Source organism: Glaesserella sp., assembly GCF_041814905.1.
In the GTDB taxonomy this organism is placed as follows: Bacteria; Pseudomonadota; Gammaproteobacteria; order Enterobacterales; family Pasteurellaceae; genus Glaesserella.
Window position 1 is genome coordinate 57,672 of record NZ_JBGXYA010000021.1, and the last position, 42,432, is coordinate 100,103.

The following is a 42,432-nucleotide window of genomic DNA, read 5'->3' on the forward strand; positions in this document are numbered from 1 at the left end:
CATCGCATCTAAACGTGCGGCTTCGTCTAGGAATAGCAAACGACACGGCAGGATATCTTTGGCACGTAGGCGACGAGATTCTTCTTCCCAGCTTTGCACCACCATGAGTAAGATCGACATACCGGTACCGATAGCTTCACCCGTTGAAAGCGAGCTACTTTCCGCACGCATCCAACCGTCAGCACCACGAAAGGTTTCTACTTCCAAATCTAAATAATTACGATAATCCAGCAACTCTTCTCCAATGGTTTGCGGTGTGCGTTGCCCCATTTCGATATGCGGGTTCACACGTTTATACAACATGGCTAAGGCTTCCGAGAAGCTGAGTTTTTGGTTCTCGAATAAATCAGAGTGTTGATCACGCTCGCTTGATAATGCATTGAGTAAAATCGCGTGGGTGTCACGAATATTCACAACCAAACGTACCCCTTTCACCTGACCGAAGGCGATATTTTGTAGTCCTTGGTTGAGTTGTAGTATACGGTTTTGCTCGCGCTGAATGGTTTTTCGCAAGATATTCGCGACGCTTTCCGAGCTGATGGCTAATTTTTTCTCACGTGAAGTGAGTTCATTGGTTAAACGCGAAAGCTCAATTTCCATTTGTTCGATAGCATCGATCGGATCATCTGTTTTGATAATATCTTGACGAATGCGCTCACGCAAATGTTGATAAACCGAGATAAAAAATGCAATTTTATTCTCTGGCTTGCGGCTGTCTTCCGATGCCCGTAGGCTGTCTCGCAGATATTCATTATCTGCTACAGCTTGACGCAATGCACCCAGTGCTTTGTCCGAAATGGAACGTAATTCTTCCGCAGTTTGATAAGCTAATTCACGGCGATTTAAGCGTTTTTCTACATCACTGTTGCGAGAAAGTTTTAACACCAAACACCAACTTACCTTCGCTTGTACCACGATTTCACGTTGTGCTTTGTATTCCCGTTCTGCTTTACGCAATGCTTTTCCAAGATTGTCCGCTTCTGCTTCAATGACCGCTAATTGTTTGTCAATATAGCTCTTGCGGGTGCGGTGCTGATTTAAACGTTGTTGTAACTCATCACGGCGGATACGGGCGCGTTCCTCTGCCCCACTATCGTTACGAATACCGTATTCATCCATTTCTCGCACAAGCTCTTGTAACATCTGGTTTTTCGCATCATAAGAACTGCGTAAGGATGTAAATACTTGATTATATTGTGTTAATTGAGTTTGTGCTTGGCGTAACAGTTCGCGCGCTTGTTCACGTTCACGCTGTGCATTTTCTAAACGTTGACGAAGTTGTTCATTCAATGCAGAGCCTTCCGCGCCAATGGTTTCTTTGTAGCTAAAGTGCAAACGGCGGTTCATGACATCGGCCAAACTGAACACTTTTTGTTGTAACAATTTTTGTTGTTCCACAGCGCGTTTATAGTTTTCTTGGAGCTGATCAAACTGGGTTGGATCGCTCTTCAATGCCGCTGCAATCGGCTCAAGTTGAGCTAAGAAATTGCCGTATTGACGGATGAACTGCTCATCTTCTTGAGCCTCTAATAACTGCTCTCGGCACTCTTCTACACGGTCTAGTAAAGTTTCATCTGCCAGTACATTTAATTGTGGCAAGACTTTGTTCAACAGTTGTAACTGCACCTTGCTATTATCTAACTGGTGGCGAAGTTGTTGCTCTTGCCCGTTTGCTTGGTTTAAATCACGTTCAATTTCCGTGCGCTGCTGGGCAATCGCTTGCATAGTCACTTCCGGATCCGGCTGAAATGCAAGAGCTAAATGCGTACCGACGAATTGGCTAAGATGTTGATGTAAACGCTGACATTTTTGCACGTCAAAAGCACGTTCCGCGTGTTTTTCGGCAGTTTCATCACGCTCAGCATTGAGTTTTTCAAGCTGTTTCTCACGGGATGCTCGTCCGAACACAGCAAATTCAGAAAATTTAGAGTAACGCCATTGACGATCAGAAAGTTGAACTACCACGCCGTCTTTGAACTCTTCCGACAGGAATACGTTATCGTCAAAGGCGTTCGGATCACCTTCAATCAAATAAAGATTATCAGGACAATCATCTAACTGTGATAGCTGTGATTTCACGGCTTCCAAATCACGTACCACAATGGCATGGCGGGCCTCCCCATATAAAGCTGAGAAGTATGGCGCATCTTCAAGCGATACGTCATCATACAATTCTGAAATTAATACGCCGCCGAATTTTTCTGCAAGATGATTTAAGCGAATATCTTCAGCTCCGTCCGGTTGACTTAGGCGAGAGATCTGTTCATCCAATAGCTGTTCACGACGGGCCAGTTCATCACGTTCAAGCGTAGCTTCACGCTCTTTGCTCAACATGGTTTGCATAAACAGCATCACGGCTTGACTGGCTTCAAATGTTTCACCGCACTGCTCTTGTAGGCGAATAAGTGCGGACTGTGCCGTATGCCATGCCGGAGCATTTTGAGCAAGCTGCTGATATTGTTGATTCAATTGTTCGCGCTGTTGACGTTGAGTTGAACGCACTTCAACAAACTGAGCAAGCTCCGATTCTAAATCTTCAAGTCGGGCTTGTTGCTCTTCGTAGTAAGCTTCAAGTTCTTCGGCATTGGCTAAATCCGTTTGAGCTTTTTGATTAAATTCTGCTAATAATCGTTCGGCATTTCGCTGTTGGTGCAAACGTTGTTCTAATTCTGCAAGTTTTTGGCGTAAAGCCACCGCTTGTTGAGCTTGAGATTTTTGATTCGGGTAAGCGGAAAGCAATTTACGGGCGTCATCCCACGCTTGCAAGCGGTCCGTTTCACCGACAATTTTGCAAACAAGCTCATACGCTTTATCAAATTGACTTTTCGCCATATCCGATACTGATAAGCGTTGTTCAAGATCGAATACACGGTCGGTCATTTCATCTGCTTGGGCTGAAAATTCTGCGTGGTAATCTTCGACATTATGTAAATCTAAATGAGCTAATCCACTTAATTGTTTTGCTTTTTCTAAGGCGTTGATCGCTTGTTGGTATTGCAGTGCGCGAGTTTGCTGTGCATCGAGTGCTTGTTGGTAATCAGCCATTTGTGAACGCAGTTCTTCAACCACGTCTTCGGCTTCATCCGCACGGGATTGAGCCTGTTCGACACGTTCCGTGACTTCCTCCAACGCCATTTGTTGCTCTTCAAGTTTTTCGTTTAGCTCATCCACTTCATCTTGATAGCGTTCCATTTTTTCTTGATGACGAACAGCATTCATCACCAAATTGAGATGATCGGTCGCACTATTATATTCTGCCTCTAATCCACCCTCATTTTGTTCAAGATCATGCATTTCACGGCTTAATTCAACAATACGTTGCTGTTCAAGCTCGATTTTTGATTTGGTTTGATACCACTCTTGACGTTTTTCAATTGCATTTTGCACGTTGCCGCGACGCTCGTTTGCATGGCGCATATAATCTGCCGATACATAGTTGGTCGATTCAGTGATCAACTTTTTGAACATATCACGGTCAGACTGGGTTACTTTAATCGCTTCAAGGGTCATTCGATTTTCACGCAATGCGGATTCCATATCTTGGAAGGCTTGGCGCACACCGAGATTCTCCGGCAGCAAGTAGTCACGTAGAGATTTAGTGATAACACTTGAGATACCACCGTAAAGAGATGCTTCGATTAATTTATAAAATTTGCTACGGTCAGATGATGAACGAAGGCGTTTCGGAATAATGCCCAGATCAAATAAGAAACCGTGATAATCGGTGATGGAATGATATTGTTTGAACTGAACGTCACTTCCGTCAAACTTATCTTTCAGATCGTTTAACGGCAGAACACGGGCGTTTTTTTCACCGACCTGTTCCGTTAAAATACTAATGATCGATTGATTAAAATCGATATTTTGGATAGAAAATGAACGGATGTCGACTTTTTTATCGCGTCCTGCAATCTGTTGCAAACGCACCCCGGTAATCACTCGTTGCTTGCGTGAGTTTTCACTTTCAAGCACCGCATAACAAACACCCGCTTTTAATTTACCGTATAAACCTTTATCACGCGAGCTGGAGGTTGAGCCGGCTTCGGTTGTATTTCGGAAGTTAATTAGGCTGAGATCGGGTATTAACGCAGTAACAAAACCTGCCATCGTGGTCGATTTACCCGCTCCGTTACCGCCCGAAAGGGTTGTGACTAATTCGTCCAAATCAAAAGTACGGGCAAAAAAACCGTTCCAGTTGATGAGGGTCAGCGAGCGAAATTTACCACGCTCAACGCTGTCAGAGCGTTTCGCTAATGGTGCGGTTACATTGTCTTGTTGCGAAATGAAATCCGTGTTGTTCATTAGGATTTTTCCTTTGGGTTATCTGTTTGTTCTTTCGTTATTTCTAGTTAAGCATTCGTTCTACCCTTTAAGGTAGTAAAGTTACTCTTCGCTTTGTTCTAATACTTCTTCATCGGAATCTAATTCTGCAATTTCTTGCTCCGAATCGACCGCTTGTTCGTTGAGTAAAGCCGGATTCGTCGCTTCACCGTCACGAATTAAGCGTAATTGTGCTTCACGCGGATCGTCTCCTGTGCGTACATCTGCACCAAATCGGAATACCGATTCAGAAATGACAAATTTTTTACTGTTTTGGTCACCCATGCGGGTAATAATACCGATACGCTGTAAACGGCGTAATGCACCACCGACTTTTTCAGCAAGTTTGGCTTTATCTAAGTCTGAACCTGTTGAACGCGGGTTAACCGCTTTAAGTAATTTTGTTTCATCGGCAAGGTTAAGAAGCTCTTCATAAACATCATCAAAACTGAAAATACCTTGTTGGGCCAAACGCTCCGGACTCAAATAGAGATAACACAATACTTTACCGACTAACATTTCCATTTCACTCATGGCACTACGGGCAATCAACGTCGTTGCTTTCGGACGTAAATAGAAAAAACCTTCCGGAGCACGGATTAATTCAACATGATAACGGCGGTAGAATTGCTCTAATTCTGCTTGGAAATCCATTAAAAACGCATGTTCGTCAAGGGCTTCTAAACTGATATGTCGCCCTGCACGCAACTGACTGTCAAGCTGCGGAAAAATCGGATTAGCAATCGCAAGGACTAATTTCGTTGGGATAAGATCTTGGTTGTCTGTCATTGTATTTTCTCTTAATTATGCCGGCACGAGCGTCTCGTTCGAGCTATAAATTCATTCAAATATTGTTATTTTTTGCCACTCATTGATCTAACGATTATAGCGGTCAATTACATTCGCCTGAACTTCGGCGCCTTTCTCGTTAATTGGTTGCCATTCCGGATAAATAGCGCGGGTATCTTGACTTGCCATTCCCAGTTTAACGGCTTGATCCACAATTATGCGAGCAACGTCAAAATGACGCGATTCCGGATATTTTGCAAGCTGTTCGCGTAAAATAGCACCAAGATCGAGCGGTTTATCTTGTTCACGGAACGGGGCAAGTTGTGCCTGCATAATTGCAATAATCTGCTCTTGTACTTCGCTCATTGATTCAAATTCCAGTTCGTTTGGTAATTCGCCAACAGCTTCCGCTTCATTAAATTCAGTTTCGTCATCCCGTAAATCGACTAACGGATCCGCTTTGGCAATATAAAGTTGCCATGGCGCATCAAAATAGCTTTGAATAGATTGGCGCAAACGTTGACCGAATACACGGTTTTTATCCATATCAATGGCGGTACGAATAAATTTATGAACATGGCGGTCGTAGCCGATCCAAAGGTCAATGGCTTGTTGTCCCCAACTGATAATGCGGTCGAGCTTGTTTTGGAGATTAACGACAAGTTGATCAACGAAATCTAAATCCTCACGCCCAATTAAGCAACTTTGAATACGCAGTAATTGAGCCTGAAGCTTATCGCCGGCAGCATTTAATGTATCCTGTAATTCGCGCAAATTGCCTGATGTTTCATCTAATAATTGCTGACAAGTGGCTATTGCTTCGTGCCAATTTTGATTTAATAAGCTTGCGATGCGTTCACGAATTTGCTGCTGATTTTCGTCCATCATGCGTTGCGAAAGATCAATGCTATCGAAAATCTCGGCGACGGAGTATTTCAACGGACCGAATACTTGAGTACGCCAAAAACGTTCGTCACCGTCTTCTTCAGCTGACGCGGAGGCTCGTTGAATTTCTTCGGCAACAATGGAAAGCTGGATAGAAAGACGCAATGTGGAGAATTCGCGTTGACGAACATAATAATCTGAAACACCGACGCCAAGCGGAGTTAAACGATAAATGGCCAAACCTTCGGTAAATTCACTGCTGAAGCGGTTTAAAAAACGCTGTTTAACAAGGTCATTCACAGCGTTATTGGCACGCTGAGCCAAGGTCGCATCCGATTGTTCGAACGTACTGGAAACATGGCGGAACAGATCATGTAAATCGGTTTCGAGCAATTCGCCGTCCATTCTTTCATTGTTATACAATGAAATGGCTAATAAAAAAGCGAGGCGATCGGTAGAAAGCGAGAGTGAAAATTCACGATCTCTTGTCCACGAAATAAGTTCTGGAAGTGTTTGTGCCAATTCGTTTTGCATAGGCGGCTTAAATCACAGTTTAATATGTTAAAAAATAGTGTGTATTGTAACCTATGCGAGAGGAAATGGGAAAGACAAGCGGTCAGTTTTGCGTGATTTTCTGCATAATCCTATTGATTTTGCGTGAATTTGCAAAATAATGCAGGAAACTGACCGCTTGTCTCTTTCAAATTTTGTTGAGAAGTTGCTCAATCATTAATAAGGCAATATCCGTTTGGCTGACTCGCTCGATCATTTCAAGCCCCGGGCTGGCATTGACTTCCAACACCATTAACCCCTGATTAGACCTAATCATATCCACTCCAGCAACATCCAAACCTAACAGCTGGGTTGCGGCTACAGCCATTTGTTGTTCTTGCTCGCTCAAATGAATATTTACAGCGGAGCCTCCACGATGAATATTTGCGCGAAATTCGTCGCCGTTACCTAAGCGTGCCATTGTTGCGACGACTCTGTCACCAATTACAAAAGCACGAATGTCCTGCCCTTTCGATTCCGCAATAAATTGCTGTTGTAAGGTTTGAATATCTGCATTTTTTAAGGTTTCCAACAAGCTGACAGTACTACTTTTATTTTCACTTAACATTACCCCGATACCTTGCGAACCGGATAATGTTTTGATCACGACAGGCAAATTAAATTGCGTCAAACCAGCTGCCGTCGAATATAAATTACCGCTGAGAACCGTTATGGGAATTGGGATGCCGTGTGCATTCAAACGCTGTAAACTTTGCCATTTGTCACGTGCTAAGGCGACACTCTCCGCACCATTAAGTACCGCCGTACCTTGCAATTCGAAATGACGTAAAACGCGACAACCCATTTCTGTACTTGACGTGCCGAAACGCGGTAAGACACCGTCATATTGGTTGATTTTTATCGGTTCAGGTCGTTGTTTATCGTAGCTTTCACCTTCATGATAATAAAATTGAAATTGCCCTTGTTCCAAACGCAATAAAAAGCGGTTCGGATCAAAGATATCTAATCGGCATCCTTTTGATTCGGCAGCTTGAACTAAACGTTGACAACTATATAAACGCGATTCACGACATAGCATTAATAATTTCATTTTTTGAGAAAACCTTGTTGTTGGAAATACCCCAAAATATGCGGCCGAACCGGTGCATTCAGCACTTTTTTAATGTTGTCCTGCCAATTTAAACGTAAACCTGCACGCTTTTCATAGTAAGCGGTCAGTTCTTGATTATATTTTGCAAGTTCATCGTAATCTAACGGAGTATAACCGTTTTCATAACACATCAATGCTTGCGGTAGACGAGGTTTTAGAAGCGGATCTTGTGCGGGGTATCCTAAGCAAATCCCCACTAACGGAATCACTGATTCAGGCAAATTTAATACATCGGACACGGTTTGAATATTATTGCGTAATGCGCCGATAAATACCCCGCCTAATCCGAGAGATTCAGCTGCTAACAAGACATTTTGTGCCATAATTCCGCTATCGACCGCACCTATAATACTGACTTCAGCCCAATCGATTTGTGCTCCCGGACTAAGCTGTTTATGTTTATTAAAGTCGATACAGAATAGTAAAAATTCGGCACATTCAGTGATGTAAGTCATTCCGGAAGCGTCACGCAGACATTCACGAATTTTCTGATCGGTCACCCTAATGATCGAAACACATTGTAAGTTATTTGAGGTTGACGCGCGTCTGCCTGCATCAATTAGCGAGCTGAGTATTTCGCTTGAAATCGGTTGAGATGTAAATTTACGAATAGAACGATGGGATAAAATCGTTTCTAGAGTGGGTTTACTTTGCATTTTATTTACCTGTCGACAAAAGAAAAATCCTTCAAATATTACTCTTTGAAGGATTTATGCTCAAGGTTTTGTTATAGCCGTTCAAGGTAATTTTTACCGCCCAAGTTTTGTACTTGACGCATAATCCATCGTTGACGTTTGCGCATGGTAGAATTCGGTTTATCTACCTTATAAATTAATGGATTCGGTAATGATGCGGCGAGTAACGCCGATTCTTGTAAAGTTAATTTGCTTGCTGTTTTTTTGAAATAATGTTGAGCGGCAGCTTCTACTCCAAAAATACCCTCGCCAAATTCAGCAATATTTAAATAAACTTCTAAAACCCGCTGTTTGCTCCATACGGTTTCCACTAAAAAAGCCAAAGGCAGTTCAATCGCCTTTCTCACCCAACTGGTGCCGTGCCAAAGATAAAGATTTTTAACGGTTTGCTGTGTGATGGTTGAGGCTCCTCGCGGTTTCTTATTGGTTGAAGCGTTACGTTTTAACGCTGCTTCAATTGCATTAAAATCCACCCCGAAGTGAGAATCGAATTTTTGGTCTTCTCCGGCAATCACTGCCATTTGCATTTGCCAAGAAATATTATCAATACTAACCCAATCATATTGAATATCGTAGCTATCCCATGTCATCAGGTGTGCGGCTTTTTGCTGTAGCATGTAAGCGGAAAACGGAACCGGTACGACACTAAAAATCAAAGTAAGCGAGAGATAAAATGTCGTAAAAGCGGTAATGAGACGAGAGGAAAAAAAGCAAATCCATCCTCTAATCGAACGAATTTTTTTCGGGATAAAAAAGGCAAAACATTTTTTGAGTAAGCGACAACTTTTTGCGATAAAGAAATTACGTTTCACCATTCAGTTTTTCACCTACCCATTTTAATGTCTCCGAATCAACGGTTTTCAACATATTAGAACCTCGCGTAATGGTTGCCGCACTAGTATTAAGTTGTTGTTGAATTTCACGTTGTGAAAGTCGGTTATCCAATAATGCGCGAATAATCTGTACACGTAACCCTAAGGCACTGCGTTCGTCAGGCGTTAAAAACATAGATAAAAGCGCTTCAGTTTTATCTTCGGCGACAGCTTGCTTCAACAATTCCAAAACATGTTGCCATTCTTGCGGATCGCGCTGATTATAAAGAGATTTCATAGGCATTTAGGTATCAGTAGATAAGACAAGCGGTGAGATTAGCAAAATTTTTTGCAAAACTCACCGCTTTTATCCAATTATTTTTGCTTTTTATCGCTGCGTTGGTCGTCTAACTCAGCACCTTTAGGTACAGTAAATTTGAATATATCGTTGGATAAATTCATTGTAGTGATATTCCGTAGCACATACAGGTTGCTTTGTCCGTCACGTTCAATAGTACTGAAACCTTTCAATAAACCGTTTGCATCAATTCGGACATCAAACTGTTTTATACCACTTTTTTTCGATTTCGGTTTCAAAACAAAAGTATCGGTATTTTGCTGAACATCATATTGATCCCAATGACTTTTATCGCTGCTGGTTAATAGTACAAAAGGCGTATCGTTTACCGCATCTTTGACCCAATTAGCCGTGACTTGCGATACAAATGGATCATAGAACCATAATGTTTCACCATCGGATACGATAATATTCTCTTGCGGAGTTTTTGTATCCATTCTGAACAGATTAGGACGTTTTACCTGAAACTTACCCTGCCCTTTCTGTATTTCTTTTCCTTTACTTGAACGAACCGTTTGCTCAAAATCCGCACTATATTGGCTAACCTGCTCTAATCGTTTTTGTAGCTCCGCAACAGATTGCGCATCTGCAAAAGCAAATGATGTCACAGAAAATAAAGTTAAGCTCAATAGTGATTTTTTTAATAAATGTTTCATTGGTTATCCTTTTAAGTCCCAAATGGTGCCTGTTTGACAATTCACATAATAAAAGTTCAGTAGCGAGAGGATATCGTGATTAAAAACGGATACCCGTTCCAACGCCAAAACCGAATCCGACACCGTTAGAGCCACCGCTTGCCCCAACGCCTACACTGCATCCGACGATGAGAAGCGCACATAGACACAAAACGATTTTTTTCATTTTTTGTTTCCTTTAAAAACTATTGTAGTATGTGTAAATCTAATGCAGTATTCTACCCTTTATTCGTTGTTTAAACTAACGTAAAACGAGGATTATATGAAGATTTTGCGTAAATTTCCCCTTTTGCTTATGCTGGCTACCGCGACCGCAGCGGATGCCGCGATATTGGATATCAGTGAAAACCAAATTAATCACTATATCGAAACACGGCTAGCCGAAAAAGTGCCGTTAAAAGATCGTGTCGGTGTTTCCGGCCTATTTGAATTGGATTATCACCTTTATAATTTAACGACCAAAATCGGACAAACGGAAGAACAACGCGTGGAAATTGCCGGTGATGTTGACGGACTACTTAAATTAAAAGGTAAACAATATCAGGCAAAAATTCAGCTAAATATGGATACGGTACCTTATTATGATCCCGAAAAAGGTGCGCTGTTTCTAAAAGACGTTAGATTGATCAATTGGACGGCAACACCGGAAAAGTATCAGCGTGAACTACAAATGTTTATGCCATTAGTCGCAGACGGTGTAGCGAGTGTGCTAAATAATACACCTGTTTATACCCTAGATGAAAGCAAGCCTCAAGAGGCAATGATGAAACGATTCGGAAAAAAAATCATCGTGGAAAAAGGATTGATTCGTTTAGAAACATCACTTTTTTAAACCAACAATAAAATAGTTAAATAAAAAGCCCACTAAACGTGGGCTTTTACATCTTTACAACAGCTAATGTTATTATAAGTTATTAAGCTGTTGATACATTTTTTCTAGGCGTTTTTCTCGTCTATCGTCTTCAATCCACCAAACAATAGGAAATGTCGCTGCTACCATTGCAAGCATCCATAACCAGCCATTTTCCATAATGATTGTGAGTAGTAAAAACAAAAGTAAACCTAGAAAAAAGGTACCAAAAACTTTTAGCTTGTTTGTCAATGTTTCCATTTTATTTGTCTCCTGTAAAAATATGTTTGTAAGATATAGTAAATTTATTTAAGTTACAACTGTTGTTTAGCTCCATTTATGTAAATTTAGTTTATTTGGTTATTAATTGAGCAATGTGGCGCAATTCGATGGATTTTTGCTAAATTGCCCGCATATTTTTTAGTTCAGAGGAAGAAAAAGCCAAAATCTGTAGTGTTACTTCATAAAATGACCATAAACTTCCCTTATAAACAGATAACATGGAGTAAAACTTAAAAATTTTGTGATCTATGTCGAAATTCTTAACATTGCTTATTGTAGATTTTACATTTCTGACTAAAATTTACTCCAAATTTTTACTATACCGTAAGGAGAATTAATCAATGGAAATAGGTACCGTAAAATGGTTTAACAATGCAAAAGGTTTCGGATTCATCACTTCAGATATTTTTGACGGTGATATTTTTGCTCACTTTTCTGCAATTGAAGGCGAAGGCTACCGTTCATTAAAAATGGGGCAAAAAGTACAATTCGAATTTACGAATGGAGATAAAGGCGCTTCAGCATCCCGTATTATTCCGATTGTTGAATAGCTTTTTACTCTTACTTAGGGAAACAAGCGGTTGGATTTATAAAGAATTTTACAAATCCAACCGTTTTTTTATTTTATAAACGAGCCCTTCTCTGTTTTGTGCTAAACTGTCACGGCTTTAAAATACGAGAGAAAGATATGAAAAAAATTGAACGCTTATTTGCGAATAATCATGCTTGGGCTAATCAAATGAAAGACGAGCAATCGGATTATTTCAAACAACTTGCAGAGCATCAAAAACCAAGCTATTTATGGATAGGCTGTTCTGATAGTCGAGTGCCCGCGGAAAAGTTAACCGGCTTGGAACCAGGAGAGCTGTTTGTACATCGTAATGTCGCCAATTTAGTGATTCATACTGATTTAAACTGCTTGTCCGTAGTGCAATATGCGGTAGATGTCTTGGATATTGAGCATATCATTATTTGCGGTCATACAAATTGTGGTGGGATTAAAGCCGCTATCGGCACCGAGGATTATGGTTTAATTAATAACTGGTTACTGCATATCCGTGATTTATGGTTTAAACACAGCCATTTGTTAGGGAAGTTAACGGCGGATCAACGTGCGGATATGCTGGTGCGCTTAAATGTAGCAGAACAAGTTTATAATTTAGGTCGATCTTCTATTGTCAAAGCCGCTTGGGCAAAAGGGAAAAAACTCTCTTTACACGGTTGGGTGTATGACGTTAACGATGGTTTCTTAAATGATCAAGGTGTAATCGCAACCAGCCGTGAGAGTCTTGAGATTACCTATCGCAATGCGATTGCAAAATTACTGACTGAAGCGGATGAAATTTGCGCCAATAATCAAGATTGCGGTGAAAACGAAGAAAATTTCAAAGATATTCTCTCCTCAACGAAAGGTTTCTAAAAATAACGGCACAAATTTTGATTAATCCGTGCCGTTTTTCTCTCTATAAAGCGAGCTAGTTTAGTTGTGCAAAGGCTTGTAATAAGTCGGCCTTAATATCTTCTACGTGTTCAAGCCCTACCGAAAAGCGTAACAGGTTATTTGTGATACCGCGAGCAATACGTTCGGCTTCCGGAATATCCATGTGGGTTTGAGTTGAGGGGTAAGTAATAAAACTTTCCGTTCCGCCTAAACTTTCTGCAAAAGTAATCATCTTGATCGCTTTTAAGAATTTCGGCACCCACTCTTCTTTCTTCAGACGGAATGACAACATTCCGCTTTTACCGGAATACAGCACACTATCAATTTCCGGTCGTTGTCTTAAAAATTCAGCAATTTCCGTTGCATTCGATTGATGACGTTCCATACGTAACGCAAGGGTTTTTAAACCACGGATGATCAAATAAGAATCAAACGGAGATAATACCGCTCCGGCGCCGTTTTGGATATAAAACAGGCGATCACACAATGCCTGACCTTTTGCCACAATCAAACCTGCCAACACATCATTGTGTCCTGATAAATATTTGGTTGCACTGTGAAAAACAATATCTGCACCTAATGCAAGCGGGCGGAATAATACAGGAGTCAAGAAAGTATTATCCACAATGAGCATTAAATTATGTTTTTTGGCAATCGTTGATATTGCGGCGACATCGCACTCCTCCATTAACGGATTAGACGGTGTTTCAACCAAAATCGCTTTGGTATTCGGCGTAATGGCACGTTCAATTGCATGAACGTCCGCCGTATTCACATAAACGGGTTTCACCGTGTGATTGTTTTTGTAGCAGAAATCTAACAGACGGTAGGTTCCGCCATAAACATCGCTGGAAACAATCCACTCATCCGGCGCTTTAAATAACGACATAATCAGTTGAATCGCCGCCATGCCCGATGCGCAGGCAAAACCGGCATCGCCGCCTTCTAAATCGGCAATCCCCTGCTCTAATACCGCACGTGTCGGGTTTTTTGTGCGGGTATAATCGTAACCCGTTGATTCTCCTAAGCCGTCACGACCATAGGCGGTAGATAAAATAATCGGGGTTGCAACCGCACCTGTACGCGGATCGCTACGGTTACCAAGCTGAACCAATGTAGTTTCAATATTATTGAATTTAGTCATAATTATCCTTTTTTGCAAAATTTGTTGTATTTCCGACCGCTTGTTATAGGTTGTTTAAGTCCAATACGTCCGTCATATCAAACAGACCATGCTGTTTGGTTTGAAGCCATTTGGCTGCACGTACGGCGCCGTTGGCAAAAGTCATTCGACTTGACGCTTTATGCGCAATTTCGACGCGTTCACCTTCATCGGCGAACCAAACACTATGTTCGCCTACCACGTCACCGGCACGAATGGTGGCAAAACCGATCTCATCACGTTTACGTTCGCCTGTTATGCCTTCACGGGCAAAAACACCGTGAGTTTTTAGATCGCGCCCTAAAGTTTTTGCAATATGCTCCCCCATTGACAATGCGGTACCTGATGGTGCATCGACTTTGTGGCGGTGGTGCGCTTCAATCACTTCAATATCACAATAATCACCCATGACTTTTGCCGCTTTTTCTAACAGCTTAAAAACTAAATTTACGCCGACACTGTAGTTTGATGCAAACACGATCGCAATTTTTTGCGCCGCAGTGTGAATAGCGTGTTTACCCGCATCATCAAAACCAGTGGTACCAATCACCATTTTTTTATTGTGGGTGACACAGTAGGTAATATGCTCTAGCGTACCTTCCGGTCGGGTGAAATCAATTAATAAATCAAAGTCCGCTTCAGCTAAATTATCTTTGACTGCAACGCCTAAATTGCCTACCCCCGCTAGCTCGCCGGCATCTGCACCGATTAATGAAGAACCTTTGCGTTCAAAAGCTGCAGATAATTCAACGCCTTGCGTATTGTTTACTGCTTGGATGAGTTGGCGGCCCATGCGTCCGCCCGCTCCGACTATACCGATTTTTAATGTCATGTTTGTTTCCTTAATTCTTTTAGTACAAGCGGTCAGATTCTACAAGAAATTTACAAATTTTAGAACCGCAAAGCATAAAAAACCCCGACTAGATGTATCGGGGTTTTCAGATATGCTATTAAGTCACGGAGCTTTGTTCGTTTTCTTTCGGTTCCTCTTCTATCGGTGGAATCGGGGCAAAATAGCCCACCAATAAAAGTAATACACCTACTGAAATAAAGGAAACGATACGTTCCACTCCGCCACTGTTACTTAATTCTACGAAGAATAATTTCAACACTACCAATCCGATCAAAGTTGCTCCCGCAAACCAGAGGTTCCGCCAACGGCGTTTGTTGCCAAATAGCATTAAGCTGATAGCACAGATTGTCCAAATTACGGAAAGCGTTGCTTGTAAGCCTAAAGATTTTAATAGTGTTGTGATTTGCCACTCAATACCGTCGTAATAATGCCACATTCTCATGGCAATAACGCTAATCAATGCAAAACAACCCAGCCCCATAACGACAATGACTTTACTTCGGTGATGGGACCATGGACCTAAGCTAGACCAACGTATCATCAAATAACCGTAAATAATCGTCATTAACTCCAGTGGATTGACGAGCGGAATATACGGCAGTGGTGAATTATCCGCATCGGATATCAGAGCAATCAACGTCCAAAGCATCAGAGCAATCATGGTTGGTAATAACCCGACACCTAAATAAGCGGGAACCAGTTGCCACTGTGCTACCGGTTTGTGTAATGCAATCACCGATGCCAATGCAACCAATGGTAAAATAGCAAACAAACATAACATCCATCCGTAATTTAGCCATTCGGCATTCAAAAACGCCCAGTCGATCAGAATCCATGACAGTAAAAGTAGAAACAGGTTAAAACCCATGCCGTGCCATAACCATATTAGGGTTTGATTAAGATGACGATGTTGCCAAATCAGTATGAAAATATGGAATGCAATAGCAAACAATACCCAATATCCGACAGTCATCGGTTCTTGTAGATGCAATAACACAAGCCATAAAGCGTAACTCCCCCAGATAGGTAAGAAACCCAACGTAAATAAACTGGCTTGTTGCCATTTTATTAACATTGCAAGTAATGCAATGATGATAAATGCCAATAAAAGATGCGGTAATAAATTCAACGGATAATTTAAATTGAAGAAATTCGCTTGATTCAAGGCGAAAACCAAAAAAATAAAGCCGAAAAACAAAACTCCACGTTCTGTGTATATTGATAACTGTTTAGCAATGTCGCCCATTTTATTTTTTGACAGCAACCAAGCAACCATTAAGTTTCCTGCTGCTAAAACAGTGTAGGTAAAGGGTGTTAATAATTCACTATTCCAAAGGAAAAGAGAGACATTTAACATGAATAGATATAATAATATCAATCCGCTTGCCACGACCAATAAAAGATTACGGAAATACCATTGCGCAAATCCACAAACAATGGCAACCGATATCATGGCATATATCGTATTATTCAATGATATGAGCCCATTGAAATAAGCTTTCACTAATTCAAAGACGGTAGAAAAAATCGTTAATCCTAATACCAATGCAGTTCCGTTTTTTTCCCAAACTGCCGATTCAACACAACGGAAATATTGCCAGAGCAAACAGATTATAATACCTGATAGTATGATAAACAGATGTTCGAAGTTCGCGACAAGTGAGAAAACAGATCCCCAAGCCAAAAGCCACAAACCTAAAGCAAATAAACGTACAAGCGGCTGTTTTTGTCGGATACCGAATCCATAAATTAAAGCTGCTTGTAATGACCACAATAATGCATTCCAAAGATTATCGGTAAAAAATGAGCCGATCGCCAACGTCATGAAAACTAACGATAATGCAAACAAGGCTTCCGCCACTATTTTTAAACGTTGTTGTTTATAAATAACATAGCCGAATAAGAGATAAAACAGCGAAAGCGCAACGGCAGACAGCATTCCGCCGAACTGCCAATGGTTAGTTATTGCAAATTGTAAGCCGAAAGTTCCTAATGCGCTGCCGAACAGTAATCCACTATCTAGCATATTGGTTTGATTCATATTTTTTAGCCATTGGCGCCACATTTCGTTAAATGAAGCATTATTATCTATATTCACATACGACAATAATTGCGCTTTTGCCCGTTTATCCGCAAAACGCCACACAACAAAGCTATAAAGCAACAAGAAATAAGCTAAAAAGCCTTGGCAAATCAGATACAACTCCGGCTGATAATGCGTTATTCCCCAACCGCTGGCCAATACGATAGTCCCCATCGCACCAATGACATTTAATAAACGCCAAGATTTAAACCAAGCCACAACCGCAACACCGGTATTTAATAACGCAAGATAGCTAAAAAGCACGATATAATTGCCGCTGCCGTCAGACAATAAAACCGGTGAGGCAAGTCCTCCAAGTAAAGCGATTTGAGCTAATACGGGTGAATTTTGAATAACCGCGAGTGCAATCATTAATGCAACCAATCCGATTTGTACAGCAAAAATGATTCCGACAGGGAGAAGATCGTGTAATCGAAAACTAGCTAATGAAGTCAAATATAAAATGGCAATCCCTAATCCTTGCAACGTTAATCCGTATTCGCGGCGGCGGTGACGTAACAGCCATCCTACCGTTCCACAAGCAACGCCGACTAACGCAACACTTATATAACGGGCTTCAATTGGGAATGTGAAATGTTCGGAAGCAAAACGCAGCAAAAATGCCAATCCTAAGAACAAAATAATGCCCCCGATCTTCAAAATCGGGTTTCCTTGCATTAACCAATTCCATAATATATTAGGTTTTTCGAGGGCTGCTTCACCTGAAACTTTTGGTGCTTTTCGGGTTTTCGGATTTTGCCATACCGAACGATTTAACTGTGCCTCAATTTGAGATTCCGGTTGGGAGGCTGAGGCAGGTAACTCCACATCAACCGCCTCAACAACAGGAGAAATAATTTCTGCCGTTGGCATTTCTTCTTGTATGGCATCCGGTTCATTTTTTGCAAAATTTTGCTCGAAACCGACCGCTTGTTCCGCTTGCTCCGAATGTCTAAGTTGTTTGATTTCCTGTTTCAGCGAGTGTAGTTCTTGCTCAAGACTTTCTATTCTCTCCAATACTTTCGAAGAAGATTTTTGCCATTCACTTACCACATAATATATAGCAATCGTAATAAGCGTAGCGATGATTGTTGCCTCAATAATCTCACCGACAAACATGATAGTGAAGCTATAAGTTAGCAAAAGCCAAATAATAAGATAGAAAACCCACATATATTCTCCTTATTTAACAAGGTTAATGTTATGATTTTAATCGAATATGTACCGTAATTTCTTCACGATCATGATAAAGATGTTTCGCTTGAATACTAAATTTTAGCCCCTGTTTTTCCAACGTTTCTGCGATAAACTCCAAACAGAGTTTTACCTCTTGATAGCGTTTCTTCATCGGTAGTTTTAGATTGAAGATCGTTTCACGACACCAACCATGAAGCAGCCATTTTGCGATTAATTTACTGATACGCATCGGCTGTTCCACCATATCGCAAACTAGCCAATCAATCGTAGTTCGTTTCGGTGGTTGAAATTTAAAACCGTCTTCCGGGCAATGTTCAATTCGCCCTGTTTCGTGCAAACTCGCAGCCATTTTACCATGGTCGACCGCATAAACGAACAAACCGCGTTTGACGAGTTGATACGTCCAGCCCCCCGGACAAGCACCAAGATCCACACCTTTCATATTTTCAGTAAAACGACGCTTTTCTTCTAGCGGCGGAATAAAGGTTAAGATAGCTTCTTCCAATTTTAAGGTTGAACGACTTGGTGCATCCGTAGGAAATTTTAAACGCTGAATCCCCATAAAAAACGGTGAACGGTTATCGTTATAGGCGTAACCGACATAACATTTTCCCGAGCCGATAAACAGAATATGTAAAGTGATACTATTTTTAGTATTTTCGGTTACCCTTAACCAACCTTGCTTTTTCAGCGCGCTACGTAACGGTACTGTAAATTTACGGCAGAAAGTCAAAAGTGCTTTTGCTTCGTTGGTATCGGGTGTTTCAACCATAATTTCACAGCTGTTTTGGGGATTCAGCACTTGATATTCAGCGATAATCGGACTAATACGGTCCTGTTCAGGCAGATTTTGCAGTAGATTACCGACAACAATCATCTGGCGAACAAAAATCAGTTGTGAAATTTTAAGTGTTTTTGCCAAACGATCGGCTTCACCTTGTTGATAACATTCAAAAATTACAAAACCACTGTTTTCTGTTAGATTTGCAAAGCCGAAAACCCCGAGTTCCGCAGCTTTGTCCGTAATTTCTCCGGCGACTTCTTTTTCAAATCCCGAACGACAATATAAAGCAAGTTTATTCATACTATTTTGATTTTCTAAGACTAATATAGGCTAATACCGCCCAACCGATTAAAAAGAACGTTCCGCCGATAGGCGTTATCCACACAATGGCTTTGGTTACTCCAAAAGCTAATGCATAAAGGCTACCGCTAAAAAGTAATATCCCTAACATCCATGAACCGCCAATGAGATTAAGTGCGTTTGCTCGACAAGCGGGGACTTTTTGCACAGAATTTGCAATTTGAAATAGTCCTAACGCTAATAGCGCTAACGTATGGAACATCTGATATTCCAATCCCGTATCAATCCATGCTAATGCTTTCGGCTCTAATGTTTTCTGTAGCCCATGGGCAGCAAAAGCGCCTAACGCAATACAGAAAAAACCGCTTAAGGCGGCAGTAGCAATAAATTTATTTTTCATTGTTTTTCCTTTATAAATAAACGCAGCTAATTATAGCTTAAGAAATACAAATCCCTATTAACTTTCGTTTATTGATTATAGATTACATGAGATATCGCTATGATTTTCAAAAAATAGTCATAACTTTCAAGATACATATTTTTGCTACTTGCTTAAATATTTTTAGCTCACTACAATGCAAACAAATTTTTAACATTCCCCAGACTCCGAGCTTGTATTCCTAAGTTTCTGTAGATTAAAAGAAATATGGAAACAATGCCTGTAATCACACCCGTTTTTATGGTATTGATTCAATGGTCCGCCGAGAAATTGACGTTCCACTCGTGTTTAGAAAGGTGTCACATGCAAAGTATCCCGATTAAAAATGTCGGTGATCAACGCTATTTAGGGCTTATTGATCGTTTTCAACGTCAATATACTTATTTACGTTTATCCATTACCGATGTATGCAATTTTCGTTGTAACTATTGTTTACCCAATGGTTATCAACCGCCTTCACACAAGCAAACTTTTTTAAAAATCAATGAAATTCAACGTGTTGTTAGCGCTTTTGCCAATCTTGGTACAGAAAAAATTCGTATTACAGGCGGAGAACCCACTTTACGTAAGGATTTCTTAGAAATTGCTCACACCATTTCTCAAACTACAGGTATTCGCCAAGTTGCGTTAACGACCAACGGTTATCGCCTTTTCCGTGATGTGGAAGCATGGAAACAGGCGGGAATTACTCATTTAAACGTGAGTGTTGATAGCTTAGATCCACGTCAATTTCATTTGATTACGGGGGAAAATAAGCTGGCGACGGTGTTAAATGGTATCGATCGTGCCTTTGAGATCGGCTATAAAAAAGTCAAAGTGAATGCTGTGTTGATGAAACAATATACCGCTAAAGGCTTGGACGATTTCTTGCGTTGGATTAAAGATCGCCCTATTCAAATGCGGTTTATTGAGTTAATGGAAACAGGCGAAATGGATCACTTTTTCCAACAACAGCATCTTTCAGGACAATCTATTTTAGAGCGATTAACCCAAGAAGGTTGGCAATTACAACAAAAAGCAATGTCTGACGGTCCGGCCAAAGTCCTTGCTCACCCTGATTATCAAGGGGAAATCGGTTTGATTATGCCTTATGAAAAGAACTTCTGTGCCAGTTGCAACCGTTTAAGAGTGTCAGCATTAGGCAAATTACACCTTTGTCTATTCGGCGAAGAAGGAATTGATATTCGGGATTTATTGCAATCGGACGAGCAGCAATTTCAACTTGAAGCTAGATTAAAATCTGCTCTACAAGGTAAGCGTGAACACCATTATTTGCATATTGGCGATAGTGGGGTGAGAAATAATTTGGCGTCAATTGGGGGCTAAATTATTGTCACTTTCTTTGCTTGTGCAAAGAAAGTAACCAAAGAAACACCCCCCTACTTCACCGCTTATCTTCGCTTAGTTTAAATTTGCTTAACGGAACATTTTAAATTCGCCAACTTCGTTGGCTCAGAGAAAAATGTTCCTACAAATTTAAACACGCTCAGGCGGTTCAGAAGGGGAACAATCCACCATAACAAGCGGTGAGTTTTAATCAATTTTTTGTAATGTTAAGATCGAAATGTTCGATTAAATTATATTGAAAGAAAAATGACAATGAACACCTTTACCCATATAAACCAAAACGGCGAAGCCAATATGGTTGATGTTTCCGCCAAACAAGACACCGTCCGAGAAGCTCGTGCGGAAGCCTTTGTGACAATGAACCCTGAAACGTTACAGATGATCATTTCGGGCAACCACCACAAAGGCGATGTTTTTGCGACTGCTCGCATTGCAGGTATTCAAGCGGCAAAAAGAACTTGGGAACTCATTCCCCTTTGCCACCCACTTCTGCTTTCTAAAGTAGAAGTGCAACTCGAAGCCCTGCCTGAAAAAAATCAAGTGCGGATTGAGTCCCTGTGCAAACTCTCGGGCAAAACCGGCGTAGAAATGGAAGCCTTAACCGCAGCCAGTGTCGCTGCTTTGACGATTTATGATATGTGCAAAGCGGTACAAAAAGATATGGTAATTGAACAAGTGCGATTACTCAGTAAAAGCGGTGGGAAATCGGGCGATTTTGTCGCTAAATGATAAGGAAAATAAATGATTAAAGTACTCTTTTTCGCCCAAACCCGTGAATTAGTGGGCGTAGATAGCTTAGAGGTTGAAGCAACCTTTACTACTGCTGAGCAGCTTCGCCAACATTTAGCCGAACGTAGCGACAAATGGGCGTTAGCACTACAAGCAGGGAAATTATTAGTCGCCATCAATCAAACCATTTCCCCTTTATCCGCAGAAATCAAAGACGGCGATGAAGTCGCTTTCTTTCCACCTGTAACGGGGGGCTAAATGGGACAAACACTTATTCAAGTTCAACAAGATCCCTTCGATCAAAATACGATCTACAAGTGGCTAAGTGAACAACATTCCGTTGGGGCAACTACTCTTTTTGTCGGCAAAGTGCGTGAAATGAATTTGGGCGATAGCGTGTCAGGTTTATACTTGGAACACTACCCTGCAATGACTGAAAAAGCCTTACAAGAAATTGTCGATGAAGCCAGAAGCCGTTGGGAATTGCAACGTGTTGCCGTTATTCACCGTATCGGACAGCTTTATACGGGCGATGAAATTGTCTTAGTCGGTGTCAGTTCCGCTCATCGTGGCAATGCCTATCACGCTAATGAATTTATCATGGACTATCTAAAAACCAAAGCACCATTCTGGAAACGTGAAACCACCGATCACGGTGAGCGCTGGATTGAAGGGCGTGAAAGCGATCAACAAGCGGCGGATAAGTGGTAATAAGCGGTTAGATTTTAGGAATATTTTGCAAATGAATTTATATATCGATCTCCAAATTGCATCTGAAAATACAGCAGGCTTACCGACGGAAGCTCAATTTCAACATTGGGTCGATAAAGCCTTGTCAACGGAAGCAAAAACAGCGGACTACCCTGAAACAGAAATCACGATTCGGATTGTAGATGAAGCGGAAAGCCACGAGTTAAATTTAACCTACCGTGGCAAAGATAAACCGACCAATGTGCTTTCTTTTCCATTTGAAGTCCCTGATGGCATTGAATTGCCACTGTTAGGGGATTTGATTATCTGTCGTCAAGTCGTTGAAAAAGAAGCGATTGAGCAAGAAAAACCGCTCGAAGCTCACTGGGCGCATCTGGCAATTCACGGCACATTGCATTTGCTTGGCTACGACCATTTAACCGATGAAGAGGCGGAAGAAATGGAAAGTCTGGAAACGGAAATTATGCAGTCGCTAGGGTTTGAAGACCCTTATATTACAGAAAAAATGATAGGAGAATAATGATGCCTTTTTTAATTGGTTTAAGTGTACTTATTGCGATTTATTTTTCTATCCATGTTTATCGAACCGGGCGGGAATACTACTGGATTGGTTTAATGCTTGGCGCACCATTTTTAGGCAGCTTAATTTATTTTCTCGCAGTTTATTTACCTGAAATGCGTGAAAGTCGTTTAGGCTACCAAGTGGAATCAAAATTACGTAAGGCTCTGAACCCGCATAAAGCGCTACAGGATGCTGAAAAGGCATATAAAGCGACTCCAACCGTTCAAAACCAATTTCTACTTGCTAAAGCTTTAGTAGATAGTGAGCGGGCAATAGAAGCGATCCCTTTATATGAAAGCATATTAGCTCAACCGCTATATCAACAAGATAAAAACATTAACCTTCACTTTGCTTTTGCCCTATTTGAAACAAAACAATTTGAACGTTCAAAAGAAATATTGGAACAACAAGGGTTAACCCATATACAGGAAAATGAAGAAAGCTTACTTTTCTATACAAAAAATCTTATTTTCTTAAATGACAAGCAACAAGCAGTAAAGAATTTTGAATTACTCTTTCAACAAAATCCAAGTCTTGAAGCTCAAATTTGCTATATTGAAGCATTAATTCATTGGAATGAAATAGAAAAAGCACGTCAAACATTGGGGCAAATTGAAGAACACATTAATTTACTCCCAAAACATGCTAAACGTTTAAATACCCAGTGGATTACACAAGTAAACAAACTTCGTCAGCAATTAAAATAATATGCGTCAACTTGTTGTTACATCCCAGTTATGTTTAGGCACTGAAAAAGTGCCTTATTTAGCTTATCAAAAAGCAGATTTTCATTCGCCTTCACAATCAATTATTCTATTTTCCAACGCCAAAACGTTACTCGGTCAAGAATTTACCTATGCGATTTATGATATGCGAGCGAAAGGCGGAATTTGCTTTAATCTTGAAGCATTGGCGATTGTGGCAGGCACAATTCAAGAAGACGGTACGCTCTATTTAGTCTGTCCTGAATGGGATAATTTGGAGCAACAAGTTGATTTTGATGCGTTACGTTGGAACGCTCAGCAGCCGATTGCCACGCCGAATTTTTATCATTATTTCAAAGCATTAGTAGAACAATTTGGATTTATACGGACACGAAGCGTCGTGTCCCTACAAGTGAATCGAAATAGCTGTCGAAATACATCGCTTGGTGTGCTTACGCAAGATCAGCAAAATATCTTCGATAACTTACCGCTTGATCCTGCGGATATTCATCTTATTCTCGCTCCCCGTGGTCGTGGAAAATCGACATTATCGGGTAAGCTCGCAGAAAAACTCTCTCGGCAATACTTTGTATCAATTACTGCCCGTAGCCATTCAGCCTTACCGAATTTTTGGAAAGAGATTGAAAGTGATAAGGTCAAATTCTTTGCTCCTGATCGTTTAATTCAGATGATCGAGCAACAAAATATCCCGCCAAATCAATGGTTGTTTATTGATGAAGCGGCAAGTTTGCCTTTGCCGATGTTACAACGGTTTTGTGCCTATTTTGATAAAGTCGTGCTAACTACGACAACTCAAAATTATGAAGGTACTGGTCGTGGTTTTTGTTTGAAGTTTTTGCCGACATTGACTCGTTCTACGAAACAATGGACATTGAGCCAACCATTAAGATGGGGAGAGAATGATCCGTTGGAAGCTTTTATTAATCAATTATTACTGTTGGAAGATAAAATCCCCTCTTTCCCCCCCTCAGCCTTCGGCAGCTCCCCCCGCAAGCAGGGGGAGCGAAGTTTAGAGCAATATATTAATTTCTACCACCTACTCGCCCAAGCTCATTACAAAACAACGCCAACGGATTTACGTCGTTTATTTGACGCAGAAAAACAGCGGTTTTATCAAATTGAGGAGAATCAAAAACTGATTGCAGGCTGCTGGGCGATAGACGAAGGCGGTTTGGAAGAAGCATTGATCCAAGCCATTTGGCGTGGAGAACGTCGTCCGCAAGGGAGTTTGGTGGCGCAATATCTCTGTTTTCAAGGCAACTTACCGGAGGCTTGTCGTTTGCGTTCAGTACGGATTTCACGCATTGCGGTGCAACCGGAATTACAGCATCAAGGTTACGGCAAGCGGTTAGTTTCAGAGATCATTTTGCAAATTTCCACCCAAAACAGACCGCTTGTCGATTACCTTTCCGTGAGTTTTGGTATGACGGATGCGCTACTGAACTTCTGGTATCAATGCGGTTTTCGGTTGGTACAAATAAGCCAAAGTCCGGAAGCAAGTAGTGGCTATCACAGTGCAATGATGATTTTACCGATTAGCGTGATCGGCCATCAATTTACTGAAAAAGCAATCGCTCAATTTCAGCGCGATCTTCCGTTACTGCCGCTTACGCAGGATTTGCAAAATACGTTGCAAAACAGACCGCGTGTGTATTCTCAAGCACAACTCATTGAATTACTTGAAAGCGACTTACAAAATCTTCATGGATTTATCACCGCTCAGCGTACATTTAATGCATGCTATGCCAGCTTAAAGCGACTCTATTATCACAGCCCGAATACACTTTCTGAACTCCGTACTCCATTAAACGATTCCGATTTTATTGCTACAAACCATAAAAAAACGTGGCTAAACCGTTGCCGAAAGCAGGTTGATGAAACCTTAAAGCAGTTGCTAAATTTTATTAGCTAAATTTATTTCAATTAATGTAAATTCGTTATCAATTTTTGTGAGTGTGATCACATACTTAAGGCAACTTTTGGAGTAATATTTCATCCCAGTCACTATGTAGTGATATTTTAATCAATTCTTAAAATCCAATAGGAGCCAACTATGAAAAAAACAGTCTTAAGTGCAGTCGCTTTAGCTGTAGGTTTAGGTGCAATCGCAACTTCTGTTCAAGCAGCTGATCGCATTGGTGTCACCATTTATAAATACGATGATAACTTTATGTCATTAATGCGCCAAGAGATTGAGAAAGAAGGTAAAGCATTAGGCGGTGTTGAGTTATTGATGAATGACTCACAAAATGCCCAATCTATCCAAAATGACCAAGTTGATGTTTTAATTTCTAAAGGTGTAAAAGCTCTTGCCATCAATTTAGTCGATCCTTCTGCGGCACCAACCATTATCGGTAAAGCAAAACCTGAAGGTATTCCTGTTGTATTCTTCAATAAAGACCCGGGCGATAAAGCCATCTCAAGCTACGATCAAGCTTACTATGTAGGGACTAACCCGCAAGAATCCGGCGTGATTCAAGGTGATTTAATCGCTAAACACTGGAAAGCGAACCCGGCTTACGATTTAAATAAAGACGGTAAAATCCAATACGTGATGTTAAAAGGTGAACCGGGTCACCCGGATGCGGAAGCACGTACCAAATACTCTGTTGAGCAATTGAACAAATTAGGTGTTCAAACAGAAGAACTCTTTGTTGATACCGGTATGTGGGATGCTGCCCTTGCAAAAGATAAAGTGGATGCATGGTTATCCAGCAGTAAAGCAAATAATATCGAAGTCATCATCGCCAATAACGATGGTATGGCAATGGGTGCCTTAGAAGCGGCAAAAGCACATGGTAAAAAATTGCCAATCTTTGGCGTAGACGCATTACCGGAAGTGCTTCAATTAATCCAAAAAGGTGAGATTGCAGGTACCGTATTAAATGATGGTGTGAATCAAGGTAAAGCTGTTGTTCAGTTATCGAAAAACTTAGCAGCAGGTAAACCGGCAGCTGAAGGCACAAACTGGAAATTAGAAAATCGTGTTGTTCGTGTTCCTTATGTGGGTGTGGATAAAGATAATCTTTCTGAATTCTTAAAATAATGTAATTGTAATTTCAGGGGAGGGAAACCTCCCCTATTTTATGAGGTTGGATATGACAGTACAAACTCAACATCAAGACAGTCAAGTGTTACTGACAATGGAAAATGTCAGCAAATCCTTTCCCGGAGTCAAGGCACTTGATCGCGCAAACCTTACTGTTCGTTCTCATTCTGTTCACGCGCTGATGGGCGAAAACGGTGCAGGAAAATCAACGCTACTTAAATGTTTGTTTGGTATTTATGCCAAAGATGAAGGTGATATTCTATTTTTAGGTAAACCGGTTAATTTCAAAACATCAAAAGAGGCGTTGGAAAATGGGATCTCTATGGTCCATCAAGAACTAAACCTTGTGCGTCAACGCAGTGTGATGGACAATCTTTGGCTCGGGCGTTATCCGTTAAAAGGATTTTTTGTCGACCATACAAAGATGTATAACGAAACGAAAGCTATTTTTGACGAACTTGATATTGATATTGATCCAAAAGAAAAAGTGGCGAATTTATCCGTTTCCCAAATGCAGATGGTTGAAATTGCCAAAGCGTTTTCTTATAACGCCAAAATCGTAATTATGGATGAGCCGACCTCTTCTCTTTCTGAAAAAGAAGTCGAACATTTATTTAAAATTATCGAAAAACTGAAAAATCGTGGTTGTGGGATTATTTATATTTCTCACAAAATGGACGAAATTTTTAAAATTTGTGACGAAATTACTATTCTACGCGACGGTAAATGGATCAATACCGTGCCGGTTAAAGAAACTACCATGGAAAGTATCGTTGCAATGATGGTAGGACGTGAATTAACACAACGTTTCCCGCCAAAGACCAATGTACCGCAAGAAGTTATTTTAGAAGTCGAAAATCTTACTGCCTTAAATCAACCTTCTATTAAAGATATTAGTTTTAATCTGCGTAAAGGCGAAATTCTTGGTATTGCCGGACTTGTCGGTGCGAAACGAACTGATATTGTTGAAACGATTTTTGGTGTACGTGAACGTAAAAGCGGAACGATTAAACTCCACGGTAAAGAGATGCGCAATAAAACGGCATTGGAAGCCATTAATAACGGTTTTGCTTTGGTCACGGAAGAACGCCGTTCCACCGGGATTTACGCAAATCTGAGCATTGAATTCAACTCATTAATTTCAAATATGAAATCTTATATCAGCTCTTTTGGATTACTTAGCAATAAAAAAATGAAAAGTGATACTCAATGGGTGATTGATTCAATGAATGTGAAAACACCGTCTCATAAAACAAATATCGGCTCCCTTTCTGGCGGTAATCAACAAAAAGTGGTTATCGGACGTTGGTTACTTACCCAGCCTGAAATTTTGATGTTGGATGAACCAACTCGCGGTATTGATATCGGTGCAAAATATGAGATTTATCAATTGATCATGCAACTTGCACAAAAAGATAAAGGCATCATTATGATTTCATCGGAAATGCCTGAATTGTTAGGGGTAACCGACCGTATTCTGGTTATGAGTAACGGACGTGTTGCAGGTATTGTGGAAACTGCAAAAACGTCTCAAGAAGAGATTCTCCAGCTCGCTGCAAAATATTTATAAAATAGAAGGAAATGAATTATGTCAGCAACTTCGCCTAAATCCATGGATTTTCTAAAACAGAATGCCATTTACTTTGTTTTGTTAGTCCTCCTTGCGATTATTATTATCCAAGATCCAAGTTTCTTAAGTTTAAGAAACTTTAGTAATATTTTAACCCAATCTTCCGTTCGCTTAATTATTGCGCTGGGTGTTGCCGGTTTACTTGTTTCGCAAGGTACCGACTTATCTGCCGGTCGTCAGGTTGGTTTGGCTGCGGTAATTTCTGCAACCATGCTACAAGCCATGGACAATATGAACAGGGTCTTCCCGAATCTACCTGAAATTCCGATTCCTGTCGTTATTTTAACGGTCTGTGCTATCGGTGCGGTCATCGGTTTGGTAAACGGTTTGGTTATTGCTTATCTCAATGTCACACCGTTTATCGCCACCATGGGTACAATGATCATCGTCTATGGTATCAACTCTCTTTACTACGATGCTGTAGGTTCATCACCAATCGCAGGCTTTAACGAAAGCTTCTCAACCTTTGCGCAAGGGTTCTTCCAAATCGGCACGTTTAGATTGTCCTACATCACCATTTATGCGGCAATTGCCTCCGTATTAGTATGGATTATGTGGAACAAGACCCGCTTCGGTAAAAACATTTTCGCTATCGGCGGTAACCCGGAAGCAGCGAAAGTCTCCGGAGTAAACGTTGCGCGTAACTTAGTGGTAATCTATATGATCGCCGGTGTCTTCTACGCCTTCGGCGGTATGTTAGAAGCAGGTCGTATCGGTAGTGCAACCAACAACTTAGGCTTTATGTACGAGTTGGATGCCATTGCCGCTTGTGTGGTCGGTGGCGTCTCATTTGCTGGCGGTGTCGGTACCGTTATCGGCGTTGTTACCGGGGTACTAATCTTCACCGTGATTAACTACGGTTTAACCTATATCGGTGTAAATCCTTACTGGCAGTATATTATTAAAGGTAGCATCATCATCTTTGCCGTTGCGATTGACTCGCTCAAATACGCGAAGAAAAAATAAGATGAAAATCGATTCGGGGGCGTCTGCCCCCTTTCTTCTTTTTAGAATTTCGGCATAATATTTTCACTCAAATTCGTCACCCCGTATTTTTATGCAAACACTAGCTCCCTTATCACTTCCGCCGAACCGTCGATTCTTAAATTCCGTTTCCGCCGCTTTCTTACTGGTCATTTTTATGACCGGACTTGCCGGTGCATTACGCGTACCGGCATTAACCGTTTATCTTCACAATGAGGTCACCAATAATCCGATGCTCGTTGGCTTGTTCTACTCGGTGAATTCATTAATGGCGATGATTTTAAGCCAAATCGTCGCTTATTTTTCCGACAAATTCCCTAATCGCAAACGTATTATTACGATCAGCTGTGTCATGCAGCTTCTCAGTTGCTTACTGTTTGCCTTTAATCGGGATTATTACGTATTGCTGTTGCTCGGCACTCTGTTGGTCGGTTTGGGGTCATCGGCGACCTCACAGCTTTTTGCCTATTCAAGAGAATATAGCGAAACACAACATCGTGACAGTACGATGTTCAATACCGTACTGCGTGCCCAGCTTTCCTTGGCATGGATTGTTGGTCCGCCGCTTGCTTATTTCTTATCGGATCATTTCGGCTTTACCTTTATGTATGTTGCTGCAGCAACTATTTTCGCCGTTTCAATCATTATCGTGCAATTAATGCTGCCGCAAGCGGTCGGTTCCGTTGAAAAATTTGCAAATTCGGCGGATGAAGAAAAGCTAAGAGACGATGGGATCATCAGTAACCGCAAATCGGTCATTTACCTCAGCATAACATGCCTGTTAGTCTGGACGTGCAACAGCATGATGTTTATCAATATGCCGGTTTACCTCAAGGAGCTCGGCTTATCCCAACGTTTGGCAGGGATTATGATGGGGACGGCGGCGGGTATTGAAATTCCTGTGATGTTATTGGCAGGCTACTGTACCCGTTTTATCAGTAAGAAAAGCTTAATGTTAATCGGCATCCTTGCCGGGGCGACTTATTATATCGGTATGTCTTTTGCCCAAACCGAATGGCAGTTACTGGCTATCCAATTATTTAACGGTTTGTTTGTCGGTATCTTAGCCTCCATCGGCATGCTCTATTTCCAAGATTTGATGCCCTATAAAATGGGAACCGCCACAACGCTCTTTACCAACACCGGCTCCGCCAGTTGGATCGTTGCGGGACAGTTAGCCGGTATCGCCGCAAGCCGATTCGGCTATCACAGTACATGGCTGCTTGCCGTCGGACTTTGTAGCGTTGCCTTTTTGACCATGTTGAATGTACGTAAAATCTAAGGTGACAAAGCGCCCTAAATAAGCGAAAATTCGTCAACCGTGGACGCTCGCCGAGCGTCCCTTTTATTTCAAATCAACCATAACAAAAATTCCAATGACCACTGAAATCAATTACGAAGGCATTGAACAAATGCCGATTAAGCGTTTTACCGAAGACGCTTACCTCAATTACTCGATGTATGTCATTATGGATCGTGCATTGCCGTTTATCGGCGACGGTCTGAAACCGGTACAACGTCGTATCATTTATGCCATGTCGGAACTCGGTTTAAATGCTGCGGCAAAATATAAAAAATCCGCCCGCACCGTCGGTGATGTACTCGGTAAATTCCACCCGCACGGAGACAGTGCCTGTTACGAAGCCATGGTATTAATGGCACAACCATTCTCTTATCGTTACCCGCTCATTGACGGGCAAGGCAACTGGGGAGCACCGGACGATCCGAAATCCTTCGCCGCCATGCGTTATACGGAATCCAAACTCTCCAAAATGGCGGAGATGTTGCTCGGCGAGTTAGGTCAAGGCACCGTCGATTACCAACCGAACTTTGACGGCTCGTTGGAAGAACCCAAATATCTTCCGGCACGATTACCTCATATTCTGTTAAACGGCACGACCGGTATTGCTGTCGGTATGGCAACGGATATTCCGCCGCATAATATCAATGAATTAGCCGAAGCATCGGTAAAATTATTGGACAATCCGACCGCTTGTATAGAAGATTTACTTGACGTGGTACAAGGTCCGGACTATCCGACGGAAGCAGAAATCATCACACCTCGTGCAGAGATCGCCAAAATGTATGAGCAAGGTAAAGGTTCGATTAAAATGCGGGCTATTTGGAAAAAGGAAGACGGAGATATTGTCATTTCCGCCCTGCCGCATCAAGCCTCTCCTTCAAAAATCATTGAGCAGATAGCCGCCCAAATGCGTAATAAAAAATTGCCGATGGTGGATGATATTCGTGATGAGTCTGATCACGAAAACCCAATCCGAATTGTGTTAGTGCCACGTTCTAACCGCATTGATTTTGATGCGTTGATGGATCATTTATTTGCAACTACCGATTTAGAAAAAAGCTATCGTGTGAATATGAATATGATCGGGTTAGACGGTAAGCCTGCAGTGAAAAATCTGCTGACCATCTTAACCGAGTGGTTGGATTTCCGCCGTACTACGGTCACCCGTCGTTTAAATTACCGTTTGGATAAAATTTTAACCCGCTTGCATATTTTAGAAGGCTTGATGATTGCCTACTTAAATATTGATGAAGTGATTGAGATTATCCGCAACGAAGACAATCCAAAAGCGGAACTCATGGTTCGTTTTAACTTGAGTGATGAGCAGGCAGAAGCCATTCTCAACTTGCGTTTACGCCATTTGGCAAAATTGGAGGAACACGAATTACGCGCCGAGCAACAAAAACTCGAGGAAGAAAAAGTATATCTGCAAGGAATTTTAGCTTCTGAACGTAAATTAAATAGCTTGATTAAAAAAGAAATTCAAGCGGATGCGAAAAACTTTGCCAGCCCGCGTCGTTCGCCGTTAGTAGAACGTGCCGAAGCAAAAGCCATTTCGGAAAGCGAATTAACACCGACCGAACCGGTCACGGTCATTCTCTCAGAAAAAGGCTGGGTGCGTTGTGCCAAAGGACATGACATTGATGTTCAAAGCCTGAGTTATAAAGCCGGCGACGGTTATCTCGCCCATGCATACGGAAAAAGTAATCAAGCTGTTGTATTTGTTGACAGCACCGGTAGAAGCTATGCGGTTGATCCGCTCTCCTTACCGTCCGCACGTTCACAAGGCGAACCGATTACCGGTAAATTAACTTTATCTGAAGGCGCTATTATTCAATATGTGTTAATGGCGGAAGAAAATCGTAAAGTATTGATGGCATCTGATTCTGGTTACGGATTTATCTGTCGCTTTGAAGATTTGGTCTCACGCAATAAAGCCGGTAAAGCGGTTATTTCTTTAACCGAAAATGCAAAAGTATTACCTCCGCAATTACTCGAAGAGGATGACGACAATCTGTTGGTTGCGATGAGTAGTGTCGGTAGAATGTTAGTGTTCCCGGTTTCGGAACTTCCATCACTATCAAAAGGTAAGGGGAACAAAATTATCAATATTTCCGCTCAAGCAGCTAAAGACGGTAACGAATTATTGGCGAGAATTCTAATTATTCGTCCAACCAGTTCATTAGTATTTGTTTCGGGTAAACGGAAAATTACGCTCAAGCCTGCTGATATTGAAAAATATCGTGGTGAGCGCGCCCGTAAAGGTTCACCGCTGGTACGTGGTTTGAATGTGCATACCGAAGTAGAAATCATTGAGTAATTTATAAGGTTGGTGTAAATACCAACCTTTTTTATTTTTGTTAAGCGGATCACATTCTTAATGTGGTATCAATTCCCTTATGCTTATTTTGTTATACACTTATAAAGATCATCATCAGGGAGCTACATTATGACAGCGCAACAACTTATCTCAAAATTAACCGCCATCGTCGGTGAGAAATACATTATTACCGATGCTTCAAAAACCGAGCCCTATCGTAGCGGTTACCGCTTTGGTAGCGGAAATGCCCTCGCCGTCGTCCGCCCTGCTACACTACTTGAATTTTGGAAAGTATTGAAGGCTTGTGTTGACGCAGATGTTATCATCATTACTCAAGCGGCAAACACCGGTTTAACCGGCGGTTCAACACCAAGCGGCAACGATTATGATCGTGATATTGTCATTATCAGTGCAATGCGGATTGACGGAATTCAACTGATTAACCATGCAAACCAAGTCGTTTGTTTACCCGGTTCAACCTTAAATACGTTGGAGAAAGCATTAAAACCGCACGGTCGTGAACCCCATTCGGTAATCGGTTCATCTTGTATCGGTGCCTCAGTGATTGGTGGCGTTTGCAATAATTCCGGCGGCGCATTGGTACAACGCGGCCCCGCTTATACGGAAATGTCGCTGTTCGCCCAATTAAATGAAAAGGGCGAACTTGAATTAAAAAACCATTTAGGCATTGATTTGGGAACCACACCGGAAGAAATTTTGCAAAATCTTCAAGAAGGACGTTATCAACGCAAAGATATCGTTCAAGATTGCGGTAAGGGTCATGATCATGATTATTGCAATCACGTGCGCCAAATCGATGAAGACACACCGGCGCGCTTTAATGCCGATCCTGCTCGCCATTACGAAGCTTCAGGCAGTGCGGGTAAATTAGCTATTTTTGCCGTTCGATTGGATACTTTTATCGCAGAAAAAGAAACAGCGGTATTTTATATCGGCACGAATCAAACATCGGTGTTAAACGATATCCGTCGCCATATGTTGGCAAATTTCACCCAATTGCCGATTTCCGGAGAATATATTCACCGTGATGCATTTGATATTGCGGCAAAATACGGAAAAGATACCTTCTGGGTAATAAAAAAACTCGGTACCCATCGCTTGCCGCCACTGTTCGCCACAAAAGCCAAAGTCGACCGTATTTCAAAAAAATTTGCCTTTTTACCACACCATTTAAGCGATAAAGTACTGCAATTCGCGTCTAAATTCTTACCGCAACATCTGCCAGAAAGTTTGCGCCAATACCGTGATAAATATGAACACCACCTGATTGTCAAAATGGGTGGTGTCGGGGTTAAAGAAGCGCGTGAATACTTAAAAAGCTATTTTTCCGAACGAACCAAGGGCGATTATTTTGAATGCAATGCGATAGAAAGCCAAGCAGCTATGCTACACCGTTTTGCGGTAGCTTCTGCGGCAGTTCGTTATCGTGCGATTCATGAAAAAGAGGTGGAAGATATTGTCGCGTTGGATATCGCTTTGCGCCGTAATGACCCGGAATGGTTTGAAGTATTACCGCGAGAAATTGACGATAAAATCAGCCATAAACTGTATTATGGTCATTTTATGTGTCACGTCTTCCATCAGGATTATATCGTGAAAAAAGGCAACGACTGTATGCAGTTAGAACATGATATGTTGGAATTATTGGATAAACGCGGTGCGCAATACCCTGCTGAACATAACGTCGGGCATTTATACGAAGCAAAACCGGCACTACGCAAATTCTATAAAGCGTTAGATCCGACCAACAGCTTTAACCCGGGTATCGGGCAAACCTCGAAGAAAAAATACTGGAAATAACAAACAACAAGCGGTCGATTTTTCAAAGAAATTTGCAAATTTTTCATTGAAACCGACCGCTTGTACAGTCGATTAATGCTACGGGGTTGCTAACAAACGTTTAACCTCATGATCCGAAATGAATTTTCGATAAGCAGAATAAATCATCTCGTTAACGTCATTGATAAGGTGTGTAAGCGTGATTGAAAATTTGTTTCTTGTTTTCGGATCAGCGGAATAGTCTTTATCCAAGATAATGGCGGATGTTTTCGCATCCATGATTTTATAATTAATGGTATAAGTCCATACGGCGTTGAATCTGAGATCATCCACTTTGAATTCTTTAATTCTGCCTACAATCGTATAGTCGGATTGACCGAGCTTAATCCCCGTTCTTTCTAATTCCAGCATAGTACCGCGTTGTGCCAATTCGGCAATATCACCTTCTAACATCAGTGAACCGAGAGCCGTATTTTCTACTTGGTTGCTTTTCACTCTACCTTGTTCAAAAGCGGCATAACTGAATTGTCCGACATTTGCCGAACCGTCATATTTGATATTATTACTGTAGTCCTGCGGTGTATAAGAAGCAACGGGCATATTTACACAGCCTGATAAGCTCAATACAGAAAGGATTAATAAAATAAAGGTTTTCATATTCTCTCCATGAGAAAAACTCAAGAGAAGTTCTCTTGAGTTTTTACGTAGATTATTGGTTTAAGGTTTTGGATACTGAGGCAGGATGAATATCATACATGCCGCCGTTAAGCGGATCGACGATTAACCAGCCGACTAAGCCTCCGAAAATGAAATTCCCTAAGATATATTTTGCATTGGGTGAAGTGGATAACGGGTATGTTGTGGTTTGGTAACCTTCTTTATCGAACGTAACGGAATAGGTTTTTTTGCCGAAATAGCTGCCGTCATGTTTTGGTAATGTGACGGTTGCCGGCGTGGTACCTTCATGAACGGTTTTCCCTGTTTCATCAATGATTTTAAAATGCGCACCTTCAGGCGTTGTGCTGATCGGTAACGATTGCGTTTTGTCGCCAAGAATAGTGGCACAGCCCGTGAGTGAAAGAACAGAAGTTAAAGTAAGGATAGAAAGTAATTTTTTCATCGTAAGATCTCCAAATAGTGATTGAATTATTGTTTTTTACCGCCGAAGCTGACATCTAAGCTGCTGTTATTTTTAAATTGCACCAAACCGGCGGCTTCTTTGGCGCCATCTCCGAATAAGGCTCCTTGGTATTGACCGCCACTGTTACCGAGTACACTGGCTCGCCCTGCGAACGAGGCTCCGGACAGTGAACCTGTATGCAAGGTGATATCACGTCTGAATTCATCACCGTTAAATATAGAGAAGGTGATTTTTCCGTTAACGGTTTTTTCATCAAAATCAACCTTCAGGGTGGTATTCCCGCCTTTTTGGAAGGAGTTGTTGTACCCGCTTATCCAAACTGCATCCCCTTTGTAGATGGCAACGCCCGAAGTCGGAATATTGGTAGCTTCGGTGCCTTGATAGCGAAGTTCCCGCAAGGTTTTGGCATCATTCCGCCACACACCGTAAAATGAATCTGCATTGTTTTGTCCGAATAATCTTCCTTCGGGCGTATTTCCTCCCACGGTTCCTTTAGGGCTTAGTGTCAGATTAATTTTTTCTCCATCCGGTGTTTCAGCCGTACCACCTCCACCACCACCGCCACAGGCGGAAATAACACCGGTAATAAACACAACAGAAATAATTTTCATACGTTTCATTTTGGGTCTCCTTAAGTTAAAAGTAATGTTAAGTAAGTTTGTAAATACTCAATCAAAGAGTATTTTAATAAATATACAATTCTATAGAGATAAAAACAAGAGTATAAATAACGAAAAATATCGCTCATTGAGTAAATTTTTGATGAGTAGTAAATATGACAAAATTTGTAGCAACGGATGTGGATTTGGCAATCGGAAAGCGAATCGTACAACGACGTAAAGAAATCGGTTTGAGTGCTGAGGTGTTGGCGGAACAAATCGGGGTGTCACAGCAGCAATTTTCACGTTATGAACGTGGGGCAACCAAGATCAATGTTTCCCATTTAGCCAATATTGCCGTAATTTTAAATACACCGATTAGTTGGTTTTTTGCTGACAGCAAAGCGGATAATCTGACTTTTTCAGACAAAGAACACTATGTACCGATTCGAAATGATGCATTGAAGCAACGCTTGGATTATCACTGGGCGAAGTTAAACAGTGAACAAAAACGGAATTTAATTAACTTTTTGGATTCGATAAATAAATAGAGTGTGAATGCGGGTGCATGAGGTTAACGAGTTGAAAAGACTATTTGGAGAATAATAAGCAGTCATACAAGCGGTCAGTTACGAGGAATTTTTTGCAAATTTCTCGGCCAAGCCGACCGCTTGCTCTTTTAATTTTGCTCTTCTAAATTTGAAATTAACTGCTGTAACTCTTCCAATGAGCGTTCGTTACCGTTCAGAAGAATTTTACCGTCTTTCAATTCAATGCTGAAAGCTACTTCGTTTTGATTGTATATCAGTAGATTTTTTTGTGCATAGGTCTGCAACTGCATTTCAAACATTTCTCTTAACTGTTTCGCTTGTTCTTCCGCTTCTACCGGTTTTGGGGAGTGATACAACGTCACTTGTTTGATCAACTCTTCCAGCGAATTTAGGTTAAGTTGAATAGCTATTTTACTGTTGTTAAAGCTTTGTAACGTTTCCGGCAGTGATTGTAGTCCGTTTTGTATCTGTTCTTCGCTAAAACCGGATGAATTTAGCACCAAATCAAAACGATTTTTGCCTTTTTCATTTTCGAACTCGATAGGACTCATCGTCAATTTTATCGGCTTAGTGACTAAATTTTTAACCAACTGCTCCAATTCGGTTTGCATGACTTCTGATTTAGCTAAATCGGCAGTGTAGGTATAATCCAACAGTTTGACATAAGCCTCATTGTCCAATTCCGATTCACTATTAAACGTAATTTTTCCAAAACGGATAGGATCAAATTGAGGTCTAGCGCCGTTTAATGCCATGCCACCGCTGAACGATGATTGTAATATTTTATTATCTACGATTCGATTCTCACCTTTTGTATGAAAATTTTCTATTGAAAACATATTATCAGACTTAAATGCAATAGAATCAATTTTCATCTCGGCATTAGCTACGGCAGTATAATGGTATTTCAATAGTGCTTTTTCATCGATTAACGTATTTATCGAAAACCGATTAATTTCAATGGTTGCCGTAGGATAGGCTGCATTTTTATTTTCAGATTTCAGTAAAACTTGCGGTATATGGTAATTCATCGCCCATTGACCGTTTTTAGCCGGAGTCAGATTAAATTCCGACGGTTGAAAATAGGCCATCACACTTGTTGTTGCATTGTGCTCAACAAAATTCTTTTTAGGCATTGCCACTTTGACGGAGGCCAATTTCCCCGAATAATCAATATCGGAAATGATATTCGCAATATAACCGCCCTCGAAATTCACTTTAATTGGCTCAATTGCCACTAAAGCACTTTCTGCGCTGAACATTCTCGGTGCAAAATCAAACCGTTTTATACGGTTAAGCGGAAATGGTCCGTGATACAGCTGACTCTCTACAGGTAAAGTAAAACCCTCTCCGATGCTTTTATCTTTTACCACAAGGTTGTAACGAATATCCGAAGTAAATAAATGTCGCTCGAATTTAACGTTATCGACTTTAAAGTCCAAATTAAATTGGCTAAGAAGTTGACCAAGTTCATTATTGGCGTAATGAATATAAGATTGATATTTTTCTTCAGCTAATTTACCGCTATACCAGCTTCCACCAATAAATACACCACCGAATACGGCAGCCAAAGATAATACCAGTTTAGAATATTTCATATAATCTCCTTAAAAAAATAGAGAGCCTAAAGCTCTCTATTCTATATTGTTTTAACTATTTTTTCTTTGCTTTCGCATTTGGAAGATCGGTAATTGACCCTTCAAACACTTCTGCTGCAAGACCTACAGACTCGTGTAAGGTCGGGTGAGCGTGGATGGTTAATGCAATATCTTCCGCATCACAGCCCATTTCAATCGCTAAACCGATTTCACCTAACAATTCACCACCGTTAGTACCAACAATCGCACCACCGAGTAAACGATGCGTATCTTTATCGAAGATTAATTTAGTCATACCGTCTGCACATTCAGAGGCAATCGCACGACCTGACGCAGCCCAAGGGAACTTCGCCACTTCGTAATTTAAGCCTTCTTGTTTACACTCTTTCTCGGTTTTACCGACCCAAGCCACTTCCGGCTCAGTATAAGCGATAGATGGGATCACTTTTGGATCGAAGTAGTGTTTTTGTCCTGCAATCACTTCTGCAGCCACGTGACCTTCGTGAACGCCTTTGTGCGCCAACATCGGCTGACCGACGATATCGCCGATCGCGAAAATGTGTGGCACATTGGTACGCATTTGTTTATCCACACGGATAAATCCACGGTCATCCACTTCTACGCCCGCTTTACCTGCATCTAATAATTTACCGTTCGGTACGCGTCCGATAGCCACTAATACGGCATCATAGCGTTTGGTGTCATTACACGCTTTGCCTTCCATAGAAACGTAAATACCGTCGTCTTTCGCTTCTACCGCGGTTACTTTGGTTTCAAGCATTAATTTGAATTTTTTCTCAATACGTTTGGTGAAGATTGCTACAACGTCTTTATCTGCTGCTGGGATAACTTGGTCGAACATTTCAACCACTTCCACTTCTGAGCCCAATGCTTCATACACGGTGCCCATTTCCAAACCGATGATACCACCGCCCATAATGAGTAATTTCTTCGGGATTTCTTTTAATTTAAGCGCATCCGTTGAATCCCAAATACGTGGGTCGTCATGTGGAATAAACGGAAGTTGAATAGGACGGGAACCGGCTGCAATAATTGCATTGTCAAATTTAATGGTGGTTGGATTACCGTCACGGTCACGTGCGACTAAGGTATTTGGATCAGCAAATGTTGCTTGACCTTCAACCACGGTCACTTTACGTGCTTTTGCCATACCAGCTAAGCCGCCTGTCAGTTTTGCAACCACCGCTTCTTTACCTGCACGGACTTTGTCTAAATCAATCGTTGGTTCGCCAAACGTAATACCGTTATGTTCCGCATGTTTCGCTTCTTCAATGATTTTTGCAACGTGTAATAATGCTTTAGACGGAATACAACCAACGTTTAAACACACACCACCAAGGGTTGAATAACGTTCGACTAAAACCGTTTCTAAGCCTAAATCTGCGCAACGGAATGCTGCTGAGTAGCCCGCCGGGCCTGCACCAAGTACCACGACTTGGGTTTTAATTTCTTTGCTCATGTTTACCTCTGGGTTCGCATTTGTTATAGACTTGTTAATTTTGCTATTTTAGCGTTTTTTACCTATTTTACAATGCGACTAAGATCACAGAATTAAGAACAAGCGGTAGGATTTGCAAATTTTTTTACAAATCTCACCGCTTGTATGCCAATTACATTACTAAACGACGGATATCCGCAAGTACACCATTGATGTAGCTTAAGAAACGAGCACCATCAGCACCATCGATCACACGGTGGTCGAAAGATAATGATAACGGAAGCATTAAGCGTGGCTCAAACTCTTTACCGTTCCATTGTGGCATCATTTCTGATTTCGATACGCCTAAAATTGCCACTTCAGGGGCATTCACAATTGGTGTGAAGTGCGTTGTACCGATACCGCCTAAGCTTGAAATGGTGAAACAACCACCTTGCATATCTGCGGCAGTCAATTTACCGTCACGCGCTTTCTTAGACACTTCCATCAATTCACGTGAAAGCTCAACAATACCTTTTTTATTCACATTTTTGAATACAGGTACGACTAAGCCGTTTGGTGTATCCACCGCTACGCCGATGTTAATGTATTTCTTAAGAGTAAGTTTTTGACCGTCTTCAGAAATTGAGCTGTTGAAACGAGGGAAGGCTTCTAAGGCTTTCGCTACCGCTTTCATAATGAACACCACAGGCGTGATTTTCACATCTAATTTTTGTTTTTCAGCCAGTTTGTTTTGTTCTTTGCGGAAGTTCTCTAAATCTGTGATATCCGTACGATCAAAGTGTGTAACATGTGGAATCATTACCCAGTTACGATGTAAGTTCGCACCTGAGATCTTATTGATACGACTTAATTCTACTTCTTCAATTTCACCAAATTTGCTGAAATCGACTTTCGGCCACGGTAATAAGCCTAAACCTGCACCGTTTGCTACGCCATTGCCTGCCGCAGCCGGAGCTTTACCTGCTTTCACATCTTCAAAGACTTGAACTGCAGTTTTTACATAGGCTTGAATATCTTCTTTAACGATACGACCTTTGCGACCTGTACCTTTAATACGATCTAAGTTTACGCCAAACTCACGTGCCAAACGACGAATCACCGGTGTTGCATGAGCATAGCCTGCACTTGCAACTACTTGTTCTTGGCTTAAACCAGACACATTACCTGATTGCGCTGGAGTTGCTACAACCGGTGCAGGTGCTGCCGCTGCTTGCGGTGCTGGAGCAGATGCTACTGGAGCTGCACCTGCAACTTCAAATTTCATAATTAATGAGCCGGTTGAAACTTTATCGCCCACTTTCACTAAAATTTCTTTCACCACACCTGCGATTGGTGCCGGGACTTCCATAGACGCTTTGTCGCCTTCTACGTTGATGATAGATTGATCAACAGCAACGGTATCACCCACTTTGACCATGATTTCAGTTACGTTGACTTCATCGCCACCAATATCCGGTACATTAACATCTTTAATCGCTGAGCCACCTGCTTGTGGTACTGGTGCAGCTACAACAGGTGCCGGAGACGCTGCCGGTGCTGTGCCTGCGACTTCAAAACGCATCACTAATTTGCCTGTTGAAACTTTATCGCCAACATTGATTAAAATCTCTTTAACCACGCCTGCGACCGGCGCCGGGACTTCCATAGAGGCTTTGTCGCCTTCTACGTTGATAATGGATTGATCAACGGCAACGGTATCGCCCACTTTAACCATAATTTCGGTCACGTTTACTTCATCGCCACCGATATCCGGTACATTCACATCAACAACCGCACTTGCTGTCGGTGCTGCCGCCGGAGCTGGTGCAGCTTCTGGTTGCGGAGCCGGTGCTGAACCTGCCGCTTCTAATACTAACATTGGTGAACCTGTGGTAACTTTATCGCCCACTTTCACTAAGACTTCTTTAACCACACCCGCTTCTGGTGCCGGAACTTCCATAGAGGCTTTATCGCCTTCTACGTTAATGATAGATTGATCAACGGCAATGGTATCGCCCACTTTGACCATTACTTCGGTTACGGTGACTTCATCACCACCGATATCTGGAACTTGAATTTGTTTTGACATGTTTATTCCTTATTTTTCCTAGCTTGTAGGGATGCGACGCTTCGCGTCCTTCTTCAACTTGCAAAAAATTAACGGCATCTGACCGCTTGTAATGGACGCCATGCATGGCGTCCCTACTTTTGCATGGAAATAATTGATTATGCGTATAACGGATTAATACGATCTACATTTAAACCGAATTTCGCAATTGCATCTGCAACGACTTTTCTGTCGATAGTGCCTTCGTTCGCTAATTGGGTTAATGC

Annotated in this window: 38 protein-coding genes and 1 riboswitch (1 of these 39 cut by a window edge); of the genes, 17 read left to right on the top strand and 21 right to left on the bottom strand. The window is 41.4% G+C overall.

All coding sequences use genetic code 11. The annotated features are described in order from the left end of the window. The 9 genes from mukB to ACEYJ7_RS03355 form a co-directional block, all read right to left on the bottom strand. A protein-coding gene (gene mukB, locus ACEYJ7_RS03315) for a chromosome partition protein MukB (RefSeq protein ID WP_373777600.1) crosses the window boundary here: on the bottom strand, window positions 1-4,302 show its 5' portion. The gene continues 168 nt to the left of window position 1, outside the view; 4,302 of the gene's 4,470 nt are visible here — the first part of the coding sequence; it begins with the start codon at window positions 4,300-4,302; its stop codon lies off the left edge, out of view. Between the two features lie 81 nt (window positions 4,303-4,383). Continuing rightward, entirely contained in the window at window positions 4,384-5,109 is a 726-nt protein-coding gene (mukE, locus tag ACEYJ7_RS03320; RefSeq protein ID WP_373777601.1) for a chromosome partition protein MukE, read from the bottom strand. A gap of 87 nt (window positions 5,110-5,196) precedes the next feature. Continuing rightward, a complete protein-coding gene (gene mukF, locus ACEYJ7_RS03325) occupies window positions 5,197-6,528 on the bottom strand; it encodes a chromosome partition protein MukF (protein WP_373777602.1) in 1,332 nt (443 codons plus the stop codon). 166 nt (window positions 6,529-6,694) lie between these two features. Next, complete coding sequence (locus tag ACEYJ7_RS03330; RefSeq protein WP_373777604.1) at window positions 6,695-7,597, bottom strand: RimK family alpha-L-glutamate ligase; 903 nt, start codon at window positions 7,595-7,597, stop codon at window positions 6,695-6,697. After that, window positions 7,594-8,313, bottom strand: coding sequence for an oxygen-insensitive NADPH nitroreductase (gene nfsA, locus ACEYJ7_RS03335; RefSeq protein ID WP_373777605.1), 720 nt, complete (start codon window positions 8,311-8,313; stop codon window positions 7,594-7,596). Before nfsA ends, ACEYJ7_RS03330 begins: the two co-directional genes overlap by 4 nt. 71 nt (window positions 8,314-8,384) lie before the next feature. Next, on the bottom strand, window positions 8,385-9,167 hold the full coding sequence (gene mtgA / locus ACEYJ7_RS03340) for a monofunctional biosynthetic peptidoglycan transglycosylase (protein WP_373777606.1): 783 nt from the start codon (window positions 9,165-9,167) through the stop codon (window positions 8,385-8,387). Then, window positions 9,154-9,462 carry a trp operon repressor gene (trpR, locus tag ACEYJ7_RS03345; RefSeq protein ID WP_373777607.1) on the bottom strand — a complete coding sequence of 103 codons (309 nt, stop codon included), beginning with the start codon at window positions 9,460-9,462 and terminating at the stop codon, window positions 9,154-9,156. The genes mtgA and trpR overlap by 14 nt, the downstream gene beginning before the upstream one ends. Before the next feature lie 77 nt (window positions 9,463-9,539). After that, a complete protein-coding gene (lolA, locus tag ACEYJ7_RS03350; RefSeq protein ID WP_373777608.1) occupies window positions 9,540-10,178 on the bottom strand; it encodes an outer membrane lipoprotein chaperone LolA in 639 nt (212 codons plus the stop codon). 79 nt (window positions 10,179-10,257) lie between these two features. Next, complete coding sequence (locus tag ACEYJ7_RS03355) at window positions 10,258-10,383, bottom strand: hypothetical protein (RefSeq protein WP_373777610.1); 126 nt, start codon at window positions 10,381-10,383, stop codon at window positions 10,258-10,260. 96 nt (window positions 10,384-10,479) lie between these two features. Here ACEYJ7_RS03355 and ACEYJ7_RS03360 point away from each other — a divergent pair, with 96 nt between their 5' ends. Continuing rightward, window positions 10,480-11,049 carry a DUF1439 domain-containing protein gene (locus tag ACEYJ7_RS03360; protein WP_373777612.1) on the top strand — a complete coding sequence of 190 codons (570 nt, stop codon included), beginning with the start codon at window positions 10,480-10,482 and terminating at the stop codon, window positions 11,047-11,049. Between the two features lie 72 nt (window positions 11,050-11,121). Here the strand turns inward: ACEYJ7_RS03360 and ACEYJ7_RS03365 are convergent, their stop codons facing one another. Continuing rightward, window positions 11,122-11,328, bottom strand: a complete 207-nt coding sequence (locus ACEYJ7_RS03365; protein ID WP_373777613.1) for a hypothetical protein — start codon at window positions 11,326-11,328, stop codon at window positions 11,122-11,124. A 362-nt stretch (window positions 11,329-11,690) separates the two neighbouring features. On the opposite strand from ACEYJ7_RS03365, the gene cspD reads away from it, so the two are divergent. Next, a complete protein-coding gene (gene cspD / locus ACEYJ7_RS03370; RefSeq protein WP_373777615.1) occupies window positions 11,691-11,900 on the top strand; it encodes a cold shock domain-containing protein CspD in 210 nt (69 codons plus the stop codon). 137 nt (window positions 11,901-12,037) lie between these two features. Further along, a complete protein-coding gene (gene can, locus ACEYJ7_RS03375) occupies window positions 12,038-12,769 on the top strand; it encodes a carbonate dehydratase (RefSeq protein WP_373777616.1) in 732 nt (243 codons plus the stop codon). A 55-nt stretch (window positions 12,770-12,824) separates the two neighbouring features. Here can and ACEYJ7_RS03380 read toward each other — a convergent pair whose 3' ends face one another. The 5 genes from ACEYJ7_RS03380 to ACEYJ7_RS03400 all read right to left on the bottom strand — a co-directional run bounded on the left by ACEYJ7_RS03380 (window position 12,825) and on the right by ACEYJ7_RS03400 (window position 19,569). Beyond that, window positions 12,825-13,934, bottom strand: coding sequence for a methionine biosynthesis PLP-dependent protein (locus tag ACEYJ7_RS03380; protein WP_373777617.1), 1,110 nt, complete (start codon window positions 13,932-13,934; stop codon window positions 12,825-12,827). Window positions 13,935-13,977: 43 nt separating this feature from the next. Continuing rightward, entirely contained in the window at window positions 13,978-14,784 is an 807-nt protein-coding gene (dapB, locus tag ACEYJ7_RS03385) for a 4-hydroxy-tetrahydrodipicolinate reductase (protein WP_373777618.1), read from the bottom strand. A 118-nt stretch (window positions 14,785-14,902) separates the two neighbouring features. Next, window positions 14,903-18,061, bottom strand: a complete 3,159-nt coding sequence (locus ACEYJ7_RS03390; RefSeq protein ID WP_373777620.1) for a DUF2339 domain-containing protein — start codon at window positions 18,059-18,061, stop codon at window positions 14,903-14,905. A gap of 28 nt (window positions 18,062-18,089) precedes the next feature. Further along, complete coding sequence (gene rlmM / locus ACEYJ7_RS03395; protein ID WP_373777622.1) at window positions 18,090-19,169, bottom strand: 23S rRNA (cytidine(2498)-2'-O)-methyltransferase RlmM; 1,080 nt, start codon at window positions 19,167-19,169, stop codon at window positions 18,090-18,092. A gap of 1 nt (window position 19,170) precedes the next feature. Next, window positions 19,171-19,569: a DUF423 domain-containing protein gene (locus ACEYJ7_RS03400; RefSeq protein WP_373777623.1), complete on the bottom strand. Its 399-nt coding sequence runs from the start codon at window positions 19,567-19,569 to the stop codon at window positions 19,171-19,173. Window positions 19,570-19,761: 192 nt separating this feature from the next. Beyond that, a riboswitch (molybdenum cofactor riboswitch) is annotated at window positions 19,762-19,923 on the top strand. Between ACEYJ7_RS03400 and moaA the strand changes: the two genes are divergently transcribed. The 13 genes from moaA (at window position 19,912) to dld (ending at window position 34,789) form a co-directional block, all read left to right on the top strand. Next, entirely contained in the window at window positions 19,912-20,934 is a 1,023-nt protein-coding gene (gene moaA / locus ACEYJ7_RS03405; RefSeq protein WP_373777624.1) for a GTP 3',8-cyclase MoaA, read from the top strand. Its footprint overlaps the riboswitch before it by 12 nt. A gap of 273 nt (window positions 20,935-21,207) precedes the next feature. Further along, on the top strand, window positions 21,208-21,684 hold the full coding sequence (moaC, locus tag ACEYJ7_RS03410) for a cyclic pyranopterin monophosphate synthase MoaC (protein ID WP_373777647.1): 477 nt from the start codon (window positions 21,208-21,210) through the stop codon (window positions 21,682-21,684). Between the two features lie 12 nt (window positions 21,685-21,696). After that, window positions 21,697-21,942, top strand: coding sequence for a molybdopterin synthase sulfur carrier subunit (gene moaD, locus ACEYJ7_RS03415; protein WP_010786928.1), 246 nt, complete (start codon window positions 21,697-21,699; stop codon window positions 21,940-21,942). Further along, entirely contained in the window at window positions 21,943-22,395 is a 453-nt protein-coding gene (gene moaE / locus ACEYJ7_RS03420) for a molybdopterin synthase catalytic subunit MoaE (RefSeq protein ID WP_373777626.1), read from the top strand. A gap of 31 nt (window positions 22,396-22,426) precedes the next feature. Further along, window positions 22,427-22,915 (top strand): rRNA maturation RNase YbeY, encoded by a 489-nt coding sequence (gene ybeY / locus ACEYJ7_RS03425; RefSeq protein WP_373777628.1) that lies wholly within the window; start codon window positions 22,427-22,429, stop codon window positions 22,913-22,915. Continuing rightward, window positions 22,915-23,664 (top strand): hypothetical protein, encoded by a 750-nt coding sequence (locus ACEYJ7_RS03430; protein ID WP_373777629.1) that lies wholly within the window; start codon window positions 22,915-22,917, stop codon window positions 23,662-23,664. Before ybeY ends, ACEYJ7_RS03430 begins: the two co-directional genes overlap by 1 nt. Window position 23,665: 1 nt before the next feature. Further along, complete coding sequence (locus tag ACEYJ7_RS03435; RefSeq protein ID WP_373777630.1) at window positions 23,666-25,594, top strand: GNAT family N-acetyltransferase; 1,929 nt, start codon at window positions 23,666-23,668, stop codon at window positions 25,592-25,594. A gap of 141 nt (window positions 25,595-25,735) precedes the next feature. Then, window positions 25,736-26,728: a galactose/glucose ABC transporter substrate-binding protein MglB gene (gene mglB / locus ACEYJ7_RS03440; protein ID WP_373777631.1), complete on the top strand. Its 993-nt coding sequence runs from the start codon at window positions 25,736-25,738 to the stop codon at window positions 26,726-26,728. A 52-nt stretch (window positions 26,729-26,780) separates the two neighbouring features. Continuing rightward, window positions 26,781-28,301 carry a galactose/methyl galactoside ABC transporter ATP-binding protein MglA gene (gene mglA / locus ACEYJ7_RS03445; RefSeq protein WP_373777632.1) on the top strand — a complete coding sequence of 507 codons (1,521 nt, stop codon included), beginning with the start codon at window positions 26,781-26,783 and terminating at the stop codon, window positions 28,299-28,301. Window positions 28,302-28,319: 18 nt separating this feature from the next. After that, entirely contained in the window at window positions 28,320-29,327 is a 1,008-nt protein-coding gene (mglC, locus tag ACEYJ7_RS03450) for a galactose/methyl galactoside ABC transporter permease MglC (protein ID WP_373777633.1), read from the top strand. A 91-nt stretch (window positions 29,328-29,418) separates the two neighbouring features. After that, the gene (locus ACEYJ7_RS03455; protein WP_373777635.1) at window positions 29,419-30,627 is read left to right on the top strand and encodes a sugar efflux transporter; all 1,209 of its coding nucleotides are present in this window, start codon (window positions 29,419-29,421) and stop codon (window positions 30,625-30,627) included. Window positions 30,628-30,721: 94 nt separating this feature from the next. Further along, window positions 30,722-32,968, top strand: coding sequence for a DNA topoisomerase IV subunit A (gene parC / locus ACEYJ7_RS03460; protein WP_373777636.1), 2,247 nt, complete (start codon window positions 30,722-30,724; stop codon window positions 32,966-32,968). A gap of 129 nt (window positions 32,969-33,097) precedes the next feature. Beyond that, entirely contained in the window at window positions 33,098-34,789 is a 1,692-nt protein-coding gene (gene dld, locus ACEYJ7_RS03465; protein ID WP_373777637.1) for a D-lactate dehydrogenase, read from the top strand. Window positions 34,790-34,867: 78 nt separating this feature from the next. Here the strand turns inward: dld and ACEYJ7_RS03470 are convergent, their stop codons facing one another. From ACEYJ7_RS03470 to ACEYJ7_RS03480, 3 genes are read right to left on the bottom strand one after another with little or no spacing between them, the layout of a single operon-like run. Beyond that, on the bottom strand, window positions 34,868-35,425 hold the full coding sequence (locus ACEYJ7_RS03470; protein ID WP_373777638.1) for an integrase: 558 nt from the start codon (window positions 35,423-35,425) through the stop codon (window positions 34,868-34,870). Window positions 35,426-35,477: 52 nt separating this feature from the next. After that, complete coding sequence (locus tag ACEYJ7_RS03475; RefSeq protein ID WP_373777639.1) at window positions 35,478-35,888, bottom strand: hypothetical protein; 411 nt, start codon at window positions 35,886-35,888, stop codon at window positions 35,478-35,480. Window positions 35,889-35,914: 26 nt separating this feature from the next. Continuing rightward, window positions 35,915-36,529 (bottom strand): transferrin-binding protein-like solute binding protein, encoded by a 615-nt coding sequence (locus ACEYJ7_RS03480; protein ID WP_373777640.1) that lies wholly within the window; start codon window positions 36,527-36,529, stop codon window positions 35,915-35,917. A 155-nt stretch (window positions 36,530-36,684) separates the two neighbouring features. Between ACEYJ7_RS03480 and ACEYJ7_RS03485 the strand changes: the two genes are divergently transcribed. Beyond that, entirely contained in the window at window positions 36,685-37,059 is a 375-nt protein-coding gene (locus ACEYJ7_RS03485; RefSeq protein WP_373777641.1) for a helix-turn-helix domain-containing protein, read from the top strand. A 128-nt stretch (window positions 37,060-37,187) separates the two neighbouring features. Here the strand turns inward: ACEYJ7_RS03485 and ACEYJ7_RS03490 are convergent, their stop codons facing one another. The 3 genes from ACEYJ7_RS03490 to aceF form a co-directional block, all read right to left on the bottom strand. Then, window positions 37,188-38,657 (bottom strand): YdgA family protein, encoded by a 1,470-nt coding sequence (locus tag ACEYJ7_RS03490; protein WP_373777642.1) that lies wholly within the window; start codon window positions 38,655-38,657, stop codon window positions 37,188-37,190. Window positions 38,658-38,712: 55 nt separating this feature from the next. Continuing rightward, a complete protein-coding gene (gene lpdA / locus ACEYJ7_RS03495) occupies window positions 38,713-40,137 on the bottom strand; it encodes a dihydrolipoyl dehydrogenase (RefSeq protein WP_373777643.1) in 1,425 nt (474 codons plus the stop codon). A 151-nt stretch (window positions 40,138-40,288) separates the two neighbouring features. After that, window positions 40,289-42,187 (bottom strand): pyruvate dehydrogenase complex dihydrolipoyllysine-residue acetyltransferase, encoded by a 1,899-nt coding sequence (aceF, locus tag ACEYJ7_RS03500; protein WP_373777645.1) that lies wholly within the window; start codon window positions 42,185-42,187, stop codon window positions 40,289-40,291. Between the last annotated feature and the right edge of the window lie 245 nt (window positions 42,188-42,432).

What these genes read in the sequence shown, in the direction of transcription:
- mukE (WP_373777601.1), bottom strand. Translation starts at nt 5,109, where the DNA reads ATGACAGACAACCAAGATCTTATCCCAACGAAATTAGTCCTTGCGATT.
- mukF (WP_373777602.1), bottom strand. Translation starts at nt 6,528, where the DNA reads ATGCAAAACGAATTGGCACAAACACTTCCAGAACTTATTTCGTGGACA.
- ACEYJ7_RS03330 (WP_373777604.1), bottom strand. Translation starts at nt 7,597, where the DNA reads ATGAAATTATTAATGCTATGTCGTGAATCGCGTTTATATAGTTGTCAA.
- nfsA (WP_373777605.1), bottom strand. Translation starts at nt 8,313, where the DNA reads ATGCAAAGTAAACCCACTCTAGAAACGATTTTATCCCATCGTTCTATT.
- mtgA (WP_373777606.1), bottom strand. Translation starts at nt 9,167, where the DNA reads ATGGTGAAACGTAATTTCTTTATCGCAAAAAGTTGTCGCTTACTCAAA.
- trpR (WP_373777607.1), bottom strand. Translation starts at nt 9,462, where the DNA reads ATGAAATCTCTTTATAATCAGCGCGATCCGCAAGAATGGCAACATGTT.
- lolA (WP_373777608.1), bottom strand. Translation starts at nt 10,178, where the DNA reads ATGAAACATTTATTAAAAAAATCACTATTGAGCTTAACTTTATTTTCT.
- ACEYJ7_RS03355 (WP_373777610.1), bottom strand. Translation starts at nt 10,383, where the DNA reads ATGAAAAAAATCGTTTTGTGTCTATGTGCGCTTCTCATCGTCGGATGC.
- ACEYJ7_RS03360 (WP_373777612.1), top strand. Translation starts at nt 10,480, where the DNA reads ATGAAGATTTTGCGTAAATTTCCCCTTTTGCTTATGCTGGCTACCGCG.
- ACEYJ7_RS03365 (WP_373777613.1), bottom strand. Translation starts at nt 11,328, where the DNA reads ATGGAAACATTGACAAACAAGCTAAAAGTTTTTGGTACCTTTTTTCTA.
- cspD (WP_373777615.1), top strand. Translation starts at nt 11,691, where the DNA reads ATGGAAATAGGTACCGTAAAATGGTTTAACAATGCAAAAGGTTTCGGA.
- can (WP_373777616.1), top strand. Translation starts at nt 12,038, where the DNA reads ATGAAAAAAATTGAACGCTTATTTGCGAATAATCATGCTTGGGCTAAT.
- ACEYJ7_RS03380 (WP_373777617.1), bottom strand. Translation starts at nt 13,934, where the DNA reads ATGACTAAATTCAATAATATTGAAACTACATTGGTTCAGCTTGGTAAC.
- dapB (WP_373777618.1), bottom strand. Translation starts at nt 14,784, where the DNA reads ATGACATTAAAAATCGGTATAGTCGGAGCGGGCGGACGCATGGGCCGC.
- ACEYJ7_RS03390 (WP_373777620.1), bottom strand. Translation starts at nt 18,061, where the DNA reads ATGTGGGTTTTCTATCTTATTATTTGGCTTTTGCTAACTTATAGCTTC.
- rlmM (WP_373777622.1), bottom strand. Translation starts at nt 19,169, where the DNA reads ATGAATAAACTTGCTTTATATTGTCGTTCGGGATTTGAAAAAGAAGTC.
- ACEYJ7_RS03400 (WP_373777623.1), bottom strand. Translation starts at nt 19,569, where the DNA reads ATGAAAAATAAATTTATTGCTACTGCCGCCTTAAGCGGTTTTTTCTGT.
- moaA (WP_373777624.1), top strand. Translation starts at nt 19,912, where the DNA reads ATGCAAAGTATCCCGATTAAAAATGTCGGTGATCAACGCTATTTAGGG.
- moaC (WP_373777647.1), top strand. Translation starts at nt 21,208, where the DNA reads ATGAACACCTTTACCCATATAAACCAAAACGGCGAAGCCAATATGGTT.
- moaD (WP_010786928.1), top strand. Translation starts at nt 21,697, where the DNA reads ATGATTAAAGTACTCTTTTTCGCCCAAACCCGTGAATTAGTGGGCGTA.
- moaE (WP_373777626.1), top strand. Translation starts at nt 21,943, where the DNA reads ATGGGACAAACACTTATTCAAGTTCAACAAGATCCCTTCGATCAAAAT.
- ybeY (WP_373777628.1), top strand. Translation starts at nt 22,427, where the DNA reads ATGAATTTATATATCGATCTCCAAATTGCATCTGAAAATACAGCAGGC.
- ACEYJ7_RS03430 (WP_373777629.1), top strand. Translation starts at nt 22,915, where the DNA reads ATGATGCCTTTTTTAATTGGTTTAAGTGTACTTATTGCGATTTATTTT.
- ACEYJ7_RS03435 (WP_373777630.1), top strand. Translation starts at nt 23,666, where the DNA reads ATGCGTCAACTTGTTGTTACATCCCAGTTATGTTTAGGCACTGAAAAA.
- mglB (WP_373777631.1), top strand. Translation starts at nt 25,736, where the DNA reads ATGAAAAAAACAGTCTTAAGTGCAGTCGCTTTAGCTGTAGGTTTAGGT.
- mglA (WP_373777632.1), top strand. Translation starts at nt 26,781, where the DNA reads ATGACAGTACAAACTCAACATCAAGACAGTCAAGTGTTACTGACAATG.
- mglC (WP_373777633.1), top strand. Translation starts at nt 28,320, where the DNA reads ATGTCAGCAACTTCGCCTAAATCCATGGATTTTCTAAAACAGAATGCC.
- ACEYJ7_RS03455 (WP_373777635.1), top strand. Translation starts at nt 29,419, where the DNA reads ATGCAAACACTAGCTCCCTTATCACTTCCGCCGAACCGTCGATTCTTA.
- parC (WP_373777636.1), top strand. Translation starts at nt 30,722, where the DNA reads ATGACCACTGAAATCAATTACGAAGGCATTGAACAAATGCCGATTAAG.
- dld (WP_373777637.1), top strand. Translation starts at nt 33,098, where the DNA reads ATGACAGCGCAACAACTTATCTCAAAATTAACCGCCATCGTCGGTGAG.
- ACEYJ7_RS03470 (WP_373777638.1), bottom strand. Translation starts at nt 35,425, where the DNA reads ATGAAAACCTTTATTTTATTAATCCTTTCTGTATTGAGCTTATCAGGC.
- ACEYJ7_RS03475 (WP_373777639.1), bottom strand. Translation starts at nt 35,888, where the DNA reads ATGAAAAAATTACTTTCTATCCTTACTTTAACTTCTGTTCTTTCACTC.
- ACEYJ7_RS03480 (WP_373777640.1), bottom strand. Translation starts at nt 36,529, where the DNA reads ATGAAACGTATGAAAATTATTTCTGTTGTGTTTATTACCGGTGTTATT.
- ACEYJ7_RS03485 (WP_373777641.1), top strand. Translation starts at nt 36,685, where the DNA reads ATGACAAAATTTGTAGCAACGGATGTGGATTTGGCAATCGGAAAGCGA.
- ACEYJ7_RS03490 (WP_373777642.1), bottom strand. Translation starts at nt 38,657, where the DNA reads ATGAAATATTCTAAACTGGTATTATCTTTGGCTGCCGTATTCGGTGGT.
- lpdA (WP_373777643.1), bottom strand. Translation starts at nt 40,137, where the DNA reads ATGAGCAAAGAAATTAAAACCCAAGTCGTGGTACTTGGTGCAGGCCCG.
- aceF (WP_373777645.1), bottom strand. Translation starts at nt 42,187, where the DNA reads ATGTCAAAACAAATTCAAGTTCCAGATATCGGTGGTGATGAAGTCACC.